This window comes from Herminiimonas aquatilis (assembly GCF_042665175.1).
In the GTDB taxonomy this organism is placed as follows: domain Bacteria; phylum Pseudomonadota; class Gammaproteobacteria; order Burkholderiales; family Burkholderiaceae_D; genus Oxalicibacterium; species Oxalicibacterium aquatilis.
Genome location: NZ_JBHTCC010000005.1, coordinates 56,346 through 114,016 on the forward strand (window position 1 = coordinate 56,346; position 57,671 = coordinate 114,016).

Consider the following 57,671-nt stretch of genomic DNA (forward strand, 5'->3'; position numbering starts at 1 on the left):
CGCACGCATCATGACCAAGGCCATCAAGGCCGATCATGAGAATGCACGTCTCGTCGCCTTTGCGCGCAGGGTGTTGAAAGATACCGGCAACGAGGCAATGATTGAAAAGATTGTCGAAGAATCCATCAGCGCCGGCACACTGATCGTCGATGAAGCAACCAGACTGATGCGCGATGGCCAGTTCGATGCTTCACTAGCTAAACTGGAAGAAGCACTGACCGCAACACCAGACAATACCGGCGTGCTGCTGGCAGCCGCCCAATTGCATTTACTATGGATGAGCCAGAAAGGTCTGGATCGTTCGTATGTCGAGCGCGTCAATGGCTATCTGGCACAACTGGATGGCTTGATGCCGAACAGCGAAAGGGTCGCCAAGATGTATCGCTTCCTGCGTGAAACACTGGTTAAAGTCGCTCGTGAGGCGGGCAGATGAATCAACAACTTGCAGCTCTCATCGTGCACGACTTGAAAAATTCCCTGGGCGCACTGGAAGGACAATTATCCGCGTTGACGGCGGAACTCGATCATGAAAAAGCCATGCAGGCACATACGACTTGTATTGCCTTGCGAGAAAAAATGATCGGGTTCTTGACCTTGTACAAAGCATCCGAGCACGGTCTGCTCGCTCATATTGAAGCGGTCTGTCCTGCTGATTTTTTGCGAGCATTAGTTCACAATCACCCTCTAGTCGATAACCGCAGTGACGCGAAAATAAAGATCACGATCAATGACAATGACAATGACATGCCTGCGATCGCCTTCTTCGATGAACATCTGACGGAAATGGCATTGGATGCAGCACTGCAAAATGCGCTGCGCTTTGCAAAATCCGCGATCAGCATCGCATGCGTGAAAATGGATAGTGAGATCGTCTTCACGATTCAAGATGACGGACCGGGATTGGGTGTGACAGAGGAAAAACCGTCAACCGGTTTAGGCATGGCATTGTGTGAGGCCATCGCACGTGCGCATCAAAATGATGATCGCAACGGCAGCACACAATTGCAATCGTTACCGGACGGCGGTGCATTGTTCACATTGCGTCTACCTTAAACACAATCTACATTTTTCGCGCAGACTTGGTTAGTGCGGCAGATTGATCTCTTTCACTTCCAGTGTGCCGTCGCGCAACTTCAAGCGTTGCACGCCGGGCAAGGCAATCAGGTCGCGATCATGGCAAGCCATGATGACACTGCGGCCCTCACCTACCAGGGTCGGGATGAGTGCAATGACCTGTTCGCGTGCGGCACCATCCAGATTGGCAGTTGGCTCATCGAGCAAAAGCAGTTTCGGCTCCAAAACCCGCGCACGCGCCAGTGCTACGCGCTGCTTTTCACCACCAGATAAATATGTGGGAATACTTTTGCGCAAGTGTGCAATGCCGGCCCACGCGATCGCTTCTTCCACCTTTTCAGCGATGATGTTTTTCGGCACACCGCGCACGGTCAAGCCGTAAGCAATATTGTCGGCCACGCTGGTGGAAAACATGACTGGATGCTGATGAACGTAGACAATGGCATCTCGCATGACACGCGGATAGGGCGACAGACTGACGGCCTCGCCAAGAAACTTCACTTCCGCCGTATCGGCAGACTCCAGCCCGGCCAGAATGCGCATCAATGTACTTTTTCCTGAACCATTGGACCCGGTCAGTACATAAGCCTGCGCAACAGCAATCGACAGATTTTCGATATTCAGCAACTGGCGCTGATCAAATTTCTTTTGCAGCTTACGAATTGATAACAATGCGTCCATTACATATTCCTCGCAGGACGTGTGTCGCCCTGCAATAGCATCATGCCGGCATTGATCAGCAAGGCAAACGCGACCAATACAATCCCCAATGCGATCCCCTGGGCGAATTCACCCTTGCTGGTTTCCAGTGCAATCGCGGTCGTGATCGTGCGTGTTTCGCCGGCGATATTCCCGCCTACCATCATCGCGCAACCAACTTCGGAAATCACACGCCCGAAACCGTTGATCACGGCAGCCATCACGCCAAAACGTACTTCATGCAACACCGTCAGCATCACCCGCCATCCGGAAGCACCATGCACGATTGCCGTTTCTGCCAGCCTCGGATCGGCCGCTTGCACTGCCGACAGCGTGAAGGCGATGAGCACAGGTAACACAATCAGGATTTGCCCCAGGATGACGCCGGATTGCGTAAACAACCATTGCAGCGAGCCGAAAGGTCCTTGCCGTGACAACAACAAGTACAGTAGCAGGCCGATCAAGACGGTAGGCAGTGACAAGGCGGCTTGTGCAATCCAGATCACAATACGTCGGCCGGTGAATTCGCGCGTGGCAATGACGTAACCGGTCAGCACCGCTACCGGTGCCGCAATCAGCAAACCGACTATCGATGTCTTTAGAGATATCCAGATAATCCGCCATAGCACCGGATCGCCCGAAAAGAGCAAACCGAAGGCAGCCTGGGTGGCGTCAATTAGTGGCATGAAGAATGAGGGGTGAGTGCGACGAAGATCATCGCGATTTATTATGCTGGCGCAATTTTAACGCACTCTAAATGTGCGTCGGCAGAAGACTTTACTTTGCGCAGTGTTTATGTGCTGAGCGGATTAAAGAGAGCGTCAGGCCACGTTCAGTGGAATGTCCAGCAATTCCGGTTCGTAGACCATGCGCTCCTTGCCGCTTATCAGCAAAAAGTGTTTGCCGGTGCAGCGCGCCAGCAAAGTCATATTGACTTTTTCTGCAACAAAATGACCCATTTGCGTCGTGCCGGAACGCGAAATCAGGAATGGCATACCCATCTGCGCGCCCTTAATCACCATCTCGGATGTCAGTCGGCCCGTTGTGTAAAACACCTTGTCGGCACCGTTGATATTTTCCAGCCACATGATGCCGGCGATCGCATCGACCGCATTGTGACGACCCACGTCTTCAATGAAATACAGCAGTTCGCCGTCGGCTGAAAACAAGCCGCAACCGTGCACGGAGCCGGCTTTTGCATAGACTGAATCCTGGGTACGGATTTTATTGACGATTTTGTATAGTGTCGATTGTTTCAACCTCGCATCCGGTGACAGGATGATCGTATCAACTTCATCCATCAAGCCGCCGAACATCGTGCCCTGACCGCAACCTGTGGTCACCACGCGCTTGGCCGTACGCGCTTCGATATTCGCTATGCCACCCCGCGTCGTTACCGACACTGCATGCTTATCCCAATCCACATGGATAGAAATGATTTCTTCTATCGCTTGCACCAAACGCTGATTGCGTAGATAGCCGAGGGTAAGCGCTTCCGGTGCGGCACCCAGGGTCATCAACGTTACCAGTTCACGATTATCGACATAGACCGTCAATGGACGCTCGGCAGGAATCGCAATCGTCGACACCTGCGTGCTTTCATTGACGGCATTGACGTCATACGTCAGTTTTACAGGCGTGCTGGTGAATTCTGGGCGATACGACATGGCAACTCATTTTGGACAAGGCAAACAGCCCTGTTCATGATCGGATTCATGTTTTTACATGATGCGGGGCGCGCGAGCAGACGCGAATATCACAAGACATCGCATTTCCTGTCGGCACAGCAGGGATTATAACGGCAAGAGGCGCGCAGGGTTCATCACCCTGGCGGCAATCCACCTTCGGAGGGTAGATTGCCAGTAATGCTTAGTGGAGACCGGCTATTTTTTTGCGCCGGCGGCAGGCACTGGTTTTGAATCTGCCACACCGACCGTACTCGTAGCAACCTGCAGGGCCACATAGGGACCGGGATTGGTACAAGCTGGAACTTCAACAGCAAGCTTCGGCTTACTTTTTTGTTTCAGATAGGTTGCAGCAACCTTATCCTGAGCCAGGCATAACTGGTAAGCAGCGACCTTGTCGCTCCAGGCTGTCTTGTTCTTGGCTTCATCAGCTTTGGCTTTTGCTTCATCGCTCAAGGGTGGCAGTTTTGCGGAAGCCACACCCATGACCATCAAGCCCATCAATGTAATCAGTAACTTGTTCATGTATGTCTCCTTAGACAGCCTTGGCCGGGATGCCGAGTTTATCTGCACTCTTTTCACTGCGGATGCGTGGCACTTTTCCGCTTTCAATATCCTGGTACCAGATATCGTGATGCTCCTTGGCCCACGCATCGTCGACATAACCAGTCGACATTGCCTCATAAGCGCCTTCCATCCCCAGCGTACCGATGTAGATATGGGCCAGCGATGCGCTGAATACCAGTACAGCACCCACCAGATGAATGATGTTGGCAATCTGCATATTGCCGCGTGTATAAAGAATGCCAGGTACCAGCATGTCGAGTACGAAACCGGACGCACTGACGATCAAGCCCAGAAAGACCAGACCGCCCCAGAACCACAATTTTTCCCCCGCATTGAAACGTCCCGCGCTGGCATGGCCACGCGCCCCACCCAGATTTTTCAGCCATTGCCAGTCAGATTTGGCCGGGAAGTTATCCTTGACGAAAATAGCGAACATGACGATCAGTGCCACGGTAAACACCGGGCCGACAAAATTGTGCACGTTCTTGCATGCATACGCGAGCCAACCGAAAGCGGTATGTCCGAACACCGGCAAGACAACATACTTACCGAACAACATAATCAGGCCAGTCAATGCCAAAGTCAGGAAACTGATGGCAACCGTCCAGTGCGACAGGCGTTCGAATGAGGTGAAGCGTTCGATCAAACGCCCGGTCCGGCCGCTTTTCAATTTGATGGTGCCGACTGCAAAATAAAATGCTGCAATTCCCACTACTGCAACGATGATCAACCAGCCACCGTAGGTTGTCAGAGGGCCATTGCGGTATTGACGCCACGCTTCACCCGCCGTGGTCGCACGTGCCTGGCCGGGAAATTGAGCTTTAGGCTGGATCAATACACCGGATTCCAGTGCTGGCAGGCTGGAATAATGCTCCCCGCCCTCTTTGATTTGGCGGTAAACCGGCGCCATGTTGCCAGGTTGAACCTGCGTACGTTCAGCCTGATTTTGTTTCATGTACAGAATATCGTCGGATTGAATATTCGACATATTCTGCACAGTCGGCGGTGCTGTTGCTTCCGTTTTACTGGTGACGACAGGCTCATTCGACTGGGCCAGCGCAACGCCATGTGCCGCAACAACAAGCGACAAGCCCATGGCGAGTTTGGCGAACCATGTATTCATGATTATTCTCCTCGCGAATGCGTCAATTGGTTTTCACGTACTCGTTCTGAAATTGAGCACGGCTACGCATTTGCGTATCCCATTCGGTCTTGTTCCCGGCGGTCCACCCTTTGATGACATAGGGATCATTCGATGCACCTTTATAAGGAGGTACATCGCCTGACACACGTGCGTCGGCTTGCGACTGGCTTTTCTCGCTGCAACCGAACATCGCGATGGCCGCCAATGAGATCAACAGTGTGCGCATCATGATTTTTTCTCCACTGGTGGTGCTTTCGCTTCGGGATTATGCGACTTGCCATAAGCCGTACCCCAACCCCACACCTCACTGCCCTTGCCACGACGCAGAACACGAGCGCGGAAGATATCGGCAATCACATCGCCATCGCCGCCCAGCAAAGCCTTGGTCGAACACATTTCTGCACAGGCCGGCAACTTGCCTTCAGCCAAGCGATTGCGACCGTATTTTTCAAACTCTGCTTTCGAGCCATTCTCTTCGGGACCACCCGCGCAGAATGTGCATTTATCCATTTTTCCACGCAAGCCAAACGTCCCGTTGGAAGGAAATTGTGGTGCGCCGAACGGACAGGCATAAGAACAATAACCGCACCCTATGCAGATATCCTTGTCATGCAGCACCACACCTTCGTCAGTGCGATAGAAGCAATCGACCGGGCAGACTGCCATGCATGGTGCATCGGAACAATGCATGCAGGCGACCGAGATCGATTTTTCCTGCCCTACTAGGCCATCATTAATCGTGACCACGCGGCGGCGATTCACGCCCCACGGCACTTCGTGCTCATTCTTGCAGGCGGTCACGCAACCATTGCATTCGATACAGCGCTCTGCATCGCAGATGAATTTCATTCGTGCCATTTTGATGTCTCCTTAGCTGTTTTATCCACGTTCAACGCTTTGCTTTTCGTTATCGCGCAGATAATCACGCCGCCGCCTTTTCTATATTGCAAATAGTCGTCTTTGTTTCCTGCATCATCGTGACCGAATCGTAACCGTAGGTCGTCGCCGTGTTGACCGCTTCACCACGTACGATAGGCGCCGCGCCTTCCGGATACGAATCAATCATGTCCTTACCCTGCCACCAGCCGGAAAAATGGAACGGGATGAAAGCGGTATCTTCGCCCACCCGCATGGTTACCATTGCCTTGACCTTGATGCGTGCGCCGGTCGGCGTACTGACAATCACGAAATCGCCATTACGTATGCCGCGATCGCTTGCGGCTTTCGGATTGATCTCGACGAAGTTTTCCTGCTGCAGTTCAGCCAGCCATGGATTGGAGCGCGTTTCTTCGCCCCCGCCTTCGTACTCAACCAGACGTCCCGAAGTAAGGATAATCGGGAATTTTTCATACAACTTGGTTTCGATATTCTTGTCCTGCAACGACTTGTACAAAGTCGGCATGCGCCAGAAACCCTTCTTGTCATCGTGCGTAGGATACTTGGCCGTCAAATCCGGGCGTGTACCGTAGATAGGTTCGCGATGCAGTGGTACCGGATCTGGGAAATTCCACACCACCGCGCGCGCCTTCGCGTTACCCCAGGGATGTACGCCATGCACCTGCATCGTCACGCGTTGAATACCACCGGAAAGATCTGTCTTCCAGTTCTTGCCCTCGGCGGCTTTCTTCTCTGCGTCGGTAAGGTCATCCCACCAGCCGAGTTTCTTCAACAGGATATGGTCGAACTCCGGATAACCGGTAGTGATGTCAGAACCCAGACTATGCGAGCCGTCTTCAGCCAATAGACTGACGCCGTCTTTTTCCACGCCGAAGTTGGCGCGGAAATTGCCGCCGCCTTCCATCATCGTTTTGGAGGTGTCATACAGATTCGGGGAGCCGGGGTGCTTCAATTCCGGCGTGCCGTAGCAAGGCCATGGCAAACCAAAATAATCGCCGGTCATATCGTAGCCGCTGACCGCATCCTTGCCGCCTTTGCAACGCAAGGTTTTCACGTCGAACAAATGCATATTGCGCATGTGCGCTTTCAGGCGCATAGGCGACTGGCCGGTATAGCCGATGGTCCAGGTACCGCGATTGATTTCTTCCAGCATCGATTCCGGTTCCGGCTCCATCATGCCGCCCTTACCGGGAACCAGTTTGATTTTTGCGACCAGCTCTTTGCCAAAGCCGAGTTTTTGCGCCATCTGGTACATGATCATGTGATCGGTACGTGATTCGAACAGCGGCTCGATTACTTTTTCACGCCATTGCAAGGAACGATTGGAAGCCGTTACCGAACCGGAAGTCTCGAACTGGGTTGCTGCGGGTAATAGATAAACGGCACGGTTTGGATTAAGCTCTTGCCCGTCGACTTTCATCGCTGCCATCGCCGCTGTCGCAGATGGATATGGATCAATCACGACCAGCAAATCGAGTTTATCGAAAGCCTTTTTCATGTCCAGACCACGCGTCTGCGAGTTCGGTGCATGGCCCCAGAACAACATCGCCTTGACGGTATTTTCCTGATCGATGTGTTCACTTTTCTCAAGGACTGCATCCACCCAGCGAGATACCGTCGTACCCGATTTTTCCATCATCGCTTGCGAGGCATACTGCTTCTTCACCCACTCGTAATCGACACCCCATACTGCACACCAGTGCTTCCATGAGCCTGTTGCCAGTCCGTAATAACCCGGCAAAGAATCAGGATTCGGGCCGACGTCCGTCGCGCCTTGTACGTTATCGTGACCACGGAAAATATTGGTGCCGCCACCAGATTTACCGACGTTACCCAAAGCAAGTTGCAGAATGCACGATGCACGTACCATTGCGTTGCCAATCGAGTGCTGTGTTTGTCCCATGCACCATACGATGGTCGACGGGCGATTCATTGCCATCGTTTCTGCTGCTTTATAAACTTGTGCTTCGGGTACGCCGCAAGCTTCTTCTACTTTTTCCGGCGTCCACTTCATGACCTCTTCTCTGACTTTTTCCATGCCATAGACGCGGTCGTGAATATACTGTTTGTCTTCCCAGCCGTTTTTAAAGATGTGATACAGCACACCCCACAGGAATGGAATATCGGAGCCTGAGCGGATGCGAATATATTGATCGGCTTTTGCGGCAGTACGCGTATAGCGCGGATCCACCACGATCATCTTGGTACCGGTTTCCTTCGCATGCAGCATGTGCAGCATGGAAACCGGATGTGCTTCTGCCGCATTCGAGCCGATATACAACGCAGCTTTCGAATTCTGCATGTCGTTGTAACTATTCGTCATCGCGCCATAACCCCAGGTGTTGGCGACACCTGCAACAGTGGTCGAGTGACAGATACGGGCCTGGTGATCGGTGTTATTCGTACCGAAGAATGAAACGAATTTACGCAGCAGCGCGGCTTGTTCATTATTATGTTTGGACGAGCCGACGAAGAAGACGGAGTCCGGGCCACTGACTTTTTTGATATCCAGCATCTTGGCCGTAATTTCGTTCATGGCCTGATCCCAGCTAATACGCTGGTATTTTCCATTCACTAATTTCATCGGATACTTCAGGCGGTATTCACCGTGGCCATGCTCGCGCAATGCGGCACCCTTGGCGCAATGCGCGCCAAGATTGATAGGCGAATCGAATACCGGTTCTTGCCTGACCCACACGCCGTTTTCAACGATCGCATCCGATGCGCAACCAACTGAACAGTGCGTACAGATGGTGCGCTTGACTTCAATCTTGCTGCCACCTGCTGGAGCTTTTCCGCCTTCTGCGGCTTTGGCTTTTTGAATCAGCCCTAGCTGTGCCGCAGCAATCCCGGCACCAATACCAATACCGGAGCGCTTGAGAAAGCCGCGCCTGTCCATTGTCGGCAACGCGCGCGACAGACTATCAGCAAGACTGGATGAAAAGCGGGCAGGAGAACGCTCTGCAGCGTTGCTTTTGCGAGTTAACAGCATGACGTCACCTCGTTATTAAATTGTGGTCGTGCGGTAGTATTTTTTGACGTGCTCGGTCAAACGGTAACTGTCACCTTCCGGCTCTTGCGGGGACAGTGCGTTTTCCAAAGCGGATGTAGCAGATTCGGGAGCAAGTTTAGCCGCGACGCCAGCTGCTGCGACAAGGCCTAGACCTGCAAAGAAAGTACGACGGGGAATGCGGGATTGCTCGGACATGATCGTCTCCTGTAAATGGATCAGGACGTAATATGCTTTTTAATTCCTATGCACTGTATGTGCAAGTTAGCATACCTTTTAGCAACTTGCACGACTAATAATAAGAAAACGCACTGATTTGGATCAAATTTATTTCAGATGAAAAAAATTCATCGATAGTCAAATAAGACACCATTCAATTTCAGCACTTCTATTACCTAAGCCATATCGAAAGCCTGCATTTCTACCTCAAAAAACACACGTGCCAAACGCGCAACCGGCTTGTAAAAGCGTGCATTGGAGCTCGCTTCCAGCGCATTACAGCAATCAAGCACCCATCCGCGCATGTGCGTATTGAAAAATTTTTCCTGAGCGGCCAGATTGGCATGGACCACATCGTCTGATGCAATCAGATAGCGCATCACCTCGCACAAGGAAGCCAAATGATCTTCGCTTTCAACGACATCATCCGAACGCTGCAAACCAAGCAAGGATAGATCGGTGCGCAACTCGGCCAGCGGCTTTTCCATCAGGAAGCCGGACAGATAGAAAGAGCCGTACAACATCACTTCCGGCTTGCCGACACCGACAAAGAGTAATTCATATTCTTCCCGCACCGCTTCTTGCTGCGCGGCTTTGCACGCTGCGACCACATCTGCCCATGCAAGCTCCAGCACACTCTCGCCTTGTACAGCTGCGCTGCCTATCGTATCGAGCAAAGTTTGCGATGGAGGTGCATATAAAAGTGTCGCGAGCAGGCCGTACAAATCAGCGCGCGCAGTTTCCTCACCTTGATCCTGCGATTCAAACTTGATTGATTGGGCGCTAGTCATGGGATGCTGTCCGACCTTTCTATTCAATTAAACCAAGGCATAGAAATCAACTATTGCCATTTATTTCAAACCATTGATAGACGATTCCTGCTTGTTCGCCATCATGTCGACTACGCGGCAATCCGAGCACATTTTGAGTCTATCGACATTACCGGAAAATGCACCGTGCAAAGACAGCTTGCTGACCATGTTTTCGATCATCTTTGCTGTGCCAAACGGTTTGTGGCAACTGATGCAATGGAACGGCTCGGCCTCATGCAAGACTTGCAGTTCTTTTGCAGCACTGGTGAGCAAGAGGCGCGGCGCCAGCGTAATCGCATTTTCGGGACAGGTTTTTTCGCACAAACCGCATTGCACACAGTTCTTTTCGAGAAAGCGTAATTGCGGCAGGTTTGCATTATCCGTCAATGCAGATTCGGGACAGGCACCTACGCACGACATACACAAAGTGCATGCATCCTGATTCACCATGACCACGCCATAGGGAGAGCCGGCCGGCAATGGAATTGCATCGACCGCCAATGGCGCATGGGTTTTCAGATGGTCAATTGCCAATTCCAGCGTGCTGCGCTTGTCGGCAACGATATTGAACAAGGCGCGTTGCGCCGGCACTTGTGCCGGCTCAATTGAGGCCAATTCGGCGTCAAGTTGAGCCGCAGTAGACGCCTGAATCAGCGACAAATGTACCCCTTCATAACCGAGGCCACTCAATATCGTTTGTGCAATATCAATCTGTTGCGTCAGTGCACTGACATATTGCGGGGCGTCTTGTGCTGTTGTCAGGATCGCCACATGCGTAGCGCCATATGCAAGAGCAGTAAGCCAGACATCAATCCCGGTGGCGGCCACATGATGAAGCTCAATCGGCATCACATGCGCGGGCATTCCGTGTAATTTCCCGTGAGCCTGCGCCTGGCGACCGATTTGGTTCACCAGGGCCGAACCCTGCTCCTGGTTATGCAACAACAGCATAGGCTGAGTGCCGCCAGCCTTTGCGTATGTGTTCAGCATTGTTTTTACACGCGTACCAGTATCGGTCACGCGCGGGTAGGCGTAAGCCAGTGCACCCGATGGACAAACTGTCGTGCACGCACCGCAACCAACGCATAGGTTGGGATTTACCTTGATTTGATTGCCGTTATGGCTGATCGCTTCTGCCGAGCAAACATCAATGCAGGATGTGCAGCCGATCTTGCCATTGCGGCCATGCGCGCACAATTTTTCCTTGTAGAGAAAAAATTTCGGCTTGCTGAATTCGCCCACCATTTGGGTCAGCTTGAATGCCTGATCCATCTGCTTTTCTGCCAATGCACCGGTAGCGAAATAACCTTGCGGCGGCTGGTGCAAAGTCAGCAAGGGAACATCGGACAAATCGAAAATCAAATCGAATTCGCTGCTGCGCTCAGTCGCGATGCGCGTGAAGTCGATCGCCCCTATCGTCCCGCACGCCTTCACGCAATCGCGATGCGATGTGCATTTATTCAGGTCAATCTGGTAAGTCAGGTCGATTGCGTTTTCCGGACAGACTTCTATACAGGCGTTACACCGCGTACATGTTTCCAGATCAATAGGGTTGGCCTGCTGCCATTTCACGGTGAATGCACCCAGCCAGCCTGAGATGGCAACCTGCTTCCCGGAAAAAACGGGAAACTCGCGATCCTGCAGCATCTCGCCACCGACGCTGCCAGTCAGCAAAACACTGACGTCAAGTTGCGAACCTAGGCGCTGCGCCCACGACAATGCGCGATCTGCCGGGCCGATAATCAATACATGTCCGGCAGACTGATAATCAACCGTGGGAACAGGTTCAGGATCCGGCAGTGCAGCGGCGGCCAGCAGCGCTGCCATTTTAGGCAGAGAGCTTCTCGCTTGCGCGCCCCAACCGCCTGTCTCGCGAATATTCACGAAACGTAAAGGCGCGACCGCATTTTTCTGTTGCGCAAGTTCGGCAAACAAACCGCGCTCTTGCGTACAGGCGACGACAACATCATCTACCCCATCAAGCGAGGCCAGATAGGAACCGACTTCGCGTCGGCATAGTTCCGTGGCAACCGGAAGCGCCGAGGTACCGAGCACCTTGCCGAGTTGGATACCGGCAGCAGCGTCGAGCGGCATGGTGCGGTTGCAATTACATATTTTGAATTCTGTGGTCATTGGCTGGCTTGTAGATGCTGGCTGGAAGAATTTTCTTAAACGTCGTCAACGTTACGTATCGCTCCGGGTTCTTTTACAACCGGTACTTTTATGTCGGATTCACTTTCCCGTATCTCCTTCGCACTCTCGCCTTCTTGCGGGTTTTGCTGTTGCACATGCTCTTCTTTTCGAACATCGTCTGCGAGCGCCATCTCCGCCGGCGGAGTCGGCTCGCCCTCGGAGGCTGGAACATTTTCGAGCGTATCTTGCTCCGGCTTTTCAGGTATCTTTTCAAGCAAACGCATTAACGGCGTCTTGAGTTGCGACAAGGGATCGAGCAAGGCCTTAGCGTGGTTCAACGACGCCAGCAAGGCCGGCGAAATCGGTTCAAATTTATTGTAATCATCGATGTAGATGTCCAATCCATCCATGATATTGAAATGCGGATCGGTGAATAATTTCTTCATCGCAGACCGTTTGACCGATTCATCCACGCCTTGCGACATGAAGGCGGAATAATCGGAATCGTGGGTCAGCTTGTCGACATCATCCTGCGTCGGCAAGGGTTTGACTGTTGCATCAGGACTCGCGTTGCCTTCGTTATCCGGGCGCGCCTCGTTCAACGGATGCGCGGGAATGTCTGCCGATGCATTTCCCGCGTCAGCTACCTTTGTCGCCGAGGTTTTTTTTTGCGACCAGCGCGTGAAGAAATCTTCAGCCGCCATTTTTTTCACCTTCTGCGCGTGCCATCTTGTCGACACCCTCGCCGCCTTCAAATGATGGCTTCTTGTGTTTGCGCTTAGGCTCTGGATGGTAATAGTCGTGGGTAAAGGCAGTCAGGCGCTCAATGATTTCAGCGGACGCGAGTAATGTGTCTACCCGTTCGCCGCCATCCATCAGGCGTGCTGCCTCGTTGTATGACAAGGTGACCGATTTGGGAACTGCGAGTTCGGCGCCGTCGATTTCTTCGATGCGCCACATGATGAACCAGCACGGTGCAGGTGCGCTGATATTGAGGAAATACCCTTCGGCCTCACTACTGCACAACGTGACGTCGATACCGCTGAATAACCAGCGCGTATCGTTCGGATCGTTACGCAGGCAACGAGGCGCACTCTGCTCCGATACCTGCCCAACGATTTCAATCGGCTGCCATTGAAAAGGCTGCCAACGACTTGATAATGGTATGCATTGCATGATGACGCCAATGCGGATTGCTTCTGTCTCCATGTCTCCTCATTCCGGCATATTCTGCCTGTCGTTGTAACGATAGCGACGCTTTTACTATTGTGCGCCGAAACTGCAAATCGGATTTCGTCTGTGAAAATCACGTTTGCAAACGATGAAGGAAAATCATGAATAACGCGTGAGCAATTACTGCCCACGCATCAATACTTACTCAACGACATTAATACTTTAAAACAACCATACGTGTAAACACGTATTACATCAAGCAGCCCTACTTAGTCATTTTTGACCACGATGGTCGGAAACTTGGATGACATGTCTTTGGCTTTTTCGGCGACCTTGATGGCAATCTTGCGCGCGATCTGTTTGTAGATGTCGGCAATAGGACCATCGGGATCTGCAATAACGGTAGGCTTGCCGGAATCAGCCTGCTGGCGTATCGACATCGTCAACGGCAAGGCGCCAAGGAAATCAACACCATATTCGCCGCACATTTTTTCGCCGCCGCCTTCACCGAAAATTGCTTCGGCATGACCGCAATTCGAACAGATATGCGTACTCATGTTTTCGACAATGCCGAGAATCGGAATGCCGACCTTCTCAAACATTTTCAAACCTTTGCGCGCATCAAGCAAAGCGATGTCTTGCGGCGTCGTGACGATCACCGCACCGGTGACCGGTACTTTTTGCGACATCGTCAATTGAATATCGCCGGTGCCCGGCGGCATATCCACGATCAGATAATCAAGGTCGCGCCAATTGGTTTGCTCCAGCAATTGCGTCAAGGCTTGTGTCACGATCGGGCCGCGCCACACCATAGGTTCATCCGGATCGATCATGAAACCGATACTGGAAACCTGCAGGCCATAATTTTCCATCGGTTCCATGGTCTTGCCGTCGGCACTTTCCGGCCGGCCGGAGATACCCATCATCATCGGTTGCGACGGACCGTAGATATCCGCATCGAGAATGCCGACCTGGGCGCCCTCTGCGGCCAGAGCCAGTGCCAGATTGACAGAAGTCGTCGATTTGCCAACGCCGCCCTTGCCAGATGCCACAGCAATAATGTTTTTGACGTTAGCCATCAACTTCACGCCGCGTTGCGCTGAGTGCGCGACTATGACGGAATGAACGTTGGCAGTGACGCTGCCGATACCTTCGATGGTACGCACGGCAGCGATCGACGCCTTGCGGATACCGTCTATCTGGCTTTTGGCGGGATAGCCGAGTTCGACATCGAACAAGACATTATTGCCATTGATCTGGATGTTTTTTGCGGAACGGCTGCTGACTAAATCCTTGCCGGTATTCGGGTCGATTACTGTGGACAATGCTGCCTTGACTGCTTCTATCGTGATACTCATTGGTTCTCCTGAATTTTATAGCGCAAGTCTAAACCAATTGGGTTCGGCTCGCTGATGACTTGCATACAAACATTGTCATATTTCTCATGTTTTTACTTGCAAAACCCGTACTTGCGCACCATCTGTTCACATTAGGAGTCCAGACAAATCGCCTGCTGCAATTCGACAGCCACCGTGTGAAACACTTACAATGTCGGTACTTACACGACTTTCGCCATGACTGAAAAAATCATTCCGCTCGCAGACCTGCGCTATCTGAACAAGATACCGGTCATCCCGGCACGCTTGGAAACACCCACCGGCTTGCTGGCGGATACGCTTGCCCGGCCATTGCAGGATTTGCGCATCTCGATCACTGATCGCTGCAATTTCCGCTGCGTCTATTGCATGCCGAAAGAAGTGTTCGACAAGGATTACGCCTTCCTGCCGCACTCTTCACTGCTTTCCTTTGAAGAAATCACCCGCGTCGCATCCCTGTTCGTCGCGCATGGCGTCGAAAAAATTCGCCTGACCGGCGGCGAACCGCTATTGCGCAAGAATGTGGAAAAGCTGATCGAAATGCTCAGTGCATTACGTACGCCGGATGGCCGCGAACTTGATCTGACGCTGACCACCAATGGCTCATTGCTGGCACGCAAGGCGCAAGCCCTGAAAGATGCCGGTTTGAAGCGCGTCACGGTATCGCTCGACGCGCTCGACGACAAAGTATTCAAGCAAATGAACGACGTCGACTTTGCCGTCTCTGATGTTTTGGAAGGAATAGAAGCGGCACATCGCGTCGGCCTCGGCCCGATCAAGATCAATATGGTCGTCAAGGGAGGCATGAACGATCAGGAAATCGTGCCGATGGCGCGCCATTTCAAAAATACGCCTTACATCCTGCGCTTTATCGAATACATGGATGTGGGTGCATCAAACGGATGGAAGATGGACGAAGTCATCCCGTCGGCCGAAGTCGTGCGCCGCATCCATGCCGAAATGCCGCTGGCAGCCATTGCCCCGAATTACACCGGCGAAACCGCAGGACGATGGCGCTATCTTGAGGAGAACGGTGACGGCGGCGGCGAAATTGGCGTCATCTCCAGCGTGACGCAAGCATTTTGCAGCGACTGCAGCCGCGCACGTCTGTCGACCGAAGGCAAGCTTTACACCTGTCTGTTCGCCACCGGCGGTCACGATTTGCGCGCACTGATGCGCAGCGACAAAACGGATGCAGAAATTTCCACTGTCATCGCGCATATCTGGCGCGCCCGCACCGATCGCTATTCGGAATTGCGCACTGCCAATACTGACGGTTTGAATGCCGACCGCAAGGTCGAGATGTCCTACATCGGCGGCTAGTTTTTCTCCCTTTCAACTGATATCGAAACGATTTAAAAATGGATACCAGTCAAATTACCGGACTCATACTCGCAGGCGGACGCGGTACACGCATGGGTACCGTCGACAAAGGTTTGCAGTTATTCCGTGATGCACCTATGGCCTTGCATGTGTTGATGCGTCTGTCGCCGCAAGTCGGTGATGTGATGATCAATGCCAACCAGAATATCGCGCCATATGAAGGCTTCGGCGTGCCGGTCTGGCAGGATGAAATGCAAGGTTTTGCCGGGCCGCTGGCCGGCCTGCAAACCGGCATGGCGCATTGCGAGACGGATTACCTGGTAACCGCGCCCTGCGACTCGCCTTTTTTGCCGAAGGATCTGGTCGCGCGTCTGGCCGCAGGATTGGAAGAGAAAAATGCCGACCTCGCTGTGGCCGTCACCGGCGAAGGTGAATCGCGGCAGCCGCATCCGGTCTTTTGCCTGGCAAAAGCATCGTTATTGCCGCACCTGACACTGTACTTGCAAGAAGGTGGACGCAAATTCGACGCATGGTATGCATCGCTGACCGTAGCTGAAGTTCATTTTGACGATGAAGACGCGTTCCGCAATATCAATACGCTGGACGATTTGAGAAAATACGAAGCGACCGCACCATGAATCTCCGCTATGCGCACATCCTGCGCGACGCCAACCTTTTAGATGACGACAATCCCATGTCCAACGATGTTGATTCCTCTGTGAATTCTGCTCTGAATTCAACGGTGATTCCCGAGGCAAAGCCTGCCGGCAACACACTCTCCAGCGTGATCAGTTGTCTGTCGGATTACGATCCCGATGCCTTGCCGGTCGCAGATGCGCAAGCCATCATTCATCAGCTGATACAACCTATCAATGCGGTCGAAAAAATCGCCCTGCGCAGCGCGCTGGATCGTGTGCTGGCAGCTGATATCGTTTCGCCTATCAACGTCCCTTCGCACGATAATTCGGCGATGGATGGCTATGCCTTGCATGGCAGTGATTTAAGCAAAGACCAGGATTTAAAACTCAGGGTAATCGGTACTGCTTACGCCGGCCGCGCCTACGATGGCGCAGTCAACAGTGGCGAATGCGTACGCATCATGACCGGCGCCGTCATGCCGGCGCAATGCGATACCGTGATTCCACAAGAGTTTGTACGCGATGCAAGCGATACAGGCATGACGATTCCAGCCGGTGCAGTGAAGACAGGCGACAATCGCCGCCTCAAAGGCGAAGATCTGAAGGCCGGCACACCGGCCCTGCAAAAAGGCAAAATTCTGCGCCCTGCAGACCTTGGCTTGCTGGCTTCTCTGGGTATAGGTGAAATCCCTGTCCAACGTCGCTTGCGCGTGGCCTTCTTCTCGACCGGCGACGAACTACGTTCGATCGGTGAAACACTGGATGAAGGTTGCGTCTACGACAGCAATCGCTACACCCTGTATGGCATGTTGACGCGCCTTGGCTGCGACGTCGTCGACATGGGCGTCATCAAGGATGATCCGGCAGTGCTGGAAGCTGCGTTCCGCACCGCGTGCGAAAACGCTGATGCCATCATCACCTCTGGCGGCGTCTCGGTAGGCGAAGCCGATTACACCAAGCAAATGATGGCGCAACTGGGCGACGTCGGTTTCTGGAAAATCGGCATGCGCCCTGGCCGTCCCATGGCTTTCGGGAAAATCGCTTCGAGAGGCAAGGAAGCCTATCTGTTCGGCTTGCCCGGCAATCCGGTTGCAGTGATGGTGACGTTCTATTTTCTCGCGCGCCAGGCCTTGCTGCACATGATGGGTGCATCGGCAGTCGAAGCACCGCCGCTATTGCGCGTCGTGTCCCAAGCCGCGATACGCAAACGTCCGGGTCGTACCGAATATCAGCGCGGCATTTTAAGTCGCAACAGCGAAGGCATACAGGAAGTACGCATCACCGGCTCGCAAGGTTCTGGGGTATTGCGTTCAATGTCGGAGGCCAACTGCATGGTCGTTCTGGAGCATGACAGAGCTGAAGTCAAAGCCGGCGATCTGGTAGATGTAATTCTGTTTGATGGTTTGACCTGAGCGGTATTGCAGCGCAGTCGCATCAACGTGGAACGGGATTCCGTCATGAGCAAGAAAAAGAAATGCTGCGAGAGTAAAAAGCAATGCAAGAATTGCCCGCTGAGAAAAAAATCGAACTGATCTGGCGGGATTAATCTTTCTTTCGCGACATCCCAAAAAAGCCTGCATTCTCCAACGAGAGAAGTAGGCTTTTTTCATGCAGGGCAGGAGAGATTCTTTCCATAAAGAAATCTCCTTTTCCTTTCGCAAAAAATCACATTCTTCTTCAAATTTTGCAATATTTCAGATGCAAAAGCCTATGACTAGGATTATTCTATTTTTCATATAAGAAATAAATAACACATCTATCTTGCCTATCTTGCTTCAGGGAAAGTGCGCGGCTCGCAGGCTTGCGCCACCGTCAAGTCCGAGCATTGATTGTTTGGGAGAACATCATGTACGCGCCCAATCCGACCAATAATCATCAGGGCATGCCAGCCGAGTTAGCGCGCCCTGTCAATATTCCGCCGCGCCCCGCATTGCTGATTGCATTGCAGCGCGAAATGGCGACTGAAGATCCCTGCACTAAAAAAATCGTTCACCTGGTAGAGCGTGATGTCGCAATCGCAGGCAATCTCCTGGCCATTTCCAATTCGGCTATGTTCAACCTGAGTCGACGCATAGAAAACGTGCAGGATGCGATTACGGTCATAGGCTTGAACAATTGCCACGCAGTGATCACTAGATTGATGGCAAGACGGGCTCTGGCACACGGCAGAATGATGATGCCGCGCTTTTGGGACGTTTCCGAAAAACGCTCATGGGGCATGATGTACGTCGCGCGACAAGCTACCAAGGTCGCCCCTGAGCTGGCTTATAACTTCGGTTTGTTTTGCGATATCGGCATACCGTTGATGATGGCATCTTTTCTGGATTACGGAGACACGCTTACCGTGGCAAACCAGCTGGAGCATCGCGGTTTTATCGAACTGGAAAATTCACGCCATCGCATCAATCACGCACTCGTTGGCGCCATGCTGGCTGAACATTGGCACGCCGATCCACGTGTCGTGCTCGCCATCAAAAAACATCATTCATATGAAGTCATGTCCGACCAACAATTTGCGCCCGAGGTGCGCGAACTGATTGCCATCTTCTGTCTGGTGGATCAAGCGATACAACAGCATAGACATGCTGTATCGATTGAGTGGCTGGAAGGGGGAGAGATGGCCACCGAAACGCTGGGCTTGACGACCGCCGATGTAGATGATTTGTGCGAAAAGCTAAAACAAAAATTCGTTATGCCGAATGCGGCTTGAACAATACCTCACGCAAGGCGCATCCTTCTACCAGACGACATCTTTAGTCCTGGCGTGCCGAAACTTCAATGGTGGCGGCGCTTAAAGCTTGCCGGCTTTCTTCAAGCGATACGTCAAGCCTTCCACGATATCCTTATGCCCACCCTGCCGAGCTAAATCGATCGCTGTCATCCCCGAGTCATTCTGCAACGAGGCGTCGGCACCAGCATCGAGCAATGCCTTCACGGTATAAATATGGCCGCCACGCGCTGCCATCATGACAGGCGTGGTTTTATTCGGTGATGGCGCATCCACTGCAGCGGATTTATCCAGCAGCATTTTCACGATGTCGTTATCCCCTATCGCCGCAGCATAGTGCAAGGCGGTCCAGCCATCCTGATTTACTTTTGCGCCTTTGGCGAGCAAGGTTTCGACTGCCTGCTTGTTCGCATTGTAGGCCGCGATCATCAACGCCGTGTCGCCATTATTGGCGCGTTGCTCGATATTGATATCACGTGCATTGACCAAGACGGCAAATGCCTTCATTGATTTTTCACGCAAGGCCAGAATCAGACCGGAATCGCCGCGTTCAGGCTCGATCGTATTCGGATCGAAACCGCGCTGCAGCAAGGAGCTGATCGTAGCAGCGTCATCCAATTTGGCCGCTTTGAAATAATCGTCATATGCACCTGCGTGCGCCAGCATAGGCAAACCTGTCAGCGCACACAGCGCGAGTAGAAGTTGCAGGCTGCCGCGGCGCGCGCGATTTGTTGCCAAATTCCGAATAAATTTCAGTCGGAGTACGCGCTGAGAAAAAAGCTTGGGATTCACCATCATCATTTACCGTGCAATCTTGAACAAGTTGAAAAAGTTATCGGTCGTTTGTTGGGCAATCTGCTGTACCGGCACGCCCTTCAAGGTCGCCAGATATTCGGCAACATGCCGCACCAAAGCTGGTTCGTTGACCCTGCCGCGATGCGGCACCGGTGCCAGATAAGGCGAATCGGTTTCGATCAGCATTTGTTCCAGCGGCACCTCGCGTGCAACCGCCTGCAAATCCTTCGCACTCTTGAAGGTAACGATGCCGGAAAACGAAATATAAAATCCCATTTCCATCGCCGCCTTCGCCACTTCCAGCGATTCGGTAAAGCAATGCATGACGCCTGCCGCGCCACCTGCATCGGTACCTGCTCCCTCTTCACGCATGATGCGTATCGTATCTTCAGATGCGGCACGCGTATGTATGATCAGCGGCTTGCCGGTCGCACGCGAAGCGCGGATATGAGTACGAAAACGCTCGCGCTGCCATTCCAGATCACCTTCAAGCCGGTAGTAATCCAGGCCAGTTTCACCGATGGCGACGATACGCGGATTGTCGGCCAACCGAATAAGATCGTCGACGCTAGGCTCAGGCGTATCTTCATAATCCGGATGTACGCCAACCGACGCATAGATATTGGGATGGCGTTCGGCCAGTTCCAGCACGCTGGGGAAATGGGGCAAATCAACCGATACACACAAGGCGTGGCTGACTTCGTTCTCGGCCATTTTGCCGAGTATTTCCGGCATGCGCGCAGCAAGCTCGGGGAAATTGATGTGACAGTGGGAATCGATATACATGGGACTGAATTGTACGCGTCCGGCGATTTTGCTGCGAGGGCCGTGCCAGGAACCGGATAGATTCGCGAAATCGTCTGCTTATACGGGACTACGCAACACGCTTGCCGACTAACACCAGATCTCGCTCAACACCGTCCAGGGTTGCAACACCAGGCATGCAGGCCCATTGCTCGAAACCAAAGCGTGCAAACAATTTCAGGCTCGGTTCGTTATGTCCAAAAATCAAACCAACCAAGGTATGAACAGCCATCGTCGGCGCAAACTCTATCGCCTCCGCCAGCAGATAGGCACCCAAACCTTTGCCGCGCGCCTCTTGCGTCAGATAAATGGAAATCTCTGCCGTGTGTGCATATGCAGCACGCGCGTGGAAATTGGAATAAGACAGCCAGCCCATAATCAGACCGGCATCTTCCGCTACCCATATAGGCCGTTTGTCTGCTGAATGTTCGTTAAACCAGCTTAATCGTGATGCGACAGTAACCGGCTCAATATCTGCAGTGACCTGGCGCGAAGTAATCGTGCTGTTGTAGATGGCGACGATAGCTGGCAAATCATCCACCGTCGCAAGGCGATGAGAATAATGCGAACTGGATGATTGACTGGACGGTTTATTCAACTGCTTGTTCGATTACTTGCTCGATTACTTGTTCACTCGCTGAAATAAAGAAATTGCTGAAAAAGAGCAATCGATCTTTACAAGGTATGCGTGGCGCGCGACGAACCCAATGCCGCGCCCAGCAATTCCTCGATACGCTGTTTGATGCGCGCACCGCTTTCGTCTGCGGAAAATTGCACGCCTATTCCTTGCGCCTTGTTATTGTTCGCTCCCGCAGGCGTAATCCAGGCGATTTTGCCGGCAATCGGGTATTTGGTCGGATCATCCATCAGCGTAAGAATCAGATAGATTTCATCACCGATCTTGTATTGCTTGGTCGACGGCACGAAGATCCCACCGTTTTGCAAAAACGGCATGTAGGCTGCATAGAGCGCAGATTTTTCCTTGATCGGCAATGACAATACCGACGGCCGACCCACTACGGGACTTGCTGCTATTGGAGCATCTGCCATCACTAACCTTTCAGGAAAAAAGCGTCGAATAATCCAGCAACATATCTTCTATAAACAGCTTCGGGGCCAGCGGATGGTCGGCAATCGCGCGTCGCTCATTGACGTTTTTGATCGCCTGCAGCAGCCTGTCGACCTCTACCCGTGCTGCCAAGGCACCCAGTTCTTTTTTATAACGTGGATAGTAACGGATTGTGCCGGAAAGTTTGATGGAAAGCACGTCATACAACCAGCGTTGCAACCAGGAGACTAACTCCGGCACTGGCGTCTTCTGTAAACGATCAGCCGCTTTCAACGCGCCATCGACGCCTGGCTGCGACAATACTTGCAGGAATTCATCCATGGTTTCGCGCGTACCGGCTTGCGATGATTCAAAAGCAGTCAGCGGTGCGCCGCCCTGCTCGGCCAGCCAGCCATCTGCGTCTTTAACCTGCTGCTCCTTGAGCCAAGCAAGAGCTTCATCTCTGTCCGGCATCGTCAGAGCAAACTTGCGACAGCGCGACAGTATGGTAGGCAGCAAACGATCAATGCTGTTCGTCACCAGCAAAAACATGGTGCGCGGCGGAGGCTCTTCCAGCATTTTCAGCAGCGAATTGGCAGCAGCTGTATTCAATGCTTCGGCCGGATACAGCGTGATCACGCGCATGCCTGAGCGATGCGTGGAGATATTCATGAAATCGGACAGGGCACGCACTTGGTCGATCTTGATTTCTTTCGAAGGCGCCTTGGTCGATTTGGCTTTCTTCGTTTCTGCTTCGCCATCCTCGCCTTCTGCACCTTCGCCGTCATCCAGAATTTCGGGCCGCACACGGCGATAATCGGGATGGCTGTATTGGGTGAACCAGCCACAGGCGTCGCAGGTGCCGCAAGCATGCCCATCCGCAAGCGGCGTTTCACACAATAGCGATTGCGCGCACGCTTCGGCGAATGCCGTCTTGCCTATGCCTTGCGGGCCATGGAACAAAATCGCGTGCGGCAGCCGTTCTCTCAACAATTGCCACTGCTGCCAGGAAGCGCCTTGCCAGGGTAGAAGAGTATTCAATGATCGAGTCCCGCCAAGATGTTGCACAACTGTTCCTGGATCGCCGCGATCGTTTGCGTTGAATCGATGATGCGAAACCGCTCTGGAAATTCAGCGGCACGACGTAAATATTCCGCCCGTGTCGCGGCAAAAAAATCAGCTTTTTCCTGCTCGAACTTGTCCAGCGTACGTGTCGCATCAAGCCGCGCGCGGGCGACGTCCAGCGGCACATCAAACAGCAAGGTCAAATCCGGCTGTAGATGCGGATGCACCCATTGCTCGAGTATCTCCAACTTCTTTAAATCCAGCTTGCGTCCACCACCTTGATAGGCAAACGTGGCATCGGTAAAACGATCAGAAATCACCCAGTCGTCACGTTCCAGCGCCGGCGCAATCACTTGTGCGATATGTTCGCGTCGTGCAGCAAACATCAACAAGGCTTCAGTTTCCAGATGCATTTTTTCATGCAGCAAAATCGTACGCAGCGCCTCACCCAGACTAGTCCCGCCGGGTTCGCGCGTGACAACGACAGTTTTTTTACGTTGACGCAACAAATCGGCCACGAACGACAAATGCGTGGATTTTCCCGCACCGTCTATGCCTTCAAACGTAATGAATTTTGCTGTTGTCATGCCACTGCCATAAAGAGGATGTGAAGGTGTACGCCATTGATCATATACATGCGCTGTGCTGATGTGTGGAACTGCCAGCAATACTTACTTGCGCTGATACTTGTTCACCGCATTATTGTGATCGTCCAAGGTCGCGGAAAACTGACTGCTGCCATCACCGCGCGCGACGAAATATACCGCATCAGTCGCGGCCGGATTCAATGCAGCGTGCAGGGATTCTGCGCCCGGCAAGGAAATGGGCGTCGGCGGCAGACCGACACGTGTATAGGTATTGTGCGGCGTGTCCGTCTGCAGATCGCGTTTGCGGATATTGCCCTTGTAGCTATCACCCATGCCATAAATGACGGTCGGATCGGTTTGCAGCAACATGCCCTGCTTCAAGCGATTGACAAATACGCCGGCGATCATCGTACGTTCAGCCTTTTTCCCGGTTTCCTTTTCCACGATCGACGCCATGATCAAGGCTTCATACGGCGACGCATAAGGCAGCGTTGAATCGCGTGCCAGCCAGGCTTCGTTCAAGCGCTTGAGCATAAGGTTGTGCGCCTGTTTATAGATTTGCAAATCGCTGGAATTTTTCGCAAACACGTACGTGTCCGGAGCAAATAAACCTTCCGGCTTGGTGTAAGTGCTGGATATCTTTGCCATCAACTCCTGATCCGACAAGGCTGCGGTATCGTGCTTCAGCGAAGCATGCGCATTGATCGCCTGCCGCATCTGCTTGAAACTCCAGCCCTCGATGACCGTCACCGCTTCTTGCGCAAACTCGCCACGCACCAACTGATCGACCAAGCCACGCGGGGTCGTGCCTGGCTTCAGTTCGTAGGTCCCGGCTTTTAATTTGGTGCTGTTACCCGTCACTTGCGCCAGAATCACCATCATCATGGGCTGCACCGGCACCAGAGCTTCATCAATCTGCTGCATGCTGCTTCTCAGACTGCTGCCTGGGGTAATCGTAAATTCTATGGCTGGATGGCCATCGGCAATAATTGGCCGCTCGGCCCAGAACATGAACGATGCGCCGACAATAATTGCCAGTAGAAAAGTCCGTCTTAATAATTTTTTCATTAAACCAGGGTCTCGCTAAAATCGAATGCAAATCGAGGGTGATCGGACGCGTTTTTCTCACGCCACTATAATCAGACACTAATGATAATGGCTGAAGCAGTTTTTGCCTTCATTTATTGCTCTAATTTATTGATTGAATCTATGACTACATGGTTGAAATTTCTTGCTGAACAGGGTGCGCAATTGAGTGCACCTGCCAGTGAAGAAGCGGCATCTGAAGTCCTGTCCTTCGGAACAGATACCTTCGTCGAAACAGCCCGGGACAACTTTGTCGCGCCGCTTACTCATCTGGGCCTGATCGCCGCCATCGGCGAAGATGCAGCTCATTTTCTGCATAATCAACTGACCAACGACGTCGAGCATCTCGACGTGGATGAAGCACGCTTGGCCGGTTATTGCTCGCCCAAGGGACGTTTGCTGGCCAGCATGCTGATCTGGAAAACGACCGACGGCGTCATGCTGCAACTGCCACGCGACATCCAGGCCGGCGTACAAAAACGCCTGCACATGTTCATCCTGCGCGCGAAAGCCAAGCTGACAGATATAACGCAAGATCAGGTCATGCTTGGTTTGTCCGGTCCCGCTGCGGCTACCGCCTTGATGCCATGGTTCCCGACTCTGCCTGTCGCCATTTACGGCAAGGTCGAAACACCTGCCGGCACACTGATCCGTCATCCCAACGCATTTGAAGTGCCGCGTTATCAATGGATCACCACGGCAGCCCACGCAATCGAAGCATGGCCGCAACTGACAAAAATCCTGCAGCCCAGCGGTACAGCAGCCTGGCGCCTAGCCGAAATCGATAGCGGCGTGCCGCACATCACACCCGTCACGCAAGAGAAATTCGTGCCGCAGATGATCAATTTCGAGTTGATAGGTGGAGTCAACTTCAAGAAGGGTTGCTATCCAGGACAGGAAATTGTGGCCCGCAGCCAGTATCTGGGCAAGCTCAAGCGTCGCATGATGCATGCCAGCGTCACGGCGCAAAGTGCAGAACCCGGCACCGAAATATTCTCTATTAACGATCCCGAACAACCATGCGGAATGGTGGTGAATGCCGAGCGCAGCAATGCGCACGAAATCGATTGTCTGGTCGAAATTAAACTCGCCGCTGCAGAATCGGAAGTAAGGCTAGGCTCGGCAACGGGCCCGGCATTATCCTTCCAACCGCTGCCTTATGCGTTGACCGATCCGGCATGATATTTTTAACTGCCCCCTTATCTGAACCCGCTTCATCGTAGGGACGATACGCAATGGATCTTTATGTTTATTACCGTGTACAAGCTGCCGATGCTGCGGTGTTCCTGACAAAAATTACGGAGTTGCAGGATAATCTCACCCGTGAATACGGCGTTCGCTCCGCCCTCAAGCGACGCCCTGAAGAAATGGATGGCTTGCATACGTGGATGGAAGTCTATCTGGAGGTCGCGGAAGATTTTGAAGCAACGCTGGAGCTAGCGGTTGCGAGTAGTGACTTGCCCTCAATGATCGTCGGCAAACGCCATGTGGAACATTTTCTGGATTTAACTTTATGTGCTTGATCGTCTTTGCCTGGCAAGTAATGCCGAATATGCCTCTGCTTGCAGCCGGCAATCGTGACGAGCTCTACGACAGGCCTGCCAGCGCTGCTACCTGGTGGCACGACCATCCGCAGATTTATGCCGGTCGCGACTTGCAAGGCGGCGGCACCTGGATGGGGATTACACGCGATGGACGCTTTGCCGCGATTACCAATATTCGCGCCCCATCTGAAACACGCTCGGCTGCACCGACACGCGGCAATCTGGTGTTAAATTATCTGGCTGGTGAAATGACACCGGCAGATTATGTGCAGCAAATTTCAGCCTCTGCAGCAGACTATAACGGCTTCAACTTATTGGTCGGCAATGCCAGCGAATTGATCTGGTATTCGAATCGCGGTGAACAGGATGAGCGCAACGGCAAACCGCTCAAGCAAGGCATGTACGGTTTGTCCAATTCCCTGCTAGATTGTGCATGGCCCAAAGTCGTCAGCACCAAAGCTGAATTTGCCAGCCTGTTATGCCAGGGCGCTCCGGAAGATGCCTTCTTCGAAATGCTGTCGGATACGACCTGTGCATCCGATTGCCGTTTGCCGAAAACCGGTGTCAGCCTCGAACGCGAACGCTTGCTGTCTGCAGTGTGTATTGAAACACCTGACTATGGCACGCGCGTCTCGACACTGGTCAAACTGCAAAACGGTCAGCCACCGGTATTGATAGAGCGCCCGGCGGTGGCGATGCCGCCCTTGCCTGAACGTGCTCCGCATCGCGGCCAGTGCACCAAAGGATATTGAAGTTATTTGTTAGCGAATACCTTCGTTGCAGCTTGGTTGCGAATTTGATTTTTGGTCGGATTTTGAATCTGAGTTTTAATCGACTTATGGCTTGATTGCCAGTGCCGAAGCCGACACCAGCACTACTTCAACCGCCCCATCAGCGCGCCAGCTTCGCCTTCAGCAATGCACGTATATGCGGCACATCCTCATAGGGATCGTAGGGATTTCGCTGTTGCAGAATATCTTCCATTCGCTTGCGTGCATTGATCAGCGATTCGGGTTCAGAAAAAATATAAAACTGCTCATCGCGTATCGCATCGAAAGTCCATTCGGCAATCTGAGCAGCAGAAATTTTTCCCGACTCCACCGCTTTTTCAGAGAACGATTGCGCCGCGCGCTGGCTCACTGTCGGCGCAGCATCGTTGAGCATTTCTGGCGGACGATTGCGCTCGGATTGATGTATGCCGGTTGGCACAAAGAAAGGGCATAAGACCGAGGCACTGATAGATGAAGTCACCAGTCGCAAATCCTGAAAAAGGGTTTCAGTCAACGACACGACCGCATGCTTGGACACGTTATAGATACCCATCGTCGGCGCATTCTGCAAGCCGGCAACCGATGCAGTATTGACGATATGGCCTTCGTACAAAGGATCGCGCTTCGCGCATTCCAGCATCAATGGCGTAAAAATGCGCACACCGTGAATCACGCCAAACAGATTGACGCCCAATACCCAATCCCAATCTGCTTGCGAATTCTCCCAGATCAAACCACCACCAGCCACACCAGCATTATTAAATAGCAGATGAACCGCACCGAAGCGCGTCATCGCCGCGTCGGCCAATGCTTGCACATGTTCGGTCTTGCTCACGTCGCAATGCACCGCCAATACTTGCGCGCCCTGCTCTGTCAGTTCCGCCTCCACCTTTTGCAAGGCACCGGCTTGCACATCTGCCAGCACCAGTTTCATGCCAAGGCTTGCGCCCCTCGTCGCAAACTCGCGACCGAAGCCGCTGGCGGCACCGGTGATCACGGCAACTCTGTCCTGAAAATGTTTCATGCATGCTTTCGCTTGATGGATCGCCGAAGGTTTATGGATGGCTCAGTTTTTTTGCGACGTCGGTACGACGAAGGAACTTGAACGTGCCGGTCGCTTTTGCCACCAGCTTGTCACCATTCCACAATTCACCTTCGCAAAAATAGATGCTGGTCGACGCATGCGCCACCTTGCCCTTTGCAATCAGTCGGCAACCTTCCGTGCCGCCTGGCTGCATGAAGCTGGTTTTCATCTCTACCGTAACACCACCGCGTATATCCGGCTCCATCGAGCGTCCCGCCAGGGACATCACATTATCGAGCATGGTCATGATCACGCCGCCATGCGCAACCTGCCAGCCATTCAAATGGCAAGCCTGCAAGGTCAACTCGACTTGTGCCTGACCGCCACCGGACTCGACAACTGTAATTCCCAGCTCTTGCAAAAACGGAATAGTCGGCGAAGCCGATGCTGTCGACTCCGGTTTGATCGCAGGATTGTTGGGTGAATTTGTCATCGAAGGTCTTCCATTTTACAAAATGGCGTCATTTTAGAGCCATCCGCATCTCGCGCAAGAATTGTTCGTCAATTGGGCTGGATTGCGTTATGCCACGCCCGCTTGCAAGAACCCATCATTTCCTCACGCATCGCTCTTGCAGATTGAATTTTTGCCTATGTTGCACTGCAAAATCGATACCCGCAATATGTAAGCGCTACGTAAGCTTGCGCAAGCATCGCGTAAGGTTTGAGTCGCACACTCGGGGCGCTTACCCACTACAAGGAATGTGCCACCGCATTCTGTTAATAATTTTAAGGAGACGAGCATGGCCACAGTTTCTACAGCCGATCGCGGCATCACCCCGGAGGAACGAAAAGTTATTTTCGCTTCTTCTCTGGGCACCGTATTTGAATGGTATGACTTCTATTTGTACGGTTCCTTGGCCGCCATTATCGCCAAACAGTTCTTCGCCGGTACCGATCCAAACACCGCGTTCATTTTCGCACTGCTCGCCTTTGCGGCCGGTTTCATCGTGCGACCGTTCGGTGCCATCGTGTTCGGTCGTCTGGGCGACATGATCGGCCGTAAGTACACCTTCCTCGTCACTATCGTCATCATGGGCGCATCGACCTTTATCGTCGGCCTGCTGCCAAATTATGCATCGATCGGTATCGCGGCCCCTATCATCCTGATCATCCTGCGCATCTTGCAAGGTCTGGCACTGGGTGGTGAATACGGTGGTGCGGCAACTTATGTGGCCGAACATGCGCCGCACGACAAGCGCGGTGCATTCACAGCATGGATTCAAACAACTGCGACCATGGGGCTGTTCATGTCGCTGCTGGTGATTCTCGGTACCCGTACCGCCATCGGCGAAGCTGCATTTGCTGACTGGGGCTGGCGCATTCCTTTCTTGCTGTCGATCTTCATGCTGGGTATCTCGGTATGGATCCGTCTGTCGATGGCTGAATCGCCTGCGTTCCTTAAAATGAAATCGGAAGGCAAGGCATCGAAGGCACCATTGACCGAAGCGTTCGGCCAATGGAAAAACCTGAAGATCGTGATTCTCGCACTGGTCGGCCTGACCGCAGGTCAAGCCGTTGTCTGGTACACGGGCCAGTTCTACGCACTGTTCTTCCTGACGCAAACACTGAAGGTAGATGGACCAACCGCCAATATTCTGATCGCAGCGTCACTATTGCTGGCTACGCCGTTCTTCGTGATCTTTGGTACGCTGTCCGACAAAATCGGTCGCAAACCTATCATCATGGCCGGCTGTCTGATTGCAGCATTGACTTACTTCCCGATCTTTGGTGCGCTGACTCACTATGCAAATCCAGCATTGGAAGCCGCATTGAAAGATGCACCAGTGGTCGTGACTGCTGATCCTGCAACCTGCCAATTCCAGTTCAACCCGACCGGCACCAAAAAATTCACTTCGTCATGCGACATTGTGAAAGCTAAACTGGCGGCTGCTTCGGTTGCCTATTCGAATGAAGTTGCCGCACCAGGCACCGTCGCAACAGTCAAGGTCGGTGACACTTTGCTCACATCTTACGACGCGAACGGTTTATCGAAAGATGATGCCGCAGCGAAAGACAAAGCTTTCTCGAAAGAGCTGGCTGACGCCATCAAGGCCAAGGGCTATCCAACCAAGGCTGATCCTGAACAGATCAACTACCCTATGACCTTGCTGCTGCTGTTCATTCTGGTGATCTACGTCACTATGGTATATGGCCCGATCGCAGCGATGCTGGTGGAAATGTTCCCTACTCGCATTCGCTACACATCGATGTCCTTGCCGTATCACATCGGTAACGGCTGGTTCGGCGGTCTGCTTCCAACCACCGCGTTCGCGCTGGTTGCATTCAAAGGCGATATTTACTACGGTCTCTGGTACCCGATCATCATCGCGTTGATTACCTTTGTCATCGGTATGATCTTTGTTAAAGAAACCAAAGACAACGATATCTACGCAAACGACTAACGCACTGAGTATTTCGTTCGAGAAACTCTCGAATAAAAAACTGCCAGAAATTTTCTGGCAGTTTTTTTTTGCTTGTTCGATTCAACTTTTTTTGCCTTTAAAAATGCCACTGCAGGCAATTTGCGCTGTCCAAAAGGAGCAAGATTTGCTATTGTCTGTATGCCAATACACACCTTCCTGAACTCAATCCGAAGGCTTCTCTCCTTCCCAGAATTTTCCGTCATGATTAAAAGCAACGTCACTCCGCGCATCGGTACACCCTTATCATCCACCGCGACCAAGGTCATGTTGCTGGGCTCGGGAGAGTTGGGTAAAGAAGTGATCATTTCACTGCAACGCCTGGGAGTTGAAGTGATTGCAGTAGATCGATATGCTCGTGCCCCGGGCCATCAAGTCGCCCATCGTGCGTACGTAATTGATATGACCGACGGTGTGGCGCTTGCAGAATTGATCAATCAGGAAAAACCGGATCTGATCGTGCCTGAAATCGAAGCCATCGCAACCACCACGTTAATGGAGCTGGAAAACGCAGGTCTGGTACGCGTGATTCCAACGGCACGTGCAGCATGGTTGACAATGGACAGGGAAGGCATACGTCGCCTGGCGGCTGAAGAATTAGGTGTTGCCACATCTCCTTATCGCTTTGCCGACAGCCTGCAAGAACTCCAGGCTGGCGCTGCGGAAATCGGCTTTCCTTGCGTCGTCAAACCAGTGATGTCATCGTCTGGCAAAGGGCAATCCAAGCTGAACAGTCTGGCCGATGTTGAATCAGCATGGAATTGTGCCGCCGCGGGTGGTCGCGTCGATGCAGGCCGGGTGATCGTCGAAGGTTTCATCGATTTCGACTATGAAATCACCTTGCTGACGGTACGCGCCATAGGCGCCGATGGCGAAGTACATACGCACTTCTGCGAACCTATCGGTCATGTGCAAGTCAACGGCGACTATGTCGAGTCATGGCAACCGCAAGCGATGCATCCAGGCGCATTGCAAAAAGCGCACGATATCGCAAAGAAAGTGACCGACAACCTCGGTGGTCTGGGTTTATTCGGCGTCGAACTCTTCGTCAAACACGATATGGTCTGGTTTTCGGAAGTTAGCCCGCGTCCGCATGACACAGGCATGGTCACCATGGCTAGCCAGGAACAAAGCGAATTTGAATTGCATGCCAAGGCAATCCTCGGCCTGCCGGTGAATGTCGCGCTGAAAACGCCTGCCGCTTCGGCCGTAATTTACGGTCAGCACGAGGCCAAAGTAGTCGCATTTGAAGGTGTCGCTGAAGCATTGCAAATACCAGGCACCGATATCCGCCTGTTCGGCAAGCCGGAATCGTTTGCACGTCGCCGTATGGGCGTTACGCTGGCGGCGGCAGTTAACGTGGAGACTGCGCGCAAAAATGCCAAGGCAGCCGCAGCCAAAGTAAAACCGGTTGTTACGAACGAATGAAGGAAACACGCCTAAGTGGTGTCAACGCTGTAGCAGGAAGCGATATTTTCCGCACCGCTTCCCTGCTGTTGTACGCCACCTTGGTATTCCATGTCGTTCTGCTGATATATGCCAGGCATCTGAACTTGTCATCCACCGGCGTGCTCGCAGCGACAATTCTCAGCGCACTCCTCTTCACCGCATTTGTCCGTTACTTCTGGTTGCGCACATCCCTTCTGCTGAACGCAAAGTTCCTGCTCTGTGAAGCTGGCATCGCCACTTTCGCCATCGCGACGCTATCAACACAGAATGCAATGCCTGCGCTACCCATGCCGTGGTTAATTGCCATCGCCGGTGTGTTCCCGCTGGTTCTACATAGTCGAATCGGCATCGTAGTCATCGCTGCCGTGGCTTTTATCGGCCATAGCATCAACGTGCGTCTGGGTGTCACCATTAGCGACTGGCTGCCTGAATTCTTTGCGACTATTTGCATAGGCTGGCTGGCATTACTGCTCGCAAAAACACTAAATATCAATCGTATCGCTCTCAGCCAGGCACGTACCAATGATCGCCGCTTCAATGCAATTGCGCGCGTGACACGTCATATTTTCATCATCACCGACGCAGATTATCAAATCAAGTTTGCCAATCCTGCACTGCAGGATGTCATCGGTTACGATCAAGAGGAAATTCTTTACGGCAGCCTGCAACCCATTCTTCATCCTGAGGATGAAGAAGAGCATAAAAACAAATTGCGCTATCTGCGCAATACGCCGCACGCCAGTATTTTTTCCCGCCACCGCACACAACATAGAGATGGGCACTGGGTCTGGCTGGAAACGCGTGGTTACAACATGCTGCACGATTCCGCCATTAATGGACTCGTATTCAGTATCGAAGACATTACCCTGCGCAAGGATGCTGAACTCAAATTACAGGAAGAAACCACATTACTGCGCGCGGTACTCGATCTGAACCCATCGATGATTTACGTCAAGGATCGTGAAGGCCGCTTCACCATCAGTAATCAGGTATTCCAAAAACGTTTCGGCTATTCCAGCGAAGATGAATTGCGCGGCAAAACCGTATACGACATCTGCATGAAGATGGCGAATGAGGAAGACGAATTTACGTCGCAGCAAATCGCCGATGAAATCCAGCAGCAGGATCTGCAAGTGATGGAAACCGGCATACCGCTACAAGATATAGAAATGCCGGGATTCTGGCACAGCGATATGCATTGCTGGTTTCACACCAGTAAATATCCACTGCGTGATGCCAAGGGCGCAACCATCGGCATACTCGGCGTCACACGCGACATTACCAAACGCAAGACGACAGAATTGCAAATCGAATACCAGGCGCTGCACGACATCCTCACCGATTTGCCGAATCGCCGCTATCTGGTCAATACGCTGGTCAGCGCCATGGAAATCAGTCGACAACGCCAGTCCAGCCTGACCATGTTGTTCTGCGATCTTGATTTCTTCAAGAGCGTCAACGATACGCACGGTCATGATTTCGGTGACAAGTGCCTGATCGAAATCTGCAAACGCGTCGTCGATGCATTGCCACCAACTGATTTCGTCGCACGTTTTGGCGGCAATGAATTCGTCATCCTGACCAACTCTTCTTTGGCAGAAGCCAGCGTCAAGGCTAACGCTATCATGCAGGCGGTATCGGAACCGCTGATCTTCGACAGCATCGCGGTGAAAATCCAGACCAGTATCGGTATTGCGCAATTGAGCCCTGATCATCAGGTCCCGGCCGACTTGATACGGGATGCAGATGCCGCGATGTATCAAGCCAAGGAACGCGGGCGCAATCGCGCAGAGATTTACGATGCCGCACTGCAAAGCAAATCCGCAAAACACGCGCGTATGGACGTGGCTTTGCGTTTTGCGCTGGAACGCAATGAACTGTCGGTTGCCTATCAGCCCAAGGTCTCGCTGGCGGATGGCAGTGTCAAAGGATTTGAATTGCTGCTGCGATGGAACAGCCCCGAATATGGACTGATTTCACCTAACGAGTTCATCCCTATTGCCGAAACATCCGGCATGGTCGTGCCTATCGGCATGTGGGCGATGGAGCAGGCTTGCAAACAACTCGCGGCATGGCAAGTCACTTATCCTGCTATGGGCAACGTCACAGTTGCGGTCAATGTCTCGATGCGGCAATTGCTGCACACATCATTCTTTACCCAAGTACGCGACATACTCAACAATAGTGGCGTCATTCCGCACACGATAGAACTGGAGATCACGGAAACTTCTGCAATGGCCAATCCTTTGCAAACGATAGAAACCCTGTCCATGCTGAAGAGGCTCGGTCTGAGACTGGCACTTGATGATTTTGGCACCGGCTATTCTTCGCTCGCGTATCTGCAAAAGCTGCCTATCGATATTCTCAAAATCGATAAAGCCTTTGTGCACGGTCTGGACACAAAGCAAAGTGATAGGGAGATTATTCGTCTAGTGATGGCGCTTGCGCAAACACTGAACCTGCAAACCGTGGCCGAAGGGGTTGAAACCGCAGCCCATATTCGCGAATTGAAGAAAATGGGCTGCAATCTGGGACAAGGTTTCCTGTTCTCGCCGCCGTTATCGGTAGAGCAAGCAGAGACGCTGATCTGTTCTTCCCATCGATTTCCAATCGACTGATTCATGCCAGCGATAAGACTGCCCCTTAATCCGTCATAGCCGCTTCCACCACAAGCGCATTTTTGACAGCATAAGCTCCTGCCAAAATACGCAGTTGGCATTACTCATGCCCAGTATTTTTCCGCTTGCGCAGCCAGCTCTTCCATTTCGTTATTCAATTGTGTTCGCAGCCCGTCACTGCCAAGAGTTACCTGGCTCGCCTCTTTTCAGTCATCTATCTGTAAAATAATTCATCTGTAGGTGGCATCACCACATCTGCAATTTTTAACGTTTTTCTCATGTTTTGTGCAGCAAAAAGCGCCTGTTGAAATGCAAATTACACAGGCTTGCGCTAAATCGCATATAGTCATGGGCAAACTTTTCCTTCTTTAATACGAAACTCTATGAAATTTGATGTCGCAATTGTCGGCAGTGGATTAGCCGGCCTTTCTGTTGCTCTCCACCTGGCGGAAACCCGCAAAGTCGCTGTCATTTCCAAACGTGCGCTACTCGATGGTGCCAGTAGCTGGGCCCAAGGCGGCATTGCCGCTGTTCTCGATTCGCATGACAGCTATGATGAACATGTCGCCGACACGCTGGTCGCAGGCGGTGGCTTATGTGATGAAGCGGCCACCCGCTACATCGTCGAGCATGGCCCCGAGGCGATTGCATGGCTGATCGAGCAGGGCGTGCCCTTCACACCGGATGCAACCGCCGAACTCGGCTTTCATCTGACACGCGAAGGCGGGCACAGCCAGCGCCGCATCATTCATGCGGCCGATGCAACCGGTCATGCAGTACAAGTCACGCTGGAAGAAAAAGTACGCAACCATCCGAACATTACCTTGATGGAGCATCACTACGCCATCGACGTCATCTCATCGAACAGCCTGGAACGAAAAAAACACGGTCCGCGCTGCCTCGGTCTGTATGTGCAGGATGTAAAAAGCGGCAAGGTCATCACGATAGCCGCCGAACACACAGTGCTCGCAACTGGCGGTGCCGGCAAAGTTTACCTCTACACCACTAATCCTGATACCGCGACGGGCGACGGCATTGCCATGGCATGGCGTGCGGGTTGCCGTATCGCGAATATGGAATTCATCCAGTTTCACCCGACCTGCCTGTATCACCCGTACGCAAAATCGTACCTGATTACCGAAGCAGTGCGTGGCGAAGGCGGCGAACTGAGGTTGCCGCCAAACTCGGGGAAAAATTCTGGCAAACGTTTTATGCCTGCCTATGATGAGCGCGCAGAACTCGCACCACGTGACATCGTCGCGCGCGCCATTGATGCCGAGATGAAAAAGCATGGCGTTGATTACGTCAATCTGGACATTAGCCACAAATCGTCTGAGTTCCTGAAAGAACATTTCCCGAACATCATGGAGCGCTGCCTGGAATTCGGCATCGACATCACCAAAGAACCTATCCCGGTCGTGCCAGCCGCGCACTACACCTGCGGCGGCATCATCACTGACCTGGCTGGTCGCACAGATCTGCCAGGCTTGTATGCGGTAGGCGAAACGACTTGCACCGGTTTGCACGGCGCGAATCGCTTAGCCAGCAACTCCTTGCTGGAATGCCTGGTACTGGGCCGCGCCGCAGCCAAATACATAGAAGAACAACCCAAGCAAAAAGCCGTGACGCTGCCGGCCTGGGATGAAAGCCGCGTCACCGATGCCGATGAAGAAGTCATCATCGCCAATAACTGGGAAGAGCTGCGCCGCTTCATGTGGAATTACGTCGGCATCGTCCGCACCACTAAACGTCTGGAACGGGCCCAGCATCGTATCCGCCTGCTGAAAGAAGAAATCGACGAGTATTACGCCAACTTCCGCATCACGCCGGATTTGCTGGAATTGCGTAATCTGGTTGAAGTGGCATCGCTGATCGTCAATAGCGCGCTGTCACGTCGCGAGAGCCGCGGCCTGCACTTCAGCCGCGATTATCCTGAGACTTTGCCCAAAGCACTGCCTAGCGTTTTGCAGCCTGATCGGAAATGATCAGATAGTAACGAGCTGATAAAAAGCCGCTGATGTTGCGATCAGCGGCTTTTTTGTTGGGTGTTAAATTTTAGGTTGGTGCTATTAATATTTGTATTTCTCAAGACTAAGCTGGGATGCCGGGTAGTCCGGCAAACCAACAATGGAGGGAAAACCAGAATTATTAACCTTCAGCAGAAGGCTCAACCGCCCGTAACAAGGCCAATTGCGCAGCATCCAGATAGACCCACTCCCCTTCTTCCAGCCCCAACGACTCTAGCGTCAATTCTCCAATCGCCACCCGGCTCAGGGCCGAACAATGGTTACCCGCTGCTGCCAGCATCCGTTTGACCTGATGGTATTTACCCTGTTCCAGCACGATCTCGATCTGATGTTCTGCCAGCATCCGGCACGTCTGCGCGGCCAACGGTGCCGGCTCGTCGTGCAACTGCACGCCGCCCAGCAATTGCGCAATTAACTCGGGTGTCACGGCATCATGCGTGGTGGCGACATACACCTTCGGTATGTGACGCTTGGGCGACGACTGCGCGTGAATGAAGGGGCCGTCATCCGACATCAGCAACATGCCGGTCGTGTCGTGATCGAGCCGCCCAACCGGCTGCAAGTCGCGCCAGGTGAATTGCTCGGGCAACAGGGTCAATACCCCAGGATGGTGGCTGGGCTTGCGCGAACATTCGAAATTCGCCGGCTTGTTCAACACGATGTAGACGTGCTCGCGATAGCGCCACAATTCGTCGAAAATCGTGAATTCGAGATCGGTGGTATCGAAAACGGTCTTGATGTTATCGACGACTGCGCCGTTGATGCTGACTTCGCCGTCCTCAACAAGGCCGCGACAGTATTTTCTGGTGCCGAATCCCTGCGATTGCAGGATGCGGTCTAGGGTCAATTTACTCATGGCGGCACTGTACCAGAACGACGCGGATTTATCAGCCGATAGAGGAGAAAAAGCATGGCGATTCGATGTCATCTCGTCACTACACAGCTGTAAATCAGTGCATGCATCTGCAAGACGCGATCATATTTACGGCGCAGCGATTTTCTATTCAGCCACGGCACAAGATAAAATGACGGTATCAATCAAAAAGGAAAGTAGTCATGAGCCAGTTCTGGAGCCCCATTGTGCAAACACTCACGCCATATGTCCCGGGTGAGCAACCGAAATTGCCGGGCTTGATCAAGCTGAACACCAACGAGAACCCCTATCCACCGTCGCCAGCCGTGACCGCTGCGATGCATACAGTCACGGCGGATTCCTTGCGCCTGTACCCCGACCCGGATGCGGCCGAACTGAAAAAGACACTGGCCGCTTATCACGACGTGCAGCCGGATGAAATCTTCGTCGGCAACGGCTCGGACGAAGTGCTGGCATTTGCCTTCATGGCGCTGCTCAAGCATTCCGAGCCTTTGCTGTTCGCGGATATCACTTACAGTTTTTACCCGGTATATTGCAAGCTGTTCGGCATCGACTACGTCGAAGTGCCATTGAACAGTGCGATGGAAATCGACACCGCCGATTACGAGGATCGTGCGTGCGGCGGCATTATTTTCCCCAATCCGAATGCACCAACTGGTATCCCTTTGCCTCTGGCCGCGATTGAAGCATTGCTGATCAAGCAGCCGAATGCGGTTGTCGTTGTCGATGAAGCCTATGTCGATTTCGGCGGCGAAACCGCGATTCCATTCATCAATAAATACCCCAACCTGCTGGTCATACGCACGTTCTCGAAATCACGTTCACTGGCCGGCTTGCGGGTCGGTTTTGCGATGGGCCATGTAAAACTGATTGAAGCGCTGGAACGTGTGAAGAACAGTTTCAACTCTTACCCTATGGATAGATTGGCGCTGGCTGGTGCAGTCGCCAGTTATGGCGATGAAGCGTATTTCCAGAAAACCAATGCAGCGATTATCGACAGTAGGGAACAAATGACTGCTGCACTGGAAAAACTTGGCTTCACAGTATTGCCTTCCGCAGCCAACTTTATCTTTGCTCGCCATGAATCGTATGCTGCCGAGCAATTGGCCGCGGGTTTGCGCGAACGGGCGATTATCGTGCGCCACTTCAAGCATCCACGCATCAATCAGTATCTGCGCATCAGCATAGGCAATCCGGATGAGTGCAAGATGCTGATCCAGACGCTGACGCTGCTGACGTCAAATCACTAGCAAACGAGGCAGCCAAGTCTGTATCTGATATGGTGATTGCAAACGTATCTGGTACTGTCAAAGGCGAGCAGCGATCGGTATTCTGATCGGTATTCTGTTAATCAGGAAAACTACGCTGGCGCGACAGGCCACTTGATGTGGCGCAGATGACGAAGCCTAGAGGAAACCGCTAAAAGGAAAATGATGACAGAGCCAATCAAGAAAAAAACTGAAAAGACGTCTTTTCTGGCAACGCTGGGCGCGGTGTTCTGGTCGTTCGTCGGCCTGCGGCGCCGTTCCGACTATGAGAAAGACGTGACCGGACTCAATCCGGTGTATGTCATCGTGGCCGCACTGCTGGGGGTGGCAATTTTCATCGCTGTTTTGCTGACCGTGGTGTCGCTGGTTGTAAAGTAAATTACTGCTGCGTAAAAAAATGGCGAGCCATGTTTGGCTCGCCATTTTTTAATCCCGCTATTCTGTCCAATCAGGCAGCGGCCGTTTCTATCTGCTCTTCAACCGCAAAGATCGAGGCATCGCCTGCACGTATCGACGCTTGCAACGACTGGATAGAGCCTCCCGCGCGATAGGCAAGGCTGACGCATAACTGATCACCGGCCTTGACTAAAACCGGGTCCGCCAGCGGTAAGGTCATATAGTGATTCAGCCAATCAATCGTCGAATTTTTTTCCATCACGACGGCAAGGATATTCTTGGTGACGAAACGCAAGGAATTAACGATGCCGTCACGTTCAATCGCGAACGAGCCTTGCCACGCAATATCGGTGCCGACCGGCTGCGTAAAATCCAGCAAGGAATACACTGCTGGCGCAGCGAGATCAATGCTACCTGCTTGCTCGAACGTCGCTTCGCGGAATTGCACGATAGGTGCGTTGTAACCTGCAAAAGAGTAATCCTGCTGCAAAGGCTGGACAGCCATGATCATTGCTTCCGGAATGAAGAGTGGCAATGGCCCGCCGAATTTTTCCAGGTAGCGCTGTTTGAATGCTTCGATCACCTGCACTTGCTTCTCACGCACCATCGCGACGTGGATCATTTCGCAGATCACGACGTCCACCGGTTCAGGTGGCAAATAGTCAAAGGCATCGGCTTCGACGACTTCAACCTTGTGTCCATTAACGTTCTTGGACAAAAAGTTGCGCGCCTCTCTTACAAGATCCGGGTTGTATTCAACGCACCAGACTTTTTCTGCCTTGGCTGCCGCAAACCATGACAACACGCCCGTGCCGCCACCCAACTCCAACACCTTGGCGCCAGGTGCAACCAGATGATTAATCGCAGCCTTGAAGCCCGACATCCGGTTTTGATCCATCAACATATTGTGATGGTAATGGACGGGGATGAATTGGCCCAGATAAGAGCTTTCAAGTTCGCGTTCGGTCAGCATGGTGTCATCCTCATCGGTTGTCGTTTGCGTACGATTCCCGCAGGAACAGGTACGTGAAGCGTCATTATGGTGAGCTTCACAACAAAGCAAAGGGGAGATGTACAGAGCTTTTACCTAGCTATTCCCTTGTTGGGAATTTTTTGAGCTCAGCGCTTAAATGCAATTCCAAAGCTGAGCTGAATTGCGTGATAACTGGCGCATGGGCTGCATGCGCCGTAGGGTCTTCAATCGTACAGCGCGCTTTCAAGCTCCTTGAACTTCTCCGGCCCGACAGCATTCTTGATTTTGGGCGCAAGCTCCTGCAATTGAGCTAGGTTACCGGCGGCTTCTACCGCCAGATTGACTCCAAAGCCGCGCAGGCCCAGGTTCCCGGTCAAGCGTGCGGCAATCCGGTAGGCATTTAAATAATGCGCTTGATCGCTTTGGGTAGGCGCACTTGCATCGGACGACGCAGCTGCCGGCTGAGGGGCGGGTGCCTGCTGTGGTACCTCAACAGGAATAACGGCCGCCACTAGCAGACCCAGAGCCACCATATGATTCACATCATCTGCCGTGACATTCAGTCCGGCGGTCGCCTTGAGTACCTCTTCAGTGCTGCGTTTGCCGTCAAACATGATGAATGCAGAACGCTGCCGCGGAGTGAGCGTAACAGAACGATTCTGAAACGCTATTTGGCCCAATTCCGTCTTGGTATAAATCATCGACTTGGCTCCCATCAATGCTCTTGGCTCCATGCTATGGAACTTAGAGATCCTGTTGTTGTGTTTTTATTTTTTCTTATTTGATCAAATTTAACCCATTTTTGACAAACGGCGTTATTTTTTGGCCCAACCGTTTAGTCCAGAACGCAACACTACAGACGGCGCGGTGCTTTTCGCCGCTCATATCAATATGGGAATCTCGGGGAGCATAGTTGGCAACAGGCCGTCGAAGCAGCCCTTACCGAATTGGCGAGGCAGACTTATAACAGTATGGATTTTTTTGAAATACGTCCTTAAATACAAATACGTAAGACAAAATAAAACGGTACAGCTGGCGTTACCAGCTGTACCGTAAACAGCGAATTTACGTTAACTCATTAATTCAATTTATTACGTCAGTTGATCAAGCCCCATCACAACTGTCACCGTATGCGTAGCGCCATCGTCGAACATGCCCACTACTTTGTCTGCCACCGCAACGCCATCAAGTTCTACCCGCACCACGCCTTTGCTGACGCCATCTGGGTTGACGACGTTGATGTGATACATCGAACGACCGTACCGATAGTGCAACTTTGCATTGCGCCATTCCGGCGGCAGGCATGGGTCCAGGCTAAGCTTGTCGGCCCTGACCTGCAAGCCGAGGATGAACTCGACGCCAGCACGATATAACCAACCTGCCGCACCGGTATACCAGGTCCAGCCACCGCGACGTACATGCGGCGACTCGGCATAGATGTCGGCGGCAACCGCGTACGGTTCCACCTTGTATGCCGCCATCCCGGTGCGCGTGCTGGTGCGATTGGCGGGGTTGATCATCTTGAACAGATCGTGCGCCTGGCTACCCTTGCCCATCATCGAATAAGCGATCAGGCACCACACTGCAGCATGCGTGTACTGTCCGCCGTTTTCGCGTACGCCGGGCAGATAACCCTTGATATAGCCGGGATCTAGCGGGGTCTTGTCGAATGGCGGCGTGAACAGCAGGATCAGATCATCGCCGGGACGTATCAGGTACTGATCGACCGATTCCATTGCACGCTGCGATCGCCCAGGGTCTCCAGCACCTGAAATCACCGACCAGCTTTGTGCAATCGAATCGATACGGCATTCCGCATTGCTGGCCGAGCCGAGCGGCGTGCCGTCATCGAAATACGCGCGTCGATACCATGCGCCATCCCATGCATGCTTCTCGGTCGCTTCCTTCAATTTCTCGGCGTGTTGCAGCCAGCGCGTGACGCGCACCTGATCGCCACGTACCTCGGCTACCGGAGCAAAGCGCAGCAGCGTCGCATACAGGAACCACGCGAGCCAGACGCTTTCGCCCTTGCCTTCGTGACCGACGCGATTCATGCCGTCGTTCCAGTCGCCGCCGCCCATCAACGGCAAACCATGCGGACCGACACGCAGGCTGTGATCCAGCGCACGTGCGCAATGCTCGTAGACGCTAGCCTTTTCATCAGAAATTTTCGCTTCGAAATAATTGTCTTCCTTCTCCAGCGGCAGTAAATCACCTTCAAGGAAAGGAATCATTTCGTCATAAATCTGCGTGTCGCCAGTCACGTCCGCGTAATGTGCAGCGCAATACGGCAGCCAGATCAAGTCATCTGAAATATGCGTACGCACGCCGCGTCCGCTAGGCGGATGCCACCAATGCTGGACATCGCCTTCCGGGAATTGCCGCGACGATGCACGCAAAATTTGATCGCGTGCAAGCTTGGGGGCGACCAGCGCCAGCGCCTGCGTATCCTGCAATTGATCACGGAAGCCGTAAGCGCCACCCGCCTGATAAAACGCGGTGCGTGCCCAGAAACGGCAACTCAGGGTTTGATACAAGAGCCAGCCGTTGAGCAAATAATCCATCGAGCGGTCCGGCGTTTCCACCTGTACCGTATGCAGGATCTCGCTCCAGTTGCGCTGACTGGTCGCAAACACTTGATCGATATCGGCAGCACGATAGCGTTGTACCAGTTCGCGCGCGGCGTCAGCGCTATCGGCCTGTCCCATCAGGAAGACAATATCGGTTTCCGCACCCGGGGCAATTTCGACCAGGGTCTGCAATGCACCGCAAGGGTCGAAACCGGCGCCGACACGATTCGAAAGGCTATGGCCAAGTATCAGGCCGGCCGGCTTTTGCATATTGCCGTTGCGGCCTATGAACTCCTTGCGATCGGCGGTCCACGCGGTTTGACTGCCGCACAGATCGACGAATGCCACTCGTTGACCGAATTCGATATTCCACGAATTGCGTGCAAAAATCGCGCCGCTTTCCGCATCGCGTTCAGTCACGATAAAGGGCATGTTATTAGTACGTGCAGCACCCAGTACCCATTCGACATAAGACGTCAGCGACAAGCGACGCGGATTACGCGAGACGTTTTTCAAACGCAGGCGGCAGATCTTGACCGGATCGTCCCAACTGACAAACTGCAGCAACTCGCTGGTGATGCCGCTGCAGGTCAATTCGAAGCGGCTATATCCCTGCCCGTGTCGTGTCGTATACGTTGCGTTCGGCACGCGTATCGGCGACATGGTAGGGCTCCACAACGCGCCATTATCTTCATCGCGTATATAGAATGCTTCGCCGGATGGATCGGACACCGGATCATTCGACCACGGCGTCAATTTGTTTTCGCGGCTGTTCAAACTCCACGTATAACCTGCACCCCGCTCGGAAACGGTAAATCCGAAAACGGGATTGGCGATGACATTGATCCACGGCGCCGGCGTTTCCTGATCCTGTCCGAGCACGATCACGTATTCGCGGCCGTTCTGATCGAAGCCACCCAGACCATTGAACAAGGTCAGTTGCGGTGCCGGTCCGGCAGGCGCGCCTTGCGGTGCGCGTACGTCGCGCTCCAGCCATGAGAAAGGGGCATCGATATCGCTATCGGTACGCGGTTGCATCTGTTCGGCCAGGCTACCCTGCCCGCCTTCCAGCACCACGCGCGCAGACGCCAGCAGCAAGGTGCGCTCATCGTCAGTAATCAAATCGGCGCGCACGATATAGGCACCGCCACGCTCAGCCTGTTCCTGCTGCGCCGAAAACGCTTGCGCCGCACGCACCATGCTTTCCATCGATACCTGCAACTCTTGCGCATAAGAAGCGCCTTTTTCATTCAGGATGACCAGATCGACCGGCAATTGCTTCATGCGCCAGTATTCTTGCGCGCGCAGCAATTGCGACACCAGTCGCAAGTCTTCCTGCTTGGCCATGCGCAGCAAGAGGATTGGCCTGTCGCCGGAAATCCCTTGCCCCCACAAACCGGAATGGCTCAAGGACATCGCCCGAATCACACGCCGGCTGGCGCGTGACGACGTATCGGAAAACAAGATCCGGCTCGCCATATGCTGGAACAATTCCGCTTCGTAATGTTCGATGCGCAGATAATGCAACTGCACTTGTGCATGCGTCCACACCAACGCGGATATCCGCGCAAAGGTTGAACCATCGTGATATTTGTCAGCCAGACAGATGATCTGTTGACGCGAGTTCGCCGCCATCGTGGTGAATACCAGGTGCGATACTTCTCCCGGCTCTATCCGCACGCGCACACGCAGACTGAAAATCGGATCGAGTACGGCACCGACCGTGTTCGACAATGGACGACCATCGCTGATCGAACGCGGTCTGTTGATGCCCTGTCCGCGTCCGACGAACCGCGCCCTGTCGGTTTCATATTCAATCCCGATGGCACTGCTACCCTCGCCACGCGCCACTACATGCGCGGCCCATGGGCGTGTTTCGCCATCCTTGCGCGGACGGCGCGATGCCAGCAAGCCCCGCACCTCATGCAGGTATTCGGTTTCGACGAACAGATTTGAGAAGGCAGGATGAGCGGCATCTGCCGCAACTGGTGCCAGCAAGACTTCCATATACGAAGTGACTTCTATGGTGCGGGCACGCGTGCCGTTGTTGGTCAGCGTCAGGCGGCGCAGCTCGGCATCATCTTCCGGCGACACGATCACTTCCAGCATGCTGGAAATCGTGCCATCCACACGCGAGATACGCGCACGATCTTCGGCAAATTTGACCTGATAGGAATCCGGCTCAACTGCAGTCGGCTGATAACAGGCCGACCAGAATTTGCCGCTGTCCGAATCACGCAGATACAGATGGCTGCCCCATTGATCGCGCGTTGCATCTTCACGCCAGCGCGTGACTGCGAGTTTGTCCCACAGGCTGTAGCCGGAGCCGGCAGCCGTCAGCATCACCGCGTAATGTCCGTTCGACAGTAATTGCGTTTCTGGCGTCGCCGTCATTGCACTGTCGAAATGGCGCGCCACACCTGATTCGGGCGCGACCACGGTAGGTCGTTCAAGATCATCGCGCAGTGCCAGCGAAGCCGGCTGTATCCAGCGCGGTTGCGATTCATGCAGGAGCAATTCCGCAGAGCGAATAATAGGTTCACGATGGAAGCGATGACGCATCACGTTTTTATTGATGACATTGCCAAGTGCAACCAGCAACATGCCCTGATGATGCGCCATGTAGGCATACACGATTGCCATCGTCTGATTTTCTGCACGGCGGCCAGGCGTGAAATCCAGCGCTTCATAAAAACCATAACGTCCAACCGCACCCATGTTTGTCAGTCGGCGGAAATTAGCCACGGCGCTTTTCGGCATATACATGGCAGCCAGACCGGTCGCATAGGGAGCGATGACAATGTCTTTTTCCAGTCCGCGTTTCAAGCCCAGGCCAGGCACGCCGAATGCGGAATATTGATAGGTAAAGGCACGGTCACGCACATTCATTGCCGACTCGGAAACACCCCACGGCACCTTGCGCTCTTTGCCGTATTCGATTTGCCGCTCAATAATGCCGCGGCAGGTTTGATCCAGCATGCTGCCGCGCGGCGACGAAATTACCAGCGCCGGCATCAGATATTCGAACATCGAACCCGACCACGAAGCCAGCACCGGACCGTCAGGACCGGGCAGCATGCGTCGACCAAGGCGGAACCAATGCGATGGCGATACCTGGCGATCGGCGATCGTGACCAAACTGGCGAGTCTTGCTTCGGACGCAAGCAAATCGTAATAACTATCGTCCAGACGTCCTTCATCGGCGTTATAACCGATGGAAAACAGCTTGCGTTCAGGCGACATCAGGAAGCGGAAATCCATGTCAGTGGCCATTTCACGCGCTGCATGTTCCAGCGTTTCCAGACGCCACAGCCATTTGGTGGACAACAGCATGGACTGATTCAATACCGTATCGAGCTCGTCAAACAGAGCTTGCGACATCACATCGGGATCGAGCCGGTTTTGCGATGAGAACAAGCGAGCGACTTCCATCCGCGCCGACGCATAACGCTCGGGCAAATCTTCCAGTGCCATATCCGTAGCCATGTGTGCATTGATGAGCTGCCACAGTTCTTCGTTCTGTTTATGTTCGTGATCCTGCGCTTCCAGATGTGCCCACGGCACCACCGCAACAAAATCGGCGCAATGCGTACGCACCGCTTCGCGCAATTCATGCGCCCACGTCAGTACCTCATTGTCGGGCATCTCGATTTCGACAGAAAATGCCTGCGCCAGATCCACCAGGTCTTCTGCCCGCTCGGCCAGTTTTTGCCAGCCGGCATAATTCGAAAAATCACCGCCATTTGCCAGTAACAGATCACTGAATTGATCTGTGTTTTTGCGCAGCTCCGCGATACTGACGGTTTGCGTACGCAATTCGCGGCCTACACCTTCAATCGCAAAACGCAGTAACAGCACCGTATCGCCGATACCGGCAGCGACACCCGGCCGCAACACGGATTGTTCACGCGCATCCTTGCAAGCCTGCGCCAACACGAACAGATGGCCAGCCAGATTGCCGCTATCTACAGTCGAGATATAGCGCGGCAATAAAACTTCCAGCCTTTCGGTTTCATACCAGTTGAAAAAATGCCCGTGATAACGCGGCAACTTCTGCAGCGTCTCCATGGTTTCTTCCAGTCGCTGCATCATGTCGGCCAAACCCAGCCAGCCAAAATCGCGGGCGGTAGCGACAGAAAGCAGATACAGGCCGAAATTGGTCGGCGACGTGCGATGCGCAATGACCGGATGCGGTTTTTCCTGGAAGTTATCCGGCGGCAGGTAATTATCCTGGGCGACCACAAATGTCGTGAAGAAGCGCCAGGTGCGTCGTGCCGTCAGGCGCAATTCGGTTTCTTCATCCGCGTCCAGCAGTTCGAGGTTCTTGTCGACCGGCGGCAGACTGATCCAGCGTGCGATAAGCGGGCTCAAGAACCACAGTACGCAGAGTGGTAACACCAGCGTCCAGCGACCCGGATTGGCCAGATACACAATCCCGGCTATCGCCAGCGCCAACAGCACACCCATACGCCCACGCCATGCAAAACTGGAAATCGAATATTGCTTGGATTTCCTGACTTGGGCCGAGGTTACCCATTGCAGCAACTTCTTGCGCGTAAACATCAGGCGCACCAAGGTACGGAATATCGCATCCAGCATCAGCCACGCATGTTGCGCCAGCACCGCCAGCGAAATGAATACCACTGCAACAGTGTCAGGCAACACGGCCAGCCCGCGCCGCCAGTGCGCCTTGAATGACAAGTCATCGCGATGCGGCAGGATATCCGATACAAACTGGAATACCGAGGGCGCAGCCAGGCCGACTATGCCCAGCACCAGCCACGGCCAGATCGGCGAAGACGGCAGGCAGAACGCCGTCACCAGCAACACCAGAATCGCCGGCGCCATCAGGGAGCGCCGCATGTTATCGACGATCTTCAATCGATCGATAATAGACATAGACGCGCGACCGCCATTGAGCAACCACGGCAACAATTGCCAATCGCCACGGGTCCAGCGATGCTGGCGTGCAGCAGCTTCTTCGACATGCGACGGGAAATCTTCAAACAGCTCTACGTCATTGACCAGCGCTACCCGCGCCAAGGCACCTTCAAACAGATCATGGCTGAGCATGGTGTTTTCCGGCACCTTGCCGGCAAGCGCACGCTCGAACGCATCGACATCGTACAAACCCTTGCCGGAATAACTGCCCCAGCCAAATACGTCCTGATACACATCAGGTACGGCGCCGCCGTAAGGATCGATACCACCGCGCGCCGAGAAAAAGCGCCGATACAATGTGCGTTCCTGCCGCATCGGCAAGGTCGGCGTGATGCGCGGCTGCAAGATGCCGTAACCTTCTATCACTTGATCGGTTTCCGGATCATGGCGCGGCTGGTTCAAAGGATGCGCAGCCACACCCACCAGGGCGCGCAAGGCGCCGATCGGCATGCGCGTATCGGCGTCCAGCGTGATCACATAACGCACATGCTGTGGTAGTGGAATGGCATCAAGCAAGAACGAGGTATCGTGCGCATCGCGCAGCAATCGGTTGAATTCATGCAGCTTGCCGCGCTTGCGTTCCCAGCCCATCCAGCGATCTTCTGCCGCATTCCACAAACGCCTCCTGTGCAGTATGTAAAAACGCGTCTGGCCGCTGACACTGGGTCCATAACGAGCGTTCAATTCGGCGATATCCCTGCGTGCTTTTTCCAGCAGGTACAGATCCTGCGGCATATGCTCCTGTTTTGCATCTGCCCAATCCGAGAGCAGCGTGAAATAGACTTCCCCATCCGGATTGGCAAGGTAATGCGCTTCCAGTTGGCGCACCTCTTCTTCTATCCCCTCGTCGCTGGTCAACATCACGGGGACGGCCACGAATGTACGCAAGCTTGCCGAAATATCTTCCAGCTCCAGGCGCGGCAAATGACGTGGCCAGAACAGTCGCATCAAGATCTTGTTCGCTACCGTAATCGCAATGTCCGAAGCCGGGAAAAAACCGGCCATCATCAGCAATGCCAGAACCACAGGCGGCACCAGATTGTCATGCACGCTCAACAGCGGCAGTGCCAGTAAAACGCAGGCGACAGTGATGATCGTCAGCGGGTAATACAGGCTGGCATGTGCAATGTAATGGCGTTTGAATTTTTGTGAAAAATGCGGTTTATAACCAAGTTCTGCTTCAAGGTCATTGCGGCCGCCGGCCAGCAGGTAATGACCCGGGTCAAGTGCGCGTTCGTCGGCCACGACGTCGTCATGCTGCATCTGGCTGCGGTGAAACTCGATCTTGCGTACCAAGGCATCCGCAATCTGTTGCTCTGAATAGCGTGCATTCAGTGCGATTTGCTGAATGATCTTGCGATAACGATCACGCGTCAGAAAATCAAGTACCGCATAGGCTGGCAAGGTTTGCAGTTTTTGTTCGACCAGGCTGACTGATTCAAAGAATGTACGCCAGTCGAAAGCCGCAATGCCGCGCATGCTGGTAATGATGTTGCGTATGGTCTGATTGGAAGCAACTTGCGTTGTATGCTCGCGTAATACCAGGTCGTCAATGGTGAGGTTTTGATCAACCAATCGCGTACCGAGCGCATCCAGCAAGGGTGTAAAACCCGGTTGCTGGTAACGTAGCCTTTGCACCAGTTGTACAACAAAAGGCTGACGCAAATGTCCGGCAGGCAACACAATCGCCGGCTGCTCTTTTTCTGGTGTCTTTTGTGCAATCGCGATCAGTTCGTTGGCCAGATCATCGGCAGCTTGCCGCGCTGCCTGGGCCCTGACCACACGCATTGCCACCCGACGCAAATGCACCAGCAAGACCGCACGCATGACTACAGGCAACGTCCACAACTCAGCCATCGTCAATGGCTGGACGCGTTGATACGCGCGGACAAAACGCAGAAATAAATCGGTATCGAAGTGATTGTCGGTATGCGCAGCAAATTCCCAGCACAAACCATAAATTCTTGGCATGCCTGCATATTCGCCGTCCGTCAGCTTGGGCAATGATTTGTACACGCGGCGCGACATATTTTCGACCACGCCAGTGACATTTTCCTGCACCACATGTAGGTTATCGAGCAACCATTCTGCTGCTGACGTAATCGCGCGCCGCTCAGTAGCTGCACGCTCTATCGCAGCATGCGCAGCAATCAACGTGCGGCCATCTGCACGCGCCATCGCAGAAATGGATAAGCGATGTGGTGCATTGCCTATTTTTTGTATAGTCGCCAGATGGGTGGCGTGAGATTCGAGCTTCTCCGCGCTGAAAATCTCAGCACGCGGCGGCTCGTCAGGAAAGTTTTCGTCAGTCTTGGATACGGAACCAAATCGAATGTATTGAAGAATGGAATTAAGCAAAGACACCCCCGCTTTTTTCACATTCGATATGCGCCGAAGAAGCCGCCGGATGCAGACACGGACAGGATGCCTCGATGTGAGGCAACTGCATTTTACGGACGGCGAAAGATCGCGCTGCACATGCCGGTTGGGCATGCGTCAGGATAGTACTGACCATATTTTTTCCTCCCGCTTAAGCGGCTTTTAGATTGACATGGTGGTCCACATTTTGCTCAGTTGGAGGCAAAAACTGAGCAGTAGTTCCCAACTATTTGACTTGCGGCAAGATCGATTTGCAATCGAATCATGGTGATTTGGCGCGTGTGGAGCTGAATTTTGCTTCGGACATCTGCGAATATCTGCTTAATCGTACCAGCAACGAAGAGGGTAGCAGCTCTTCAGGGCCTCACAGGAAATTTTATTCCTGTGTCAGATTATTCCTGCATCAGATTCTTCGGATAAACAAGTTCGAGTGAGAACTGTTCAGCGATATTCAGTGCTGCAGTGCGCAAGCGAGCATCACTGACTGCGTCATCATCAGCATTCACCGCAATTGCAATATGACTGTTATCCATTGCCAGCTTGAACCACCAATGATGAAATGCACCAAACACGCGCTGCCCCTGCGTCACGGTACCGACTATATGGGCGTGTTGATCCCCCATATTTGTGATCAATACACCGCGATCATCGAGAACGGCTTTGCAGTTCATGAAAAAATCCGATGAGCGAAGCGTAGGCGGCGTTCCTGACGCATCAAAGCCATCCAGCATGATTACATCGACCGAGCCGACTGCAAGGCTCTCGATACAAGAAATTGCGTCCGCGTGTACTACTCGCAAGCGTGCATCGTCTGGCGGAACCATAAATTGATCACGCATCGACAGCACATCGGCATTCGATTCCACTACCGTGATGCGCGCCGATGGGATGTACCGATAGCAGTATTTGGCCAGAGAGCCGCCGCCCAAACCGATCATCAGGATGTGCTGCGGGAGCGGATGCAGAGACAGGAATCCGGCCATTGCCTGCGTATATGGAATAACCAACTCGTCCGGAGCGGACAAACGCATCGCGCTTTGCACGACCTGTTCATTGAAATGCAAGGTACGCATATCACCATCATCAAAGATGAAAGGCTTGCCATCTCGCGCAAGCGCTTTGGTCTTTTCTATGCGTTCGGGAGTGAAAAAATCCATGAATTGAATGAGCCGATTAAAAATATCCGTGTAGCCCTCGATCACATTGCCATCGATAAAGATGCAGTGTGGTGCGATCCTGCAACAAAGTCAAAAGCCGGCGGACACTGAGATGAGCGATGTAAAGACGCGCATTTCACTGCTACCATGTTCGCATGATGATCAAAGCATCCCCATTCAGTACTTTCTGGCATATGGGTCGTACCACCTTGCGATGGCTGATCAGCGGCTGGCGCATCGTGCTGTTCGGCATGCTGGTGCTATCGCTGGCACTGTCGCCTGCAACTTATCAGCGCGAGAACCGGCATGCGATTGCCTATCAGATCGTACTCGGCACCTTGCAGAACCTGATCTGGTTTTCCGTACTGACCTCTTTGGTCAGCCTGATCCTGATACGTATCGTGGTTGTCACTGCCTTGAGTTACGGGCTCTCCAAATATGCGTTGGAAATGGTCGTGCGCGTATTGGTGCTGGAACTGATTCCGCTGACTGCTGCATTATTCGTTGCCTTGCGTCGTACCTTGCCGGACGGTGTGGAATTGGCTGAAATGCGCAGGCGCGGCGATCTTGCGCAGCTGGAACTGCAAGGCGTGGATCCGATACGACGCGAATTTTTCCCGCGTGCAGTGGCAGGCATGTTTTCGGTCTTGATGCTGGCTGCGGTCAGCTGCGTGCTTTCTCTGATTCTGGCCTACCTGTCGATTTACGGTTTTACGCATTGGGCCTTACCCGGCTATACGCGCGTGGTGGGACAAATATTCAACCCCGCAGTGTCGATGATTTTCATGCTGAAGACCATTTTCTTCAGCCTGGCCGTATCGTTGAGCCCGCTGGCTTCATCGCTTTACGATACGCGTGAAACGCCATTGCACAGCCGTTCCAAAGCCGCGAATGAACTGGCGGCAATGGTGCGATTGTTCTTCGTCATTTTGCTGATTGAAGTTGCTTCGCTGCTGGGTAACTATTATTAATTCTTATAGGGCATCTGATATCCATGCAAGAACGTCCTGACAACTCAAGCCAGTTACCCAGCCCCGCTCCGCTGCCGACCGTGCAGGCGAAGCCGAACAATCTCGAACTCAAGGCAGCCATCCTGCTGCTATTCCTCATCGCGCTGGTATGCGGCTCGGCGGCATACCTGATGTATGCACGCGGCGCTTTTGAGACAACGCAAGAGTTGGTCTTGCTGGCTGACGATTCGGAAGGCGTGGTCGTCGGCATGGACCTGACCTTTTCCGGATTTCCCATCGGGCGCGTCAGTCGCATCGAGCTCAGCAAGGAAGGCAAGGCACGCATGATCGTCGACGTCGCTGAAAAAGATGCGCATTGGCTGCGTACTTCCAGTGTCTTCGCGATGGAACGCGGCATTGTCGGCAGTACACGCATGCGGGCATATACCGGCGTCCCCACCGATCCGCCTTTGCCACCCGGTGCAGAGCGCACTCTACTGATAGGCGATGTCACAGCAGAAATCCCTTTGCTGGTTGCCTCTGCCAAAGAATTGATTGCCAACCTGAACGGTCTGACCGCTGCTGAATCTGCACTCAGTAGCAGCCTGAGCAATTTGCAGGGTTTGACAGAAAAATTCAACGGTCCGCACGGTGCACTAGGCGGCCTGATGGGAAATGAAAAGGATGCGCAAAAATTGCTGGCGACACTGGACAAAGCCAATAACGTACTGAGCAAGGTCGATGGTTTGCTGCTCAAGGCCGACAATCAGATTTTCGGCAAGGATGGCAATAGCCAGGCCACCATCGTTCAGCTCAATGCCATGTTGAGCGAAGCCAGAGCCAGTCTGAAAAAAGTCGATGCGGTATTGGTCGATGCGCAAGCGATCAGTGCCAATGCCAAAATAGCCACCAGCGATCTGGATGTTTTGCGCACGGATGTCGATCGCAGCCTGCGCAAGGTCGATCAATTGGTCACTGAAATCAACCGAAAATGGCCTTTTGCACGCGACACGGAGCTGACCCTGCCATGATCTCATCCTCATCTTGTACGCGCCTCGCCTTGCCGCTCTGCCTGCTCGCACTATTGAGTGCATGCGCAGGCAAGCCTGTACCCGACTGGCAAATGAACGCCAAGACTTCAGTAGAGCGCGCCACTGCCGCTTATCTGGAAGGAAATGTGCGCGCAGAAACGCAGGAGTTCAAGCTGGCACGCAGCGAAATCAGTCGCACCGGACGGGCCGACCTGATGGCACGCCTCGAACTGACACGCTGTGCCAGCCGACTCGCCAGCCTCGTCATCGAAGAATGTGAGGGTTTCGAAAAACTGCGGGCAGATGCTGCGGCACCTGAGCGCGCTTATGCCGATTATCTGGCAGGTAAAATCAAACCGCAGGATATTGCCTTGCTACCGTCACAGCACCGCACGGTCGCTGCGGCGATTTCCGATCCGGGAGCAGCTGCCGCGCTGCAAAGTATCGAAGATCCCTTGGCGCAACTGGTTGCAGCCGGCGTCCTGTTCCGCAGCGATCGGGCTACACCTGCAGTATTGAAACTCGCCGTGGATACCGCTTCTGCCCAAGGTTGGCGACGGCCCTTGCTCGCTTGGTTAGGTGTGCAACTACTGCGCGCAGAAAAAGCCGGTGATGCTGTTGACGCAGAACGACTGCGCAGAAAAATCACCTTGGTTGAAAACGCTGCGATTGCAATTCCAGGTCAACCGTAAACCAGTCGCCAGAGTTATTAGCAAATCGATCTCTGGATTTTTGGTATGGACAACAATACACGCGAAGAGCTGCGCCATCTGCTCTCAACCTCTGGCACCATGGCCGGCCTTTGCATCACTGGCACCACCCTTTTTTCAGCATTGGGCAGAACGACTGGCGGCACCGTCGTGGATGACATCTTCGTGGTTAGCGCCCTGCTTTTCCTTTTGTGCACTTATTGTGTATTTTGGGCGCTACGCACCAAACACCAGCGCACCGTGCAATTACTGACGCGTATCGCCGAAAGCTTGTTCGCCGTGGCACTAACCGCGATGGTGTCGGCCGGGTTCATCATGACTTATACGCTGTGGTGATGCGGTGGTGATACTGCAGGGATGCGATGGTGATGCTTCAGGGATGCTGCGGAATATTATCCCGCAGGGCAATGCAGGTGGTCGATGCACACAACATGCATGCACATCGGCCGAAGATTAACGCGCCAGGCCCAATGTCATCTGCATCTCTTCTGGCGGCATTAGCACTTTATGCGAACAGGATGTGAGAAAGTGGCTGGCCGCTTCCACAATGAGCGGTTTAGCAAAAAAGTAGCCTTGCAGCAGATGGCAACCCAATGTGCGCAGTTGCTGCATTTGCGCTTCGGTTTCCACACCTTCGGCGACTATTTCCAGTCCTAGGTTTTTAGCGAGTCCAATCGATGTCGCGCAAATTTCCAGGTCTTTTCCGCCATTGCCTATATCCCGTACAAAACTGCGATCCAGCTTGAATGCATGTACGGGAAGCACCCTCAGGTAACCCAGTGAAGAATATCCGGTCCCGAAATCGTCAATCGATAAGCGCACACCAAGTTTGCGCAACGCACTGAGCCGCTCTATGGATCTTTCCGGATCCTGCATCAGGACCGACTCCGTAATTTCCAGTTCAAGATCACTACCCGACAGACTCGAGCGCTCCAGCGCTCTGGTGACCGTCTCTTCGAGATCGGGATCCAGCAACTGCTGCGCCGAAAGATTGACCGCAACCCTGACTTCTTCAAAGCCCATGGCGCGCCAGCGTGCCAGCTGTTCGCACGCCGAATCAATGACCCATGCGCCGATCAGTGCGATCAGCCCCATCGATTCAGCCAGTTGAATAAACCGGTCGGGCATGACCAGGCCGTAAGTCGGATGCTGCCAGCGAATCAATGCTTCCAGGCATACCGTGCGCCCATCCGATGCCAGCACCTGCGGTTGATAACAAAGAAAAAACTGCTTTTTCTCCAACGCCTCTTTCAATGCACTTTCAAAGTCAATTCTGGATTGAATGCTTTCTTTTAGAGAAGGATGAAAAACCCGCAAATTACCTGGACCGCTGCTCTTGGCATCATGCAAGGCGAGTTCTACCGCGGCAAGAATATCCTCAGCCATTCCCGCATCATCCGGGAACACCGCCACGCCAGCGCTGAATGTCATCTTTAACACGCTACCAGCGACATCGAATGGAGGCTCCAAGGCGCTAGACAGCTTTTCATGGAGTAAAGCCTCACAGCTTTCCCCTTTCAGGCCGCTTGCGCCAATCACGAATCCGCCGCTATCGAGTCTTGCGATCAGATCGCTGTCCCTGAGATTGTTTTGCAGGCGTTGCGAAACCTCTCTCAATAGTTGGTCACCCGTTTTATGCCCGCGCGTGCCGTTAATAATGCCAAGTTGGTCGATATCAAATAAAAAAACCGCCAACTTGGTTTGATTCAGCTTATTGATATCGATAAGATTATTCAGCCTGATCAGCGCTCCGGCACGATTCGGCAATCCTGTCAGCGGATCATTATGTAATGCATGTTCGAACCGCTGGTTGGCGATTTTATGACTCTTGACCTCACGCTCCAGCGCTTCATTGATTCGAATTTCCTCTATTTTTCTATTCGAGACATCGGCTCTGACCAATACGGAAAAACCGGCCACCAGGAACAAAAAGCCGAAACCGCCGAGATACGGCATTTTCAGGGCACCGGAATCAGACAAGCCGGCAAAGCTGGCTGTGACCAGCATAAGAACGATCGAAATCCAGATCAGGCGATTGGCAAGTCGCCCGCCCAGCTTGCGTATCCTGACTGAGAATACGATGGTGTAAACCAGTACTGCCAGGGATAACAGACGCATCAAACGATAGACCACCGACTGTTCGCCAGAAAAAATATTGATCTGCTCACCCCATGGAAATACAGTAAAGCCATCTTGCTGCAAGCTGTCAAAGCGGTAGCCGAGGGGATTAAGGAAGTTGGCTACGATTACTAATGCAGCAAGCCCCGCCACACCATATGCAACCATGAACGAGCTGGGTTTATTTTCGATGGAGGCGACCAGATAGGCAATAAGGGCAACAATCAAAATCGAGAAAAAATTGACCCATTTATGTGCGGACATCGCCGCTTGTGGATCAATCGCCACATACTGCGCTGCGCAGAAAAACTGGAATAGTGAAAACGACAGGCAAATAGTCGCGAATGCCCAATATGCTCTTGTATAGGCACTGCTGCGTGCCAATAGCGCGGCATGAAATGCCGCCATGAGCAATACTCCCACGGAGATGTAATACAGATGGGCAATGGGAGCGTTCATTTCTTCTTCATTTGAGTGCAAAACATAATCTGAGAAACTCCGCTAAATCCAGCTTCCCCCAACCCCGCTAGGGTCGACGTAACGCCCTTGCATTTATCCAATCGGTAGCGCATCTCATGACAGCCGCAAGAAAAGCGAGTCTTGCACGCGACCTTAAGCCGCATATCGGCTAGCCAATGAATTGGCTCATCTCTTCAAACGGGGGGAATCAAAGCAGTCAGTTACGACAAGCATGGGCAATAGCCCTGATTACAAACATTCACCAATTTAAATATTTCCATAGAGTAACTATTTGACTGTTTTTTATCAATAGCGATGTTGCATTCCTGCCCTTTCATCAACAATAAAGCGCCCCATCCCTAGCGGAACACACCGGTAAAACTATTAAAAAACTTCATTTAAACCTTTTATACTGTACGTATATACAGTATATTAATAACTCGCCCAGCAAACGGCGTTTTGTCCCAAACAGTACTTTTGGAGGTTTTATGGCTGCACTGGCTTCTGCTCTTCCTTTTTCCACCTCATCCATACTTGCGTCGCATGCAGACTCAATCTGGCTGGGCGATCAAATGGGTTCATATCGTTCCAAGCCGATTTCTTCCGGCTATCGCGAGCTGGATCAGCAGTTGCCGCATGGTGGCTGGCCGCCTTCCGTTTTGACTGAACTGCTGCTTGCCAATCCTGGCGTAGGCGAATTGCGTCTGCTCGCCCCTACTCTGGCACGCATCACACAAGCAGGAAAAACCGTGGTGTTGCTGGCACCGCCACATATTCCCTTTGCGGCTGCTTTGGCTGAACTTGGCATTGACCTGACACGCGTCATCCTGATTGAGGCGGACAAACCGGTCGATCGCATTTGGGCCGTAGAACAGGCATTGAAAAGTGCCAGCTTTGGCGCTTTGCTGTGCTGGTTGCCGCAGGCGCGGGCCGATCATTTACGCCGTCTGCAACTGGCAGCCGCAGGTGGCGAAGGGTTGACCTTCGTTTTCCGCCCGTTATCGGCACAGGATCAATCGTCGCCAGCCCCCTTGCGTCTCGTCTGCAAGCCATCGCCAGCCGGACGCATG

At 53.1% G+C, this 57,671-nt stretch carries 49 protein-coding genes (2 of these 49 cut by a window edge); 20 read left to right on the forward strand and 29 right to left on the reverse strand.

The features are described from left to right. Positions 1-433: the end of a tetratricopeptide repeat protein gene (locus ACFQO0_RS16135; protein ID WP_382236683.1), read on the forward strand. Its footprint begins 1,202 nt before the window's first position; only the last 433 of its 1,635 coding nucleotides appear in the window; its start codon lies beyond the left edge, outside the window; its stop codon occupies positions 431-433. After that, on the forward strand, positions 430-1,053 hold the full coding sequence (locus ACFQO0_RS16140; protein ID WP_382236686.1) for a sensor histidine kinase: 624 nt from the start codon (positions 430-432) through the stop codon (positions 1,051-1,053). The genes ACFQO0_RS16135 and ACFQO0_RS16140 overlap by 4 nt, the downstream gene beginning before the upstream one ends. A 30-nt stretch (positions 1,054-1,083) precedes the next feature. Here the strand turns inward: ACFQO0_RS16140 and ACFQO0_RS16145 are convergent, their stop codons facing one another. The 14 genes from ACFQO0_RS16145 to apbC form a co-directional block, all read right to left on the reverse strand. After that, positions 1,084-1,755 (reverse strand): energy-coupling factor ABC transporter ATP-binding protein, encoded by a 672-nt coding sequence (locus tag ACFQO0_RS16145; protein ID WP_382236689.1) that lies wholly within the window; start codon positions 1,753-1,755, stop codon positions 1,084-1,086. Next, complete coding sequence (locus ACFQO0_RS16150) at positions 1,755-2,459, reverse strand: ABC transporter permease (RefSeq protein ID WP_382236692.1); 705 nt, start codon at positions 2,457-2,459, stop codon at positions 1,755-1,757. Before ACFQO0_RS16150 ends, ACFQO0_RS16145 begins: the two co-directional genes overlap by 1 nt. A 135-nt stretch (positions 2,460-2,594) precedes the next feature. Further along, entirely contained in the window at positions 2,595-3,440 is an 846-nt protein-coding gene (locus ACFQO0_RS16155; RefSeq protein WP_382236694.1) for a formate dehydrogenase accessory sulfurtransferase FdhD, read from the reverse strand. A 216-nt stretch (positions 3,441-3,656) separates the two neighbouring features. Then, positions 3,657-3,983 (reverse strand): hypothetical protein, encoded by a 327-nt coding sequence (locus ACFQO0_RS16160; protein WP_382236696.1) that lies wholly within the window; start codon positions 3,981-3,983, stop codon positions 3,657-3,659. Positions 3,984-3,993: 10 nt separating this feature from the next. Continuing rightward, positions 3,994-5,148: a formate dehydrogenase subunit gamma gene (locus tag ACFQO0_RS16165; RefSeq protein WP_382236698.1), complete on the reverse strand. Its 1,155-nt coding sequence runs from the start codon at positions 5,146-5,148 to the stop codon at positions 3,994-3,996. Between the two features lie 22 nt (positions 5,149-5,170). Further along, positions 5,171-5,398: a hypothetical protein gene (locus tag ACFQO0_RS16170; protein WP_382236701.1), complete on the reverse strand. Its 228-nt coding sequence runs from the start codon at positions 5,396-5,398 to the stop codon at positions 5,171-5,173. Then, positions 5,395-6,027 carry a formate dehydrogenase FDH3 subunit beta gene (gene fdh3B, locus ACFQO0_RS16175; RefSeq protein WP_382236704.1) on the reverse strand — a complete coding sequence of 211 codons (633 nt, stop codon included), beginning with the start codon at positions 6,025-6,027 and terminating at the stop codon, positions 5,395-5,397. The genes ACFQO0_RS16170 and fdh3B overlap by 4 nt, the downstream gene beginning before the upstream one ends. 64 nt (positions 6,028-6,091) lie before the next feature. Further along, complete coding sequence (locus ACFQO0_RS16180) at positions 6,092-9,058, reverse strand: formate dehydrogenase subunit alpha (protein ID WP_382236707.1); 2,967 nt, start codon at positions 9,056-9,058, stop codon at positions 6,092-6,094. Positions 9,059-9,073: 15 nt separating this feature from the next. Further along, positions 9,074-9,274, reverse strand: a complete 201-nt coding sequence (locus ACFQO0_RS16185; RefSeq protein WP_112992308.1) for a hypothetical protein — start codon at positions 9,272-9,274, stop codon at positions 9,074-9,076. A 197-nt stretch (positions 9,275-9,471) separates the two neighbouring features. Beyond that, positions 9,472-10,086 carry a TorD/DmsD family molecular chaperone gene (locus ACFQO0_RS16190; RefSeq protein WP_382236710.1) on the reverse strand — a complete coding sequence of 205 codons (615 nt, stop codon included), beginning with the start codon at positions 10,084-10,086 and terminating at the stop codon, positions 9,472-9,474. 60 nt (positions 10,087-10,146) lie between these two features. Beyond that, the gene (locus ACFQO0_RS16195) at positions 10,147-12,240 is read right to left on the reverse strand and encodes a 4Fe-4S binding protein (RefSeq protein WP_382236713.1); all 2,094 of its coding nucleotides are present in this window, start codon (positions 12,238-12,240) and stop codon (positions 10,147-10,149) included. A 35-nt stretch (positions 12,241-12,275) separates the two neighbouring features. After that, positions 12,276-12,944 (reverse strand): DUF3306 domain-containing protein, encoded by a 669-nt coding sequence (locus tag ACFQO0_RS16200; protein ID WP_382236716.1) that lies wholly within the window; start codon positions 12,942-12,944, stop codon positions 12,276-12,278. Beyond that, the gene (locus ACFQO0_RS16205; protein ID WP_382236718.1) at positions 12,934-13,449 is read right to left on the reverse strand and encodes a DUF3305 domain-containing protein; all 516 of its coding nucleotides are present in this window, start codon (positions 13,447-13,449) and stop codon (positions 12,934-12,936) included. The genes ACFQO0_RS16200 and ACFQO0_RS16205 overlap by 11 nt, the downstream gene beginning before the upstream one ends. Before the next feature lie 233 nt (positions 13,450-13,682). Then, entirely contained in the window at positions 13,683-14,771 is a 1,089-nt protein-coding gene (gene apbC / locus ACFQO0_RS16210) for an iron-sulfur cluster carrier protein ApbC (RefSeq protein ID WP_382236721.1), read from the reverse strand. Positions 14,772-14,987: 216 nt separating this feature from the next. Here apbC and moaA point away from each other — a divergent pair, with 216 nt between their 5' ends. From moaA to ACFQO0_RS16230, 4 genes are all read left to right on the forward strand, one after another. After that, positions 14,988-16,112 carry a GTP 3',8-cyclase MoaA gene (gene moaA / locus ACFQO0_RS16215; RefSeq protein ID WP_382236723.1) on the forward strand — a complete coding sequence of 375 codons (1,125 nt, stop codon included), beginning with the start codon at positions 14,988-14,990 and terminating at the stop codon, positions 16,110-16,112. A gap of 38 nt (positions 16,113-16,150) precedes the next feature. Next, positions 16,151-16,750: a molybdenum cofactor guanylyltransferase MobA gene (mobA, locus tag ACFQO0_RS16220; protein ID WP_382236726.1), complete on the forward strand. Its 600-nt coding sequence runs from the start codon at positions 16,151-16,153 to the stop codon at positions 16,748-16,750. Then, complete coding sequence (moeA, locus tag ACFQO0_RS16225) at positions 16,747-18,162, forward strand: molybdopterin molybdotransferase MoeA (protein WP_382236729.1); 1,416 nt, start codon at positions 16,747-16,749, stop codon at positions 18,160-18,162. Before mobA ends, moeA begins: the two co-directional genes overlap by 4 nt. A 434-nt stretch (positions 18,163-18,596) precedes the next feature. Further along, positions 18,597-19,460 (forward strand): HDOD domain-containing protein, encoded by an 864-nt coding sequence (locus tag ACFQO0_RS16230; RefSeq protein WP_382236732.1) that lies wholly within the window; start codon positions 18,597-18,599, stop codon positions 19,458-19,460. An 81-nt stretch (positions 19,461-19,541) separates the two neighbouring features. Here ACFQO0_RS16230 and ACFQO0_RS16235 read toward each other — a convergent pair whose 3' ends face one another. The 7 genes from ACFQO0_RS16235 to mltG all read right to left on the reverse strand — a co-directional run bounded on the left by ACFQO0_RS16235 (position 19,542) and on the right by mltG (position 24,845). Next, positions 19,542-20,225 (reverse strand): ankyrin repeat domain-containing protein, encoded by a 684-nt coding sequence (locus ACFQO0_RS16235; protein WP_382236927.1) that lies wholly within the window; start codon positions 20,223-20,225, stop codon positions 19,542-19,544. Between the two features lie 54 nt (positions 20,226-20,279). Further along, positions 20,280-21,059 carry a TatD family hydrolase gene (locus ACFQO0_RS16240; RefSeq protein WP_382236734.1) on the reverse strand — a complete coding sequence of 260 codons (780 nt, stop codon included), beginning with the start codon at positions 21,057-21,059 and terminating at the stop codon, positions 20,280-20,282. 88 nt (positions 21,060-21,147) lie between these two features. Continuing rightward, entirely contained in the window at positions 21,148-21,675 is a 528-nt protein-coding gene (locus ACFQO0_RS16245) for a GNAT family N-acetyltransferase (RefSeq protein ID WP_382236737.1), read from the reverse strand. 77 nt (positions 21,676-21,752) lie between these two features. Further along, positions 21,753-22,127: a PilZ domain-containing protein gene (locus tag ACFQO0_RS16250; protein WP_382236740.1), complete on the reverse strand. Its 375-nt coding sequence runs from the start codon at positions 22,125-22,127 to the stop codon at positions 21,753-21,755. A gap of 10 nt (positions 22,128-22,137) precedes the next feature. Beyond that, positions 22,138-23,166 carry a DNA polymerase III subunit delta' gene (locus ACFQO0_RS16255; protein WP_382236743.1) on the reverse strand — a complete coding sequence of 343 codons (1,029 nt, stop codon included), beginning with the start codon at positions 23,164-23,166 and terminating at the stop codon, positions 22,138-22,140. Next, on the reverse strand, positions 23,163-23,777 hold the full coding sequence (tmk, locus tag ACFQO0_RS16260) for a dTMP kinase (RefSeq protein ID WP_382236746.1): 615 nt from the start codon (positions 23,775-23,777) through the stop codon (positions 23,163-23,165). The genes ACFQO0_RS16255 and tmk overlap by 4 nt, the downstream gene beginning before the upstream one ends. A gap of 84 nt (positions 23,778-23,861) precedes the next feature. Further along, positions 23,862-24,845: an endolytic transglycosylase MltG gene (gene mltG / locus ACFQO0_RS16265; protein ID WP_382236749.1), complete on the reverse strand. Its 984-nt coding sequence runs from the start codon at positions 24,843-24,845 to the stop codon at positions 23,862-23,864. 141 nt (positions 24,846-24,986) lie between these two features. Between mltG and ygfZ the strand changes: the two genes are divergently transcribed. The 3 genes from ygfZ to ACFQO0_RS16280 are packed head-to-tail and all read left to right on the forward strand — an operon-like array spanning position 24,987 to position 27,159. Further along, positions 24,987-26,045, forward strand: coding sequence for a CAF17-like 4Fe-4S cluster assembly/insertion protein YgfZ (gene ygfZ, locus ACFQO0_RS16270; RefSeq protein WP_382236752.1), 1,059 nt, complete (start codon positions 24,987-24,989; stop codon positions 26,043-26,045). A 53-nt stretch (positions 26,046-26,098) separates the two neighbouring features. Further along, positions 26,099-26,386, forward strand: a complete 288-nt coding sequence (locus ACFQO0_RS16275; RefSeq protein WP_382236755.1) for a DUF4936 family protein — start codon at positions 26,099-26,101, stop codon at positions 26,384-26,386. Beyond that, the gene (locus ACFQO0_RS16280) at positions 26,377-27,159 is read left to right on the forward strand and encodes an NRDE family protein (protein ID WP_382236758.1); all 783 of its coding nucleotides are present in this window, start codon (positions 26,377-26,379) and stop codon (positions 27,157-27,159) included. The genes ACFQO0_RS16275 and ACFQO0_RS16280 overlap by 10 nt, the downstream gene beginning before the upstream one ends. Before the next feature lie 139 nt (positions 27,160-27,298). Here the strand turns inward: ACFQO0_RS16280 and ACFQO0_RS16285 are convergent, their stop codons facing one another. After that, on the reverse strand, positions 27,299-28,201 hold the full coding sequence (locus tag ACFQO0_RS16285; protein ID WP_382236761.1) for an SDR family oxidoreductase: 903 nt from the start codon (positions 28,199-28,201) through the stop codon (positions 27,299-27,301). 31 nt (positions 28,202-28,232) lie between these two features. Then, positions 28,233-28,694, reverse strand: coding sequence for a PaaI family thioesterase (locus tag ACFQO0_RS16290; RefSeq protein WP_382236764.1), 462 nt, complete (start codon positions 28,692-28,694; stop codon positions 28,233-28,235). Between the two features lie 307 nt (positions 28,695-29,001). Between ACFQO0_RS16290 and ACFQO0_RS16295 the strand changes: the two genes are divergently transcribed. From ACFQO0_RS16295 to nadB, 4 genes are all read left to right on the forward strand, one after another. After that, a complete protein-coding gene (locus ACFQO0_RS16295) occupies positions 29,002-30,663 on the forward strand; it encodes an MFS transporter (RefSeq protein ID WP_382236767.1) in 1,662 nt (553 codons plus the stop codon). Positions 30,664-30,885: 222 nt separating this feature from the next. Continuing rightward, entirely contained in the window at positions 30,886-32,109 is a 1,224-nt protein-coding gene (purT, locus tag ACFQO0_RS16300; RefSeq protein ID WP_382236769.1) for a formate-dependent phosphoribosylglycinamide formyltransferase, read from the forward strand. After that, positions 32,106-34,748 (forward strand): sensor domain-containing protein, encoded by a 2,643-nt coding sequence (locus ACFQO0_RS16305; RefSeq protein WP_382236772.1) that lies wholly within the window; start codon positions 32,106-32,108, stop codon positions 34,746-34,748. Before purT ends, ACFQO0_RS16305 begins: the two co-directional genes overlap by 4 nt. 383 nt (positions 34,749-35,131) lie before the next feature. After that, the gene (nadB, locus tag ACFQO0_RS16310) at positions 35,132-36,733 is read left to right on the forward strand and encodes an L-aspartate oxidase (protein WP_382236775.1); all 1,602 of its coding nucleotides are present in this window, start codon (positions 35,132-35,134) and stop codon (positions 36,731-36,733) included. Between the two features lie 163 nt (positions 36,734-36,896). On the opposite strand, the gene ACFQO0_RS16315 is transcribed toward nadB, so the two are convergent. Beyond that, positions 36,897-37,631, reverse strand: coding sequence for a pseudouridine synthase (locus ACFQO0_RS16315; protein WP_382236778.1), 735 nt, complete (start codon positions 37,629-37,631; stop codon positions 36,897-36,899). Positions 37,632-37,831: 200 nt separating this feature from the next. On the opposite strand from ACFQO0_RS16315, the gene hisC reads away from it, so the two are divergent. Together hisC and ACFQO0_RS16325 are read left to right on the forward strand one after the other, a co-directional pair. Continuing rightward, a complete protein-coding gene (hisC, locus tag ACFQO0_RS16320; protein WP_382236781.1) occupies positions 37,832-38,899 on the forward strand; it encodes a histidinol-phosphate transaminase in 1,068 nt (355 codons plus the stop codon). 180 nt (positions 38,900-39,079) lie between these two features. Then, positions 39,080-39,295 (forward strand): DUF2970 domain-containing protein, encoded by a 216-nt coding sequence (locus ACFQO0_RS16325; RefSeq protein ID WP_382236784.1) that lies wholly within the window; start codon positions 39,080-39,082, stop codon positions 39,293-39,295. A gap of 70 nt (positions 39,296-39,365) precedes the next feature. Here ACFQO0_RS16325 and ACFQO0_RS16330 read toward each other — a convergent pair whose 3' ends face one another. The 4 genes from ACFQO0_RS16330 to ACFQO0_RS16345 all read right to left on the reverse strand — a co-directional run bounded on the left by ACFQO0_RS16330 (position 39,366) and on the right by ACFQO0_RS16345 (position 51,333). Further along, complete coding sequence (locus tag ACFQO0_RS16330; RefSeq protein ID WP_382236787.1) at positions 39,366-40,286, reverse strand: methyltransferase domain-containing protein; 921 nt, start codon at positions 40,284-40,286, stop codon at positions 39,366-39,368. Positions 40,287-40,510: 224 nt separating this feature from the next. After that, positions 40,511-41,020 (reverse strand): hypothetical protein, encoded by a 510-nt coding sequence (locus ACFQO0_RS16335; RefSeq protein ID WP_382236790.1) that lies wholly within the window; start codon positions 41,018-41,020, stop codon positions 40,511-40,513. 357 nt (positions 41,021-41,377) lie between these two features. Further along, positions 41,378-50,161, reverse strand: a complete 8,784-nt coding sequence (locus tag ACFQO0_RS16340; RefSeq protein ID WP_382236793.1) for a glycoside hydrolase family 94 protein — start codon at positions 50,159-50,161, stop codon at positions 41,378-41,380. A gap of 407 nt (positions 50,162-50,568) precedes the next feature. Beyond that, positions 50,569-51,333: a fused MFS/spermidine synthase gene (locus ACFQO0_RS16345; protein WP_382236796.1), complete on the reverse strand. Its 765-nt coding sequence runs from the start codon at positions 51,331-51,333 to the stop codon at positions 50,569-50,571. 155 nt (positions 51,334-51,488) lie between these two features. On the opposite strand from ACFQO0_RS16345, the gene ACFQO0_RS16350 reads away from it, so the two are divergent. From ACFQO0_RS16350 to ACFQO0_RS16365, 4 genes are read left to right on the forward strand one after another with little or no spacing between them, the layout of a single operon-like run. Then, a complete protein-coding gene (locus ACFQO0_RS16350; RefSeq protein WP_382236799.1) occupies positions 51,489-52,304 on the forward strand; it encodes an MlaE family ABC transporter permease in 816 nt (271 codons plus the stop codon). Between the two features lie 23 nt (positions 52,305-52,327). Next, entirely contained in the window at positions 52,328-53,314 is a 987-nt protein-coding gene (locus tag ACFQO0_RS16355; RefSeq protein ID WP_382236802.1) for an MlaD family protein, read from the forward strand. Further along, positions 53,311-54,006 (forward strand): hypothetical protein, encoded by a 696-nt coding sequence (locus tag ACFQO0_RS16360; protein WP_382236805.1) that lies wholly within the window; start codon positions 53,311-53,313, stop codon positions 54,004-54,006. The genes ACFQO0_RS16355 and ACFQO0_RS16360 overlap by 4 nt, the downstream gene beginning before the upstream one ends. A gap of 45 nt (positions 54,007-54,051) precedes the next feature. Continuing rightward, a complete protein-coding gene (locus ACFQO0_RS16365; protein ID WP_382236808.1) occupies positions 54,052-54,360 on the forward strand; it encodes a hypothetical protein in 309 nt (102 codons plus the stop codon). Between the two features lie 117 nt (positions 54,361-54,477). Here ACFQO0_RS16365 and ACFQO0_RS16370 read toward each other — a convergent pair whose 3' ends face one another. Further along, entirely contained in the window at positions 54,478-56,601 is a 2,124-nt protein-coding gene (locus ACFQO0_RS16370) for a putative bifunctional diguanylate cyclase/phosphodiesterase (protein WP_382236811.1), read from the reverse strand. A 488-nt stretch (positions 56,602-57,089) separates the two neighbouring features. Between ACFQO0_RS16370 and imuA the strand changes: the two genes are divergently transcribed. After that, positions 57,090-57,671, forward strand: partial view of a translesion DNA synthesis-associated protein ImuA gene (gene imuA, locus ACFQO0_RS16375; protein ID WP_382236814.1) — the 5' portion only. Its footprint extends 198 nt past the window's final position; the window shows 582 of its 780 coding nt (coding positions 1-582); it begins with the start codon at positions 57,090-57,092; its stop codon lies off the right edge, out of view.

Coding starts and splice junctions, on each gene's coding strand:
- ACFQO0_RS16230 (WP_382236732.1), top strand. CDS start 18,597: ATGTACGCGCCCAATCCGACCAATAATCATCAGGGCATGCCAGCCGAG.
- purT (WP_382236769.1), top strand. CDS start 30,886: ATGATTAAAAGCAACGTCACTCCGCGCATCGGTACACCCTTATCATCC.
- mobA (WP_382236726.1), top strand. CDS start 16,151: ATGGATACCAGTCAAATTACCGGACTCATACTCGCAGGCGGACGCGGT.
- ACFQO0_RS16145 (WP_382236689.1), bottom strand. CDS start 1,755: ATGGACGCATTGTTATCAATTCGTAAGCTGCAAAAGAAATTTGATCAG.
- ACFQO0_RS16185 (WP_112992308.1), bottom strand. CDS start 9,274: ATGTCCGAGCAATCCCGCATTCCCCGTCGTACTTTCTTTGCAGGTCTA.
- ACFQO0_RS16355 (WP_382236802.1), top strand. CDS start 52,328: ATGCAAGAACGTCCTGACAACTCAAGCCAGTTACCCAGCCCCGCTCCG.
- ACFQO0_RS16140 (WP_382236686.1), top strand. CDS start 430: ATGAATCAACAACTTGCAGCTCTCATCGTGCACGACTTGAAAAATTCC.
- ACFQO0_RS16370 (WP_382236811.1), bottom strand. CDS start 56,601: ATGAACGCTCCCATTGCCCATCTGTATTACATCTCCGTGGGAGTATTG.
- ACFQO0_RS16290 (WP_382236764.1), bottom strand. CDS start 28,694: ATGACAAATTCACCCAACAATCCTGCGATCAAACCGGAGTCGACAGCA.
- ACFQO0_RS16150 (WP_382236692.1), bottom strand. CDS start 2,459: ATGCCACTAATTGACGCCACCCAGGCTGCCTTCGGTTTGCTCTTTTCG.
- moaA (WP_382236723.1), top strand. CDS start 14,988: ATGACTGAAAAAATCATTCCGCTCGCAGACCTGCGCTATCTGAACAAG.
- ACFQO0_RS16195 (WP_382236713.1), bottom strand. CDS start 12,240: ATGACCACAGAATTCAAAATATGTAATTGCAACCGCACCATGCCGCTC.
- ACFQO0_RS16365 (WP_382236808.1), top strand. CDS start 54,052: ATGGACAACAATACACGCGAAGAGCTGCGCCATCTGCTCTCAACCTCT.
- ACFQO0_RS16170 (WP_382236701.1), bottom strand. CDS start 5,398: ATGATGCGCACACTGTTGATCTCATTGGCGGCCATCGCGATGTTCGGT.
- ACFQO0_RS16190 (WP_382236710.1), bottom strand. CDS start 10,086: ATGACTAGCGCCCAATCAATCAAGTTTGAATCGCAGGATCAAGGTGAG.
- ACFQO0_RS16200 (WP_382236716.1), bottom strand. CDS start 12,944: ATGGCGGCTGAAGATTTCTTCACGCGCTGGTCGCAAAAAAAAACCTCG.
- hisC (WP_382236781.1), top strand. CDS start 37,832: ATGAGCCAGTTCTGGAGCCCCATTGTGCAAACACTCACGCCATATGTC.
- mltG (WP_382236749.1), bottom strand. CDS start 24,845: ATGAAAAAATTATTAAGACGGACTTTTCTACTGGCAATTATTGTCGGC.
- ACFQO0_RS16295 (WP_382236767.1), top strand. CDS start 29,002: ATGGCCACAGTTTCTACAGCCGATCGCGGCATCACCCCGGAGGAACGA.
- ACFQO0_RS16275 (WP_382236755.1), top strand. CDS start 26,099: ATGGATCTTTATGTTTATTACCGTGTACAAGCTGCCGATGCTGCGGTG.
- ACFQO0_RS16335 (WP_382236790.1), bottom strand. CDS start 41,020: ATGGAGCCAAGAGCATTGATGGGAGCCAAGTCGATGATTTATACCAAG.
- ACFQO0_RS16285 (WP_382236761.1), bottom strand. CDS start 28,201: ATGAAACATTTTCAGGACAGAGTTGCCGTGATCACCGGTGCCGCCAGC.
- apbC (WP_382236721.1), bottom strand. CDS start 14,771: ATGAGTATCACGATAGAAGCAGTCAAGGCAGCATTGTCCACAGTAATC.
- ACFQO0_RS16360 (WP_382236805.1), top strand. CDS start 53,311: ATGATCTCATCCTCATCTTGTACGCGCCTCGCCTTGCCGCTCTGCCTG.
- fdh3B (WP_382236704.1), bottom strand. CDS start 6,027: ATGGCACGAATGAAATTCATCTGCGATGCAGAGCGCTGTATCGAATGC.
- ygfZ (WP_382236752.1), top strand. CDS start 24,987: ATGACTACATGGTTGAAATTTCTTGCTGAACAGGGTGCGCAATTGAGT.
- ACFQO0_RS16350 (WP_382236799.1), top strand. CDS start 51,489: ATGATGATCAAAGCATCCCCATTCAGTACTTTCTGGCATATGGGTCGT.
- ACFQO0_RS16250 (WP_382236740.1), bottom strand. CDS start 22,127: ATGGCAGATGCTCCAATAGCAGCAAGTCCCGTAGTGGGTCGGCCGTCG.
- ACFQO0_RS16180 (WP_382236707.1), bottom strand. CDS start 9,058: ATGCTGTTAACTCGCAAAAGCAACGCTGCAGAGCGTTCTCCTGCCCGC.
- tmk (WP_382236746.1), bottom strand. CDS start 23,777: ATGACAACAGCAAAATTCATTACGTTTGAAGGCATAGACGGTGCGGGA.
- ACFQO0_RS16345 (WP_382236796.1), bottom strand. CDS start 51,333: ATGGATTTTTTCACTCCCGAACGCATAGAAAAGACCAAAGCGCTTGCG.
- ACFQO0_RS16330 (WP_382236787.1), bottom strand. CDS start 40,286: ATGCTGACCGAACGCGAACTTGAAAGCTCTTATCTGGGCCAATTCATC.
- moeA (WP_382236729.1), top strand. CDS start 16,747: ATGAATCTCCGCTATGCGCACATCCTGCGCGACGCCAACCTTTTAGAT.
- ACFQO0_RS16240 (WP_382236734.1), bottom strand. CDS start 21,059: ATGTATATCGATTCCCACTGTCACATCAATTTCCCCGAGCTTGCTGCG.
- ACFQO0_RS16155 (WP_382236694.1), bottom strand. CDS start 3,440: ATGTCGTATCGCCCAGAATTCACCAGCACGCCTGTAAAACTGACGTAT.
- ACFQO0_RS16325 (WP_382236784.1), top strand. CDS start 39,080: ATGATGACAGAGCCAATCAAGAAAAAAACTGAAAAGACGTCTTTTCTG.
- ACFQO0_RS16205 (WP_382236718.1), bottom strand. CDS start 13,449: ATGGAGACAGAAGCAATCCGCATTGGCGTCATCATGCAATGCATACCA.
- ACFQO0_RS16305 (WP_382236772.1), top strand. CDS start 32,106: ATGAAGGAAACACGCCTAAGTGGTGTCAACGCTGTAGCAGGAAGCGAT.
- ACFQO0_RS16165 (WP_382236698.1), bottom strand. CDS start 5,148: ATGAATACATGGTTCGCCAAACTCGCCATGGGCTTGTCGCTTGTTGTT.
- ACFQO0_RS16160 (WP_382236696.1), bottom strand. CDS start 3,983: ATGAACAAGTTACTGATTACATTGATGGGCTTGATGGTCATGGGTGTG.
- ACFQO0_RS16315 (WP_382236778.1), bottom strand. CDS start 37,631: ATGAGTAAATTGACCCTAGACCGCATCCTGCAATCGCAGGGATTCGGC.
- ACFQO0_RS16280 (WP_382236758.1), top strand. CDS start 26,377: ATGTGCTTGATCGTCTTTGCCTGGCAAGTAATGCCGAATATGCCTCTG.
- nadB (WP_382236775.1), top strand. CDS start 35,132: ATGAAATTTGATGTCGCAATTGTCGGCAGTGGATTAGCCGGCCTTTCT.